Annotated in this window: 57 protein-coding genes and 6 pseudogenes; 33 read left to right on the plus strand and 30 right to left on the minus strand. The window is 68.9% G+C overall.

The genetic code is table 11. The features are described from left to right. Positions 1–192 precede the first annotated feature (192 nt). The 12 genes from ACQEU8_RS18860 to ACQEU8_RS18915 all read left to right on the plus strand — a co-directional run bounded on the left by ACQEU8_RS18860 (position 193) and on the right by ACQEU8_RS18915 (position 6,518). Positions 193–420 (plus strand): hypothetical protein, encoded by a 228-nt coding sequence (locus tag ACQEU8_RS18860; protein ID WP_433102537.1) that lies wholly within the window; start codon positions 193–195, stop codon positions 418–420. Positions 421–452: 32 nt separating this feature from the next. Further along, positions 453–821 carry an SAF domain-containing protein gene (locus ACQEU8_RS18865; RefSeq protein ID WP_433102539.1) on the plus strand — a complete coding sequence of 123 codons (369 nt, stop codon included), beginning with the start codon at positions 453–455 and terminating at the stop codon, positions 819–821. 318 nt (positions 822–1,139) lie between these two features. After that, positions 1,140–1,718 carry a hypothetical protein gene (locus ACQEU8_RS18870; RefSeq protein WP_433102541.1) on the plus strand — a complete coding sequence of 193 codons (579 nt, stop codon included), beginning with the start codon at positions 1,140–1,142 and terminating at the stop codon, positions 1,716–1,718. Positions 1,719–1,771: 53 nt separating this feature from the next. Beyond that, positions 1,772–2,047, plus strand: a complete 276-nt coding sequence (locus tag ACQEU8_RS18875; protein WP_433102543.1) for a hypothetical protein — start codon at positions 1,772–1,774, stop codon at positions 2,045–2,047. A 145-nt stretch (positions 2,048–2,192) separates the two neighbouring features. Continuing rightward, on the plus strand, positions 2,193–2,894 hold the full coding sequence (locus tag ACQEU8_RS18880; RefSeq protein WP_433102545.1) for a hypothetical protein: 702 nt from the start codon (positions 2,193–2,195) through the stop codon (positions 2,892–2,894). A gap of 81 nt (positions 2,895–2,975) precedes the next feature. Further along, positions 2,976–3,122 carry a hypothetical protein gene (locus tag ACQEU8_RS18885; RefSeq protein ID WP_433102547.1) on the plus strand — a complete coding sequence of 49 codons (147 nt, stop codon included), beginning with the start codon at positions 2,976–2,978 and terminating at the stop codon, positions 3,120–3,122. Continuing rightward, positions 3,079–3,627, plus strand: coding sequence for an ATPase, T2SS/T4P/T4SS family (locus ACQEU8_RS18890; protein ID WP_433102549.1), 549 nt, complete (start codon positions 3,079–3,081; stop codon positions 3,625–3,627). The genes ACQEU8_RS18885 and ACQEU8_RS18890 overlap by 44 nt, the downstream gene beginning before the upstream one ends. 767 nt (positions 3,628–4,394) lie before the next feature. Beyond that, on the plus strand, positions 4,395–4,535 hold the full coding sequence (locus tag ACQEU8_RS18895) for a hypothetical protein (protein WP_433102551.1): 141 nt from the start codon (positions 4,395–4,397) through the stop codon (positions 4,533–4,535). A gap of 12 nt (positions 4,536–4,547) precedes the next feature. Beyond that, on the plus strand, positions 4,548–5,135 hold the full coding sequence (locus ACQEU8_RS18900) for a TadE/TadG family type IV pilus assembly protein (protein WP_433102553.1): 588 nt from the start codon (positions 4,548–4,550) through the stop codon (positions 5,133–5,135). Positions 5,136–5,475: 340 nt separating this feature from the next. Beyond that, positions 5,476–5,619, plus strand: a complete 144-nt coding sequence (locus tag ACQEU8_RS18905) for a hypothetical protein (protein ID WP_433102555.1) — start codon at positions 5,476–5,478, stop codon at positions 5,617–5,619. Next, positions 5,619–6,032 carry a Tad domain-containing protein gene (locus tag ACQEU8_RS18910; protein ID WP_433102557.1) on the plus strand — a complete coding sequence of 138 codons (414 nt, stop codon included), beginning with the start codon at positions 5,619–5,621 and terminating at the stop codon, positions 6,030–6,032. Before ACQEU8_RS18905 ends, ACQEU8_RS18910 begins: the two co-directional genes overlap by 1 nt. 42 nt (positions 6,033–6,074) lie before the next feature. Next, positions 6,075–6,518, plus strand: coding sequence for a hypothetical protein (locus ACQEU8_RS18915; protein ID WP_433102559.1), 444 nt, complete (start codon positions 6,075–6,077; stop codon positions 6,516–6,518). 561 nt (positions 6,519–7,079) lie between these two features. Here ACQEU8_RS18915 and ACQEU8_RS18920 read toward each other — a convergent pair. The 10 genes and pseudogenes from ACQEU8_RS18920 to ACQEU8_RS18965 form a co-directional block, all read right to left on the minus strand. Then, positions 7,080–7,208: an ATP-binding protein gene (locus ACQEU8_RS18920; RefSeq protein WP_433102561.1), complete on the minus strand. Its 129-nt coding sequence runs from the start codon at positions 7,206–7,208 to the stop codon at positions 7,080–7,082. A gap of 43 nt (positions 7,209–7,251) precedes the next feature. Next, positions 7,252–7,743, minus strand: a pseudogene (locus ACQEU8_RS18925) (ATP-binding protein); the annotation flags it as partial. Positions 7,744–7,898: 155 nt separating this feature from the next. Further along, entirely contained in the window at positions 7,899–8,441 is a 543-nt protein-coding gene (locus ACQEU8_RS18930; RefSeq protein ID WP_433102563.1) for a Mu transposase domain-containing protein, read from the minus strand. 365 nt (positions 8,442–8,806) lie between these two features. Further along, positions 8,807–9,088 (minus strand): hypothetical protein, encoded by a 282-nt coding sequence (locus ACQEU8_RS18935; protein WP_433102565.1) that lies wholly within the window; start codon positions 9,086–9,088, stop codon positions 8,807–8,809. A gap of 354 nt (positions 9,089–9,442) precedes the next feature. Beyond that, positions 9,443–10,174, minus strand: a complete 732-nt coding sequence (locus ACQEU8_RS18940) for a transposase (protein ID WP_433102567.1) — start codon at positions 10,172–10,174, stop codon at positions 9,443–9,445. Next, the gene (locus ACQEU8_RS18945) at positions 10,132–10,569 is read right to left on the minus strand and encodes a transposase (protein WP_433102569.1); all 438 of its coding nucleotides are present in this window, start codon (positions 10,567–10,569) and stop codon (positions 10,132–10,134) included. Before ACQEU8_RS18945 ends, ACQEU8_RS18940 begins: the two co-directional genes overlap by 43 nt. 296 nt (positions 10,570–10,865) lie before the next feature. Beyond that, positions 10,866–11,024: pseudogene (locus ACQEU8_RS18950) on the minus strand (ISL3 family transposase); the annotation flags it as partial. Positions 11,025–12,063: 1,039 nt separating this feature from the next. Then, complete coding sequence (locus ACQEU8_RS18955) at positions 12,064–12,597, minus strand: hypothetical protein (protein WP_433102571.1); 534 nt, start codon at positions 12,595–12,597, stop codon at positions 12,064–12,066. Beyond that, positions 12,594–13,178, minus strand: coding sequence for a hypothetical protein (locus ACQEU8_RS18960; RefSeq protein WP_433102573.1), 585 nt, complete (start codon positions 13,176–13,178; stop codon positions 12,594–12,596). Before ACQEU8_RS18960 ends, ACQEU8_RS18955 begins: the two co-directional genes overlap by 4 nt. A gap of 286 nt (positions 13,179–13,464) precedes the next feature. Further along, entirely contained in the window at positions 13,465–13,743 is a 279-nt protein-coding gene (locus tag ACQEU8_RS18965) for a hypothetical protein (RefSeq protein ID WP_433102575.1), read from the minus strand. 174 nt (positions 13,744–13,917) lie between these two features. Between ACQEU8_RS18965 and ACQEU8_RS18970 the strand changes: the two genes are divergently transcribed. Together ACQEU8_RS18970 and ACQEU8_RS18975 are read left to right on the plus strand one after the other, a co-directional pair. Then, the gene (locus ACQEU8_RS18970) at positions 13,918–14,628 is read left to right on the plus strand and encodes a GntR family transcriptional regulator (RefSeq protein ID WP_433102577.1); all 711 of its coding nucleotides are present in this window, start codon (positions 13,918–13,920) and stop codon (positions 14,626–14,628) included. A gap of 27 nt (positions 14,629–14,655) precedes the next feature. Beyond that, positions 14,656–15,537 carry an urea carboxylase-associated family protein gene (locus ACQEU8_RS18975; RefSeq protein WP_433102580.1) on the plus strand — a complete coding sequence of 294 codons (882 nt, stop codon included), beginning with the start codon at positions 14,656–14,658 and terminating at the stop codon, positions 15,535–15,537. 688 nt (positions 15,538–16,225) lie between these two features. On the opposite strand, the gene ACQEU8_RS18980 is transcribed toward ACQEU8_RS18975, so the two are convergent. Beyond that, a complete protein-coding gene (locus ACQEU8_RS18980) occupies positions 16,226–17,443 on the minus strand; it encodes a Cmx/CmrA family chloramphenicol efflux MFS transporter (RefSeq protein WP_433102582.1) in 1,218 nt (405 codons plus the stop codon). Positions 17,444–17,691: 248 nt separating this feature from the next. Between ACQEU8_RS18980 and ACQEU8_RS18985 the strand changes: the two genes are divergently transcribed. After that, the gene (locus tag ACQEU8_RS18985; RefSeq protein WP_433102584.1) at positions 17,692–18,402 is read left to right on the plus strand and encodes a TetR/AcrR family transcriptional regulator; all 711 of its coding nucleotides are present in this window, start codon (positions 17,692–17,694) and stop codon (positions 18,400–18,402) included. A gap of 152 nt (positions 18,403–18,554) precedes the next feature. On the opposite strand, the gene ACQEU8_RS18990 is transcribed toward ACQEU8_RS18985, so the two are convergent. Both ACQEU8_RS18990 and ACQEU8_RS18995 read right to left on the minus strand, forming a co-directional pair. Continuing rightward, positions 18,555–19,028: a histidine phosphatase family protein gene (locus ACQEU8_RS18990; RefSeq protein WP_433102586.1), complete on the minus strand. Its 474-nt coding sequence runs from the start codon at positions 19,026–19,028 to the stop codon at positions 18,555–18,557. Positions 19,029–19,239: 211 nt separating this feature from the next. Beyond that, positions 19,240–20,493 (minus strand): MFS transporter, encoded by a 1,254-nt coding sequence (locus ACQEU8_RS18995; RefSeq protein WP_433102588.1) that lies wholly within the window; start codon positions 20,491–20,493, stop codon positions 19,240–19,242. Positions 20,494–20,602: 109 nt separating this feature from the next. On the opposite strand from ACQEU8_RS18995, the gene ACQEU8_RS19000 reads away from it, so the two are divergent. Continuing rightward, on the plus strand, positions 20,603–21,538 hold the full coding sequence (locus tag ACQEU8_RS19000) for a TetR/AcrR family transcriptional regulator (RefSeq protein ID WP_433102590.1): 936 nt from the start codon (positions 20,603–20,605) through the stop codon (positions 21,536–21,538). A gap of 414 nt (positions 21,539–21,952) precedes the next feature. Here the strand turns inward: ACQEU8_RS19000 and ACQEU8_RS19005 are convergent, their stop codons facing one another. After that, on the minus strand, positions 21,953–22,132 hold the full coding sequence (locus tag ACQEU8_RS19005; RefSeq protein ID WP_433102592.1) for a hypothetical protein: 180 nt from the start codon (positions 22,130–22,132) through the stop codon (positions 21,953–21,955). Positions 22,133–23,054: 922 nt separating this feature from the next. On the opposite strand from ACQEU8_RS19005, the pseudogene ACQEU8_RS19010 reads away from it, so the two are divergent. Both ACQEU8_RS19010 and ACQEU8_RS19015 read left to right on the plus strand, forming a co-directional pair. Further along, positions 23,055–23,810 (plus strand): annotated as a pseudogene (locus tag ACQEU8_RS19010) (TniB family NTP-binding protein); the annotation flags it as partial. 318 nt (positions 23,811–24,128) lie between these two features. Next, positions 24,129–24,500 (plus strand): hypothetical protein, encoded by a 372-nt coding sequence (locus ACQEU8_RS19015; RefSeq protein ID WP_433102594.1) that lies wholly within the window; start codon positions 24,129–24,131, stop codon positions 24,498–24,500. A gap of 18 nt (positions 24,501–24,518) precedes the next feature. Here ACQEU8_RS19015 and ACQEU8_RS19020 read toward each other — a convergent pair. Both ACQEU8_RS19020 and ACQEU8_RS19025 read right to left on the minus strand, forming a co-directional pair. Then, positions 24,519–25,396 (minus strand): annotated as a pseudogene (locus ACQEU8_RS19020) (IS5 family transposase). A 178-nt stretch (positions 25,397–25,574) separates the two neighbouring features. Further along, positions 25,575–26,177, minus strand: a complete 603-nt coding sequence (locus tag ACQEU8_RS19025) for a TetR/AcrR family transcriptional regulator (protein ID WP_433102596.1) — start codon at positions 26,175–26,177, stop codon at positions 25,575–25,577. Positions 26,178–26,275: 98 nt separating this feature from the next. Between ACQEU8_RS19025 and ACQEU8_RS19030 the strand changes: the two genes are divergently transcribed. Then, the gene (locus tag ACQEU8_RS19030) at positions 26,276–26,623 is read left to right on the plus strand and encodes a hypothetical protein (RefSeq protein WP_433102598.1); all 348 of its coding nucleotides are present in this window, start codon (positions 26,276–26,278) and stop codon (positions 26,621–26,623) included. Further along, complete coding sequence (locus ACQEU8_RS19035; protein WP_433102600.1) at positions 26,616–26,939, plus strand: hypothetical protein; 324 nt, start codon at positions 26,616–26,618, stop codon at positions 26,937–26,939. The genes ACQEU8_RS19030 and ACQEU8_RS19035 overlap by 8 nt, the downstream gene beginning before the upstream one ends. Positions 26,940–28,331: 1,392 nt before the next feature. Here the strand turns inward: ACQEU8_RS19035 and ACQEU8_RS19040 are convergent. Then, positions 28,332–29,228: a ribosome-inactivating family protein gene (locus tag ACQEU8_RS19040; protein ID WP_433102602.1), complete on the minus strand. Its 897-nt coding sequence runs from the start codon at positions 29,226–29,228 to the stop codon at positions 28,332–28,334. An 85-nt stretch (positions 29,229–29,313) separates the two neighbouring features. After that, positions 29,314–29,916: a hypothetical protein gene (locus ACQEU8_RS19045; protein ID WP_433102604.1), complete on the minus strand. Its 603-nt coding sequence runs from the start codon at positions 29,914–29,916 to the stop codon at positions 29,314–29,316. Positions 29,917–30,175: 259 nt separating this feature from the next. On the opposite strand from ACQEU8_RS19045, the gene ACQEU8_RS19050 reads away from it, so the two are divergent. Then, entirely contained in the window at positions 30,176–31,129 is a 954-nt protein-coding gene (locus ACQEU8_RS19050) for a helix-turn-helix domain-containing protein (RefSeq protein ID WP_433102606.1), read from the plus strand. A 19-nt stretch (positions 31,130–31,148) separates the two neighbouring features. Here the strand turns inward: ACQEU8_RS19050 and ACQEU8_RS19055 are convergent. Both ACQEU8_RS19055 and ACQEU8_RS19060 read right to left on the minus strand, forming a co-directional pair. After that, positions 31,149–31,377, minus strand: a pseudogene (locus ACQEU8_RS19055) (hypothetical protein); the annotation flags it as partial. 321 nt (positions 31,378–31,698) lie between these two features. Then, entirely contained in the window at positions 31,699–31,992 is a 294-nt protein-coding gene (locus ACQEU8_RS19060) for a hypothetical protein (RefSeq protein ID WP_433102608.1), read from the minus strand. A 753-nt stretch (positions 31,993–32,745) separates the two neighbouring features. Between ACQEU8_RS19060 and ACQEU8_RS19065 the strand changes: the two genes are divergently transcribed. Further along, positions 32,746–32,907 (plus strand): hypothetical protein, encoded by a 162-nt coding sequence (locus ACQEU8_RS19065; protein WP_433102610.1) that lies wholly within the window; start codon positions 32,746–32,748, stop codon positions 32,905–32,907. A gap of 1,133 nt (positions 32,908–34,040) precedes the next feature. Here ACQEU8_RS19065 and ACQEU8_RS19070 read toward each other — a convergent pair. Together ACQEU8_RS19070 and ACQEU8_RS19075 are read right to left on the minus strand one after the other, a co-directional pair. Beyond that, positions 34,041–35,357 carry an NAD(P)/FAD-dependent oxidoreductase gene (locus ACQEU8_RS19070; protein WP_433102612.1) on the minus strand — a complete coding sequence of 439 codons (1,317 nt, stop codon included), beginning with the start codon at positions 35,355–35,357 and terminating at the stop codon, positions 34,041–34,043. Positions 35,358–35,638: 281 nt separating this feature from the next. Then, positions 35,639–36,805: a LacI family DNA-binding transcriptional regulator gene (locus ACQEU8_RS19075; RefSeq protein ID WP_433102614.1), complete on the minus strand. Its 1,167-nt coding sequence runs from the start codon at positions 36,803–36,805 to the stop codon at positions 35,639–35,641. Positions 36,806–36,983: 178 nt separating this feature from the next. Here ACQEU8_RS19075 and ACQEU8_RS19080 point away from each other — a divergent pair, with 178 nt between their 5' ends. The 5 genes from ACQEU8_RS19080 to ACQEU8_RS19100 all read left to right on the plus strand — a co-directional run bounded on the left by ACQEU8_RS19080 (position 36,984) and on the right by ACQEU8_RS19100 (position 42,386). Further along, entirely contained in the window at positions 36,984–38,018 is a 1,035-nt protein-coding gene (locus ACQEU8_RS19080; protein ID WP_433102616.1) for an SIS domain-containing protein, read from the plus strand. A gap of 290 nt (positions 38,019–38,308) precedes the next feature. Beyond that, positions 38,309–39,145: a PfkB family carbohydrate kinase gene (locus ACQEU8_RS19085; RefSeq protein WP_433102618.1), complete on the plus strand. Its 837-nt coding sequence runs from the start codon at positions 38,309–38,311 to the stop codon at positions 39,143–39,145. Positions 39,146–39,148: 3 nt separating this feature from the next. Then, positions 39,149–40,558 (plus strand): ABC transporter substrate-binding protein, encoded by a 1,410-nt coding sequence (locus tag ACQEU8_RS19090; protein WP_433102620.1) that lies wholly within the window; start codon positions 39,149–39,151, stop codon positions 40,556–40,558. Continuing rightward, complete coding sequence (locus ACQEU8_RS19095; protein WP_433102622.1) at positions 40,555–41,472, plus strand: carbohydrate ABC transporter permease; 918 nt, start codon at positions 40,555–40,557, stop codon at positions 41,470–41,472. Before ACQEU8_RS19090 ends, ACQEU8_RS19095 begins: the two co-directional genes overlap by 4 nt. Beyond that, on the plus strand, positions 41,469–42,386 hold the full coding sequence (locus tag ACQEU8_RS19100) for a carbohydrate ABC transporter permease (protein WP_433102624.1): 918 nt from the start codon (positions 41,469–41,471) through the stop codon (positions 42,384–42,386). Before ACQEU8_RS19095 ends, ACQEU8_RS19100 begins: the two co-directional genes overlap by 4 nt. Positions 42,387–43,076: 690 nt before the next feature. Here ACQEU8_RS19100 and ACQEU8_RS19105 read toward each other — a convergent pair. The 3 genes and pseudogenes from ACQEU8_RS19105 to ACQEU8_RS19115 all read right to left on the minus strand — a co-directional run. Further along, positions 43,077–43,229, minus strand: a complete 153-nt coding sequence (locus tag ACQEU8_RS19105; RefSeq protein ID WP_433102626.1) for a hypothetical protein — start codon at positions 43,227–43,229, stop codon at positions 43,077–43,079. Between the two features lie 276 nt (positions 43,230–43,505). Next, positions 43,506–44,018, minus strand: coding sequence for a hypothetical protein (locus ACQEU8_RS19110; protein ID WP_433102628.1), 513 nt, complete (start codon positions 44,016–44,018; stop codon positions 43,506–43,508). A 343-nt stretch (positions 44,019–44,361) separates the two neighbouring features. After that, positions 44,362–45,018 (minus strand): annotated as a pseudogene (locus ACQEU8_RS19115) (transposase); the annotation flags it as partial. On the opposite strand from ACQEU8_RS19115, the gene ACQEU8_RS19120 reads away from it, so the two are divergent. Next, positions 44,952–45,302 carry a hypothetical protein gene (locus tag ACQEU8_RS19120; RefSeq protein ID WP_433108969.1) on the plus strand — a complete coding sequence of 117 codons (351 nt, stop codon included), beginning with the start codon at positions 44,952–44,954 and terminating at the stop codon, positions 45,300–45,302. The pseudogene ACQEU8_RS19115 and the gene ACQEU8_RS19120 sit on opposite strands and share 67 nt — an antisense overlap. Before the next feature lie 376 nt (positions 45,303–45,678). Beyond that, complete coding sequence (locus ACQEU8_RS19125) at positions 45,679–46,344, plus strand: hypothetical protein (protein WP_433102630.1); 666 nt, start codon at positions 45,679–45,681, stop codon at positions 46,342–46,344. 280 nt (positions 46,345–46,624) lie between these two features. Here the strand turns inward: ACQEU8_RS19125 and ACQEU8_RS19130 are convergent, their stop codons facing one another. Both ACQEU8_RS19130 and ACQEU8_RS19135 read right to left on the minus strand, forming a co-directional pair. Next, a complete protein-coding gene (locus ACQEU8_RS19130) occupies positions 46,625–47,050 on the minus strand; it encodes a hypothetical protein (protein WP_433102632.1) in 426 nt (141 codons plus the stop codon). Positions 47,051–47,590: 540 nt separating this feature from the next. Further along, a complete protein-coding gene (locus ACQEU8_RS19135) occupies positions 47,591–48,517 on the minus strand; it encodes an AraC family transcriptional regulator (protein WP_433102634.1) in 927 nt (308 codons plus the stop codon). A gap of 103 nt (positions 48,518–48,620) precedes the next feature. Between ACQEU8_RS19135 and ACQEU8_RS19140 the strand changes: the two genes are divergently transcribed. Next, a complete protein-coding gene (locus tag ACQEU8_RS19140) occupies positions 48,621–49,553 on the plus strand; it encodes an MBL fold metallo-hydrolase (protein WP_433102636.1) in 933 nt (310 codons plus the stop codon). Between the two features lies 1 nt (position 49,554). On the opposite strand, the gene ACQEU8_RS19145 is transcribed toward ACQEU8_RS19140, so the two are convergent. Then, positions 49,555–49,902: a DUF6191 domain-containing protein gene (locus ACQEU8_RS19145; protein ID WP_433102638.1), complete on the minus strand. Its 348-nt coding sequence runs from the start codon at positions 49,900–49,902 to the stop codon at positions 49,555–49,557. Between the two features lie 506 nt (positions 49,903–50,408). Here ACQEU8_RS19145 and ACQEU8_RS19150 point away from each other — a divergent pair. From ACQEU8_RS19150 to ACQEU8_RS19160, 3 genes are all read left to right on the plus strand, one after another. Then, positions 50,409–50,579 (plus strand): hypothetical protein, encoded by a 171-nt coding sequence (locus ACQEU8_RS19150; RefSeq protein WP_433102640.1) that lies wholly within the window; start codon positions 50,409–50,411, stop codon positions 50,577–50,579. Positions 50,580–51,189: 610 nt separating this feature from the next. Beyond that, the gene (locus tag ACQEU8_RS19155; RefSeq protein ID WP_433102642.1) at positions 51,190–51,801 is read left to right on the plus strand and encodes an MBL fold metallo-hydrolase; all 612 of its coding nucleotides are present in this window, start codon (positions 51,190–51,192) and stop codon (positions 51,799–51,801) included. 317 nt (positions 51,802–52,118) lie between these two features. Beyond that, positions 52,119–53,156, plus strand: a complete 1,038-nt coding sequence (locus ACQEU8_RS19160; protein ID WP_433102644.1) for a methyltransferase domain-containing protein — start codon at positions 52,119–52,121, stop codon at positions 53,154–53,156. A gap of 18 nt (positions 53,157–53,174) precedes the next feature. Here ACQEU8_RS19160 and ACQEU8_RS19165 read toward each other — a convergent pair whose 3' ends face one another. Continuing rightward, positions 53,175–54,218 carry a YcaO-like family protein gene (locus tag ACQEU8_RS19165; protein ID WP_433102646.1) on the minus strand — a complete coding sequence of 348 codons (1,044 nt, stop codon included), beginning with the start codon at positions 54,216–54,218 and terminating at the stop codon, positions 53,175–53,177. A gap of 405 nt (positions 54,219–54,623) precedes the next feature. Further along, a complete protein-coding gene (locus tag ACQEU8_RS19170) occupies positions 54,624–55,442 on the minus strand; it encodes an alpha/beta fold hydrolase (protein WP_433102648.1) in 819 nt (272 codons plus the stop codon). Positions 55,443–55,517 lie beyond the last annotated feature (75 nt).

Here is a 55,517-nt window from a genome sequence, read left to right on the forward strand (position 1 = left end):
CGAAGCCGGATGGCGAGGGGCTGGTGGGCATGCCGGTGTGGCTGGCTGTCGATGAGAGTTCGAAGTCCTCGTTCGGCCCGACATCCGCCACTGCTTCGGCTGGCGGCGTCAACCGTGACGGCGAAGGCCAAAGTGTCCCGTGTCGTGTGGAAGCTGGGTGACGGCGCCACACGGACTTGCACGGCCGGGCAGATGAAGCCGTACAAGAAGTCGTACGGGATGCGGGAGTCGGCCTGCGGTTACCGCTACCGCTCCTTGCCGGACAACGCCACCAATGGGCGCGGCACCTACAAGGTGACGGCGACCGCGTACTGGGACGTGGACTGGCAGGTCGAGGGCAGCGATGAGTCCGGTGAGCTGGACCAGACCCGTACGGCCCAGGCCGAGGCGACGTTCCGTGAGTCGCAGGCCGTCAACTAGCACCGCATGAGCAGCACGAGAGGTTGTTTTCTGTGAGTTCGACGACGCAGCTTCCCTCCCCTCCTCGCCAGCCTCCGGCTGAGTTGGCGCCGAGTACGGGTGGCCGGCGGAAGACGCCGATCCGGTGGTCGGGGCTGGCGCTGTGTGTGCTGCTGGCTGTGGTCGGGGCGCTGGTCGTGGTGGTGGCTGTCTCCCGCGCCGGTGACCGGGTCAGTGTTCTGGTGGTGTCCAAGGATGTGCCGGCTGGTGAGCGGCTGACCGGATCGGATGTGCAGGTGGCCTCCATTGCCAAGGATCCGGCTGTGGCCACGCTCGACTCCTCACAGCGGGCCTTCGGTGGTGGGCAAAGCGGGTGGCGGTCGATCTGCGCAAGGGCAGCCTGCTGTCTGATGCTCAGCTGACCCCGGGCGGTGGGTTGGGAGATGACCAGCAGTTGGTCGGGGTGGAGGTGAAAGCGGGGCCAGGCGCCGCGGAACGCCGTTGAAGCCCGGCGACAGGGTGCTGGCGGTGACGATTCCCGCGCAGGGCGAGGATGTCTCCTCCGGTGAGACGGCCAAGGATCCCGAGAGTGTGGAGGCGCAGGTTGTCTCGGTCGGCCTCCGGACGCTTCGGGGGCGATGACGGTCAACGTGGCCGTGGACCCGTCGGAGGGGCCAGGGGTTGCGGCGAAGGCCGCCGCCAAGCAGCTGGCGCTCGTGCGTGAGCCGAGGAGCTGAGCGATGCTGACTGCACTGGTGTCCGCCAAGAGCGACGGCGTGACGACGTCGGCCACCGCTATGGCCTTGGCCAGCTCGCGCCCCGTGCTGCTGGCCGAGTTGGATTTGAGTGGCGGAACGTTGCGGCATGGTCTGCTGCGTCATGCTCCTTCCGGTGAGGGCCGGGTGCTGGATGGGCGGATCGGACTGCACCGTCTTCCCCGCGCGGACTGGGCCCGGGGGGAGAGTGAGTCTCTTGCGCCTGCGGTGGATGAGAATTTGTGGCCGCTGGACGGGTCGGACAGCCGTGTGGTCTTGCCGGGGCTGACCAGCCCTGCGCAGGCGCCGTCCCTGGCCCACACGTGGCCGGAGCTGATCAACGTGATGCAGCTGTCCGACCAGCAGCAGCACGGCTTCGATGTGCTCGCCGACTGCGGGCGGCTTGTGGTCGACCGCGGTCGCCTGCATGCGGAGCTCAACCCTGTCCAGGTGCTTCAGCAGGCCGATGTGGTGCTGCTGGTGGTCCCGCACCACCGAGGCGTCCGTGGCTCTGGCTCATCCTGCGGTGCAGGTGCTGCGACAGGAGCTGACCGCCGGGGATGACGCGGCTTTGGGGCTGCTGGTGATCGAGGACGGCACCTATCCGGCCCAGGAGGTTGCCGACGCGCTGGGGGTTGCCGCTGCGGGCGGTGCTGCCGTTCGAGCCGCGTGAGGCCGACTATGTGACGGCCGGGGGGCATCCGCCGCGTGGCTTCATCCGCTCGAAGCTGATGCGGGCGGCCCGTTCCTACGGTGACCAGGTGCGCGAGCACGCGCACCGCCGTCGCCTGCACATCCGTATGGGCGCGGCGCAGGCGATGTCGCCGCAGGTGGCGTCGGTGGCCCAGCGGGTGGCGGCGCAGCGTGGTGCGGGGGTGCGCTCCCATGGCTGAGACCCGGGTCAACGGCCATACGCCTGCGCAGCGGCAATACGCGGCTGGGAGAGATGCTCGCCGCCCAGGGCGCCGGCCATCCCGAGCCGCCCGTCGCTCCCCTTCCCCGCCCTGCCGGCCGAGCGGCGGGGAGGGCGGCGCCGGTGTGGCTGAGGCTGCGAAGCCGCTGGGGGAGATGCCTGGTGCGCTGCCGGTGGCCTGGGAAGTGGTGCAGCGGCTGCGGGAGCAGGTCTCCGATGACCTGGAGGACATCAAGAAGAAGCACCAGGCCGCGAAAAGCTCTGCGTTGAGCGCTGCGGATGAGCGGCAGGCCGCCCAGGCGGCGGTGCATGAGCGGGTTGCTGCGGCTGCGGCCGAGCATGTGGCGCAGCCAGGGCGTGAGCCGTGGACGCCGGAGCAGGTGAAGGCCCTGCGTAAGGCGGTGCTGGATGCGTTGTTCCTGGCCGGGCCGATTCAGCAGGTGCTGGAGTGGCCGGGGGTGGAGGACGTCGTGATCGACCGCCGGATGGTGGTCGACTTCACTGACCGGCCGCGTCAGGAGTTCACCAGCCCGTTCACGGACGAGGAAGCGAAGATCGACTGGGTGAACCAGATGTGTGCCCGCTCCGGGCACCGGGCCGGGCAGCTGTCGCCGTCCCGGCCGATGGGTCGACTTCGATCTGCCGGACGGATCTCGCGGTTCTGCGACGCTGCTGTCGCCGAACGCCGCAACGGTGGCGCTGCGCCGGCACCGGGTGGAGAAGGCGAGCCTGCGGGAGCTGGTGGACTGGGGCACGCTCGATGGGGTCCTGGCCAACTTCCTGGCTGCCGCGGTCAAGGCACGGTTCAACATCCTGGTCGCCGGTGACATGGGCCGGGGGAAGACGACGCTGATGCGGGCACTGTCCGCTTCATCCCGGCCCGGGAGCGTGTTGCCACTCTGGAGGATGTGCTGGAGCTGCGGCTGGACCAGTTCACCGACGGGCCCCACGCGCTCAGTTTCCAATCGCGGCAGTCCAACGGCGAGCGGGACAGCAACGGCAACCTGATCGGTGAGGTCACTATCGCGGACATGGTGCCGATGGCGCTGCGCTAACCGCGCCGACCGGCTCATGGTCGGTGAGGTCCGCTCCACCGAAGCTGTGCCCATGCTGGAGGCGATGGTCTCCGGCGGTGCCGGGTCGATGTGCACGATCCACGCGGTGAGCCCGGATGAGGTGATCGAGCGGCTGATGGTGCCGGTCACCCGGGCGGGGCTGAGTGACACCGCCGCTTACCGGCTGATCGCCAGCGCCATCGACCTGGTGGTGTACGTGGACGGCATCGATGAGCGCGACAAGGTCGACCAGCAGGGCAACCCTGGCCGGCTGCACCGGTTTGTTTCGCACGTGACGGAGGTGACCGGCCGCGGCGAGGGCAGCGGCGTGGCCACCGGCACCGTCTTCGCCCCCAAGGGGGAAGATCCGCGGGCACGTTGGGCGAACGGGCTGACCGAGCGGCGCTGGCTGCGGCTGCTGAGCGAGGGCAGGTTCGACAAGCGCTGGGTGGAGAAGTACGCGGCCGGGACCTGGCCCGAGCTGAAGCTGGTGGTGCTGCGATGAGCACCTGGAGCATGCTGGCCGGCCTGGGCGCTGCCCTCGTCGTCCTGGGAGTGTGCGGCGCTATCGCCGTAGGGCGTGGCTGGAGCCCGGCACTGCGCGGCAGGGGGCTGCGGCACCGCGGGCAGCGCGCGATGGATGAGTTGCCGCCGCGCTGGCGGGACAATTACCGCTATCTGCTGGTTGCCGCGGCGGGTGGCCGGGGTGGGTATGTGGGTGTGGACCGGGTGGCCCATCCACGGGCTGATGACCGCCGGGGCCTTGGCGGGGCTGCCGTTCCTGCTGCACCCGGGCGGCTCGGCACAGCGGCGCATCGCACGGCTGGACGCGCTGGCGCAGTGGCTGCACCAGCTTGCGAGTATCCACATCGCCGGCACCTCGCTGGAGCAGACGATCGCCGCCTCGGTCGGCCGAGCACCCACGGTTCTGCGCGAGCCGGTCGCCGCCGCAGCGGTACGTCTGCAACAGGGCGTGACACCACGGGAGGTGTATGCGCTCCTGGCCGATGACCTTGGTGATACGGCCGGAGATGAAGTGGCGCTGCTGCTGATGGAGCACGCTGAAGGGCGCGGACGCCGGCTTGTCGGCGGCACTGAGCGCGGCCGCGCAGAGCGCCGGGGCTCAGGCCGAAGACTTCCGGGCGGTCGACGCGGACCGGGCCAAGGTGCGGGGCAACGCGCGGTGGGTGTCGCTGTTCACGCTGCTGGTGGTGACGGTGTGCATGCTCAACACCGTCTACACCGAGCCGTACGCCTCTGCAGTGGGCGTCGTTGCAGTCCGCCCGCAAGGCGGAAGCGAACCAGGCCAGCGAGCGGATGGTGCTGCCGGTTCTGGCTGTGGCCTTCGTGATGGTGCTGTTCGTCGGCGGACCGGCCTTTCGTCCGGATCCTGCAGGTGTGACCGCATGTTGACTTCGAAGAACAATGCACGAGGAGGACGTTGTGACAACGTGGTGGAACCGGATCAGTCAGGCTGCCCGGACCCGTATCCAGGCAGTGCGGGGGCGTCTGTCGGATGCCGGATACAGCGTCATGGAATGGGTGTTCATCACTGCCGCCGGTGCCAACGGTCGCCGCGCTGATCTACGCCGCCATCAACACGAAGGTCCTGGAAAAGATCAACGTCATCAAGGGCAGCTGACCGGTCGCTGGTGGCGGCAGGACCAGGGGAACATCGAAGTCAGCGTCGCCGCCATCATCGCGCTGATGCTGCTGTTCTTGCTGATCCAGGGCGGGCTGTGGCTGCACGGCCGCTCCGTAGCCCAGCACGCCGCCCAGCAGGGCGCCGATGCCGGACGCTCCTACACCGCACAGCGCGGAGACGCGGCCGAGGCCGCCGAGCGGTTCGTCGCCAAGATGGGCGGCAGCCTGCAATCCCACTCCGTATCGGTCGAGACCCACGGCGGGCAGATCGCCGTCACGGTACGCGGCGAAATCTCCAGCCTGGTGCCGGGAGTGCCGCTCCACGTCGAGCAACGGGTGCAGGCACCGGTCGAGGAGTGGACCGAATGAGGGCCCGTCCATGGCCGCGTGCCACCCGACTCCGCAGGCTGCGGTGGCGGGGCAACCGGCGGGCGTGGGACCGGGGCAGTGCCGCGTTGAGTACGGCGATCTGCGTGCCGGTGGTGTTCATGCTGCTGGGCCTGGCCGTGGCCGGCGGACGCATCGTCCTCTGCCAAAGGCGCGGCCGAGGCCGCCGCCCGCGCGGCGGCACGCACCGCATCCCTGGAGCGGTCCCCCGCCGAGGCAGAGACCAAGGCGCGCTCTGCGGCGTTGACGAGCCTGCAAGACTCCGGGGTGCGCTGCGCCAGCCTCTCGGTGAGCATCGACACCCGCGGGGCTGGATACGCCGGTGGGGCAGACCTCCACGGTGGAGGCCACCGTCATCTGCGCCGCGCGACTGGACGACGTCGCCCTTCCTGGCCTGCCCGGCTCCAAGAACTTGGAGGCGACGATGACCAGCGTCGTGGACCGCTACCGCGGCCGGAGCGGCTGATGCACCACGAGACTTCCCGCTACCTCAAGGTGCTGCGTTCCCGCATGGGGGACCGTGGCGGGCTGGAGCTGCTGTATGCGGGGATGGCGCTGGTCGGCTTCCTGATCATCGGTCTGGTGGTCGATGGCGGGGGCGCGTTGGATGCCAAGTCCCATGCCGACTACGTCGCCCAGGAAGCCGCCCGGGCCGGCGCGCAGGAGATCGACGCCAGCCAGGCCATCCCGGGAGATGCCATCGTGGTCGACCCGGAGGCCGCCCGCCAGGCGGCCACCTCCTATCTCGACGCTCAGGGCGTCTCGGGCAGCGTGCGGGTGGGCGATGACGGACAGACGCTGACCGTGCACGTGACCGAGACCTACGATGCCGTCTTCAACCTCACTGATCGGCGCGGGATCGATCCGTGTCGACGGTGACGGCACCGCCACGCTGATCCACCGGCCCGGAGGCTGACACTCATGCCCTCGCACCACGCCGTCCCCTCCCGCGGGCTCCGCTTCGTCAAGGCCCTGGTTGCCCTGGCCGGTATGGCGATCCTCTTGGTGGGCATCCCAGTCGCGCTATGGGAGTTCGGGCAGCTCCCTCAGCGGTGGACGTCACCCGCCGAGTGGGGCGCGGTACTGATGCAGCCGGACGACGGCTCCTTGCTCGTCAGCGTGCTGACCGTGGCGGGTTGGCTGCTGTGGGCGTGGCTGGCCCTGCCGCTGCTGGTGGAGACCGGCGCGCTGCTCACCCGCCGGGTTGCCCCCCGCCTGCCGGGCCTGGCCACTCCACAGCGGTTTGGCCTCCTACCTGGTGGGGGCGCTGCTGGCAGCCTCCCCAGTGGCTGCCAGCGCGGCCACCCCGGCCGCAGCAGCCGTTGCGGCTGTGCCGCACTCCGACGGAGCCAGCCATCCGGATAACTCGTCGTCGCAGGCGGCTGATACAGCAGCGCGCGAGGACAGTGAGCCGGTGCACCGGGTCACGACGGACAACCCCACCCTGTGGGGCATCGCCAAGGAGCGGCTGGGCGATGGTTCACGGTGGAAAGACATCCAGGCCCTCAACCCCGGACTGGAGCAGGGCGAGGAGCTGCCCGAGGGCACGGTGCTGAAGATGCCATCGGACACACCCGGCGCTGAAGGCGCAGACGTCGAAGCCCCGCGGGCAAAGGGGAGGCCGCGGGCGAGAAGCCCGAGACGTACACGGTCGAGTCCGGGGACACGTTGTGGGGCGTTGCCGACAGCCAGCTCGGAGATCCGACCCAAGTGGCGGCAGATCGCGGAGGACAACCGCGATGTGGTTTCCGACCCGAACGTGATTCACCCCGGCGACAAGCTCGCCCTCCCCTCCCAGCAGGCCACGCCCCCGGCCAGGACACCCCGCCGCCCCTCCGGAGAAGAAGCCGCAGAAGCAGGACGAGACCAGCTGTCGGCGTACGGTCTTAACTCACCCAGCTACGTACGATTGAATGTCCCCAGGTTTTAGGCCACCTCTGTCTCGCGCTCAATGGCCTTGAGCCGGTTCTTCAGGCGATAGCTGGGGCCGTTGATCGAGATCACTTCGCAGTGGTGGAGAAGGCGATCGAAGATCGCGGGTGGCAAGGACCTCATCGCCGAATACCTGACCCCATTCGCTGAACGTTTTTTCGAAAGTCAGGATGATCGAGCCCTTCTCGTAACGCTTGGAGATCACCTGGAAGACCAGGTTTGCCTCCGCTCGTTCCAGGGCTGATATCCGACTTCATCGACTACGAGAACACTCGGTTCGCAGGTAAGTGCCGAGTTTGTTCGTCAGGCGGCCGGTCTCCTCGGCGGCTTTGAGGTTCCGCACCATGTCATCAAGGCTGGTGAAGTAGATGGAATAGCCAGCTCGGCAGGCCGCGACTGCAAGGGCGACGGCAATGTGTGTCTTGCCGACTCCAGGCGGCCCCAGGAGAGCGGCGTTTGCTTTGGCATCAACGAATGTGAGCGTGGCCAGGTCCTTGACTTTGCGGGGGTCGAGATCAGGCTGGAAGGAGAAATCGTACTCGTCCAGCGTCTTATGATGCGGCAGCTTTGAGGTCCGCAGGCCCTGGCGGAAGCGGCGGTCGTCGCGGACGGCCGATTCCTCTGACAGGACCAGGTCGAGAAAATCCAGATAGCCCATCTTGGCTTCGTCCGCACGCCGAATGTAATCGCTGATGGTCCTCCGCCAGGTGGGGCAGGCCGAGCTTGGCGGCGGTGGTGCGGATGCGGTTGCCAGTCAGCTCGCTCAAGACGTTTCCTTCGCGTTCGTGGGGGCGGTGAAGGGGCGGGTGCCGGTCAATTCGTCATAGACCGACAGAGGACGGCGCCCGACCTCGACCCGGGTGGCCCGCGGCCCCGGTTCAGCAGGGCCTGCAGAGGGCTGGCCTCCTTGTCCAATGGACGCTCATGGCGAGGCTGGGACGGGACGTCGCCGGTGGTGACTCGCCGTCCCTTGCCAGTGGGCAGGCCGTCCCAGTGCGACTCCTCTACGACACGGACACCGCGGCCGACCGCCCGTGGGTGGATAGCCAGCAGCATTTCGCCGTTGCTGTCGGAGATGGTCGAGTGCAACATGACCTGCGACTTCGTGGCCCGGATCTCCACCAGTTGGCGGGGACGGACCTTACGGGCCGGCACCGAGTAGAGGTTGCCGCCAAAGGCGACCAGGCAGTCCTTACCGACTGGCCGCAGGTGCCGCTCAGCTACCAGATATGGATTGGGCGGCAGCGGCTTGAGGGCCGCGTGGTCGCGGGCCGCCCGGTGACCGATGACCTCGTGATGTGTGGATGCGTGCGGGCCCGTCGCCTGCGGAACCCAGGCCATAAATGCGGCGTCCATCTCTTCGATGGAGGAGAAAGCCCGCCCGGCGAGCACATTGATCGCGGAACGATCAGGACCTGCCGCTCGACCCGTCCCTTTCCAGTGGGCCGGTAAGCGGCCAGCACATCGATGTCGAAGTCGTAATGCCCTGCGAAGGCGACGGCCTCCGGATGCAGCGGAACCGCTTCGCCAGGGGCAACGTGGCGGCGAACGACGGTTTTGGTGCGGTCATAGACGATCGTCATCGGCACCCCGCCAAAGTGCGTGAACGCCCGGCGGTGACAGTCGAAAAAACGTCTGCAGATCCTGGCTGGTGGTGAAGCAGCAGAACGGGTCACGCGAGTACGACAGCGTCATATGGAAGGAATAGACCTTCCCGATTCCTATATGGGCAAGGATCTTCCCTTCATCACCCCAGTCGACCTGGGCTTGGGCCCAGGGATCACCTCGAACCGGCGGTGCATACCCGCCAGTTCTTTCGGAGTGATACCCAGTTCTTCTGCGATCCTTGGACGGGCTTCTTGCGCATAAAGCTTGACGCGCTGGTAATTTCCAGTGAAACCATACTCCTTGACCAGCCGCTCGTGGATCACCGCAGCCTTTATCAAAATCTCCGCCCGCAACATTGAATCGATGAGCGGTGCGAACTCGTCGATAATCTTCACGCGGGACCGTCGACTCGACGACCGGCGAGGTGGGGTCGCCGGGCCCGGGGTCGAGAGGTACTTACGAACCGTCTTCCGATCCAGCCCGGTTTCCCTGGCGATCTCCGACAGGCTCATTGCCCCGGACTCCAGCAGGCCACGAAAACGTCGCAGTTCCAACCAGCGATGCGAATCCAAGACCACCGTCAACCGCCGTCCGCCGCCCTATACCGACTCAACAGCAGAGTGCCGTCCATCACTTCTCAGCACACAAGGAACTGTCCCTGTTCATCCGTACGCGGCTGGGGACGTTCACGGCCCTGGGCAAGATTTTCGTGAAGCGGGGGTGTGACACCGTGCGCCGGTGACGCTCCGTCACGGGTAGCGGCGTCGGAGGTGGGCCATGAGGATGACGCGCTGGCGGAGGAGCGGAACCCCGGCGCGACCGGCCGTGATCCTTTTCTGGAGTTTCAGGTCCGTGATCCGGCCTTCGTTGACACCGGAGTTGAACGGGGTGGTGATGCCCTGCACGACGGCGTGCTGGTCCTCGCGGATGGCTTTGGCCAGGCTGGCCATTGCCGGCAGGCGGGAGGCCGTGAGTTGGTCGAGCCAGTCAGGCAGCGGGACGGCATCGCGGGAGTCGAGCATGGCAGCGAACTGCCGTACCAGGGTGTGAGTTTGGTCCAGCTCCGGGCAGTGCGAGAGGAGTCGCCGGAGTGCCTCGGCGGCGTGCGGGCCGCGCCGGGACGGTGTGGTGGTGATCCACCGCGTGACCTGGCGGGGCGAGGGTGGCCTCTCGCGCGGGGTGTCGATTGGCAGACCGCGACGCAGCGGCGCGATGGCCATTTTGACCCGCTGATAGTGGCCCAGGTAGCCCTTGGCAACGATCTCTTGGTGCAGCACCGTTGCGGTGTGCTCGCCTTCCTCCCAGCGTTGCCGCAGATACTCCAGATACGGATCGAGACTCGTGGATCGCCGGGGCGGAGTACGCCGTACGCACTCCTGCCAGGAGGCAGCGCGTGCATACTTGGCCACCGTGCGGCGGTTCAGTCCCAGCTCACGGGCTATGGCGCTGAGCGAGCGGCCGGTGCCGGAGACGGTGTGCACCGCCTCGAACAGGCACTTGGCGTGGCGGCGAGCGGGAGTGTCGGCCGCCGCGGACGGTTCCGGCTCCGGTGGTGGTGCGGGCCGGTTTCGGACTCGGGCACTGCGGCGGACAGGCAGCCGCGGTGGGCGGCGGCGATGTCCGAGACCCGTTTCGACAGCCCTTGCCAGAGGTGGAACCGGTCGCTGACCTGCACCGCGTCCGGAGCCCCGTCGGTGATGCCCTGCCGGTAGACCAGCGAGCCGTCCCTGCACACCACGTTGACGCCGGGGCGCGTGCGCAGCCAGGCGGCCAGCTGTTCGGCGTCGCGCCCGGCCCACAACGTGATCGGCAGCCGGGTGTCGGCGTCCACCAGGAGCGTGCCGTAGACGTCCGCGTACAGTGCGAAGTCATCCACGCCCAGCACCCGCGGTTGTCGTGACCGGCGGCAGGCGCATGCGCATCAGGTGCAACAGCACGCTCGTCCGTGACAGCGGCGCCTTCAAGATGTGGCAGGAGCCGGGCGCCGCCACGGCCGGCCAGCAACACCCCGGCCATCTCCACCAGATGCTGCAGCAGCGGACTGCGACGTTGGTAGCGCACCGTCAGCCCCTCCACCTGCTCGACAAACGTCCGCCGGCCACAGCTCGGACTGTCACAGAACAACCGCCGCACCGACAGGCCGATCAGCACCGGGCGACCACCGACAGCGACGTCGGACAGCGTGCGGATATATCGGCTGTGGACCCGCGACGACACGTGACCGCAGTCCGGACACGCCACCCTCAACTCACGGGTACGGGCAGCGATACGGACCACGCCGCCCACCGACCACACCCGTTCCACTCGCACCACATCCAGATGCGGAGCCACAGTTCGTACGAGGTCGTCACACTCGCCGACACTGCCGCTACCCGTGACGGAGCGTCACCGGCGCACGGTGTCACACCCCCGCTTCACGAAAATCTTGCCAGGGCCACGTTCACGTGTACGCCGACACCGAGCGTGCCGAATACGCCCAGGACCGTCCTTAAGAGGAAGTCCTTGCCTCTGTCGATGCGCACCGCTTCGGGGATGCCGCCCGCCGGGCCGTAGGGACCGCTGCGCAGGATCGCGGCGCGCAGCGCGGTCAGGATCGAGGGCTCGGGAAGGGTGACCGGGTGTGACCGCGGTACCGGTGATGGTCTTGGTCGCGACGTCGATGACCCAGGTCACCCAGGGGCGCACCAGCTCCCCGCCCGCATCCACCAGGAGCGGCGCCTGGACGTGGTCGGCTTCCCAGGTGTGGTTGCGCCACAGCCGGGGCCGCTTGCCGAACACGTCACGGGAGCGGGCTGCCTCCGGGCCGCGGGCGAGGGCGGCGCGTTCACCGGCGGTCAGGTCGCGGCGCACCGCGCGCAGGAACGTCGAGAGCGACGGCACCGGGTCCAGCACCGGTACCGCCTGAGCTGGTGCCCCTCCCGGAACAGCCGGGGCAGGCTTTCCTGCTGCCGCCCGGGCGCGGGCTGCCAGTTGCCGGTGGACCGGCGGACGCGTTCCCCTTCCAGTACGCCAGCAGCACCCGAACCTCGGGCGTGACCTCGAACCGGTCCCCCATTCTGCGGCCCGGACGGGCCGCTGTGCCGGGGTCGGTTTCGGCTTGTGCGAGCCACCGCCACACCGTCCGCTCCGAGACCCTAGACATTCCCCCGCCAGCCGCACATGCCCCCGCGAGAGCCGGCCCTGCCCCCGTAGCCGGAGCAGTTGCTGCACAGCGGGGCCACGCAGCGTGGTCAGTCCGGGGCCCTCCAGCACCGGTGCGGGCACATCCAGCGGCGTGGGGAGCTTTTGCTTGGGGTGCGCTGCTCATGAGACGGGCTCCTGTTGTCTTGTGCTCATCGCCTTCCTCCCTCCCTTTCCGTGCCGCTGGCCGTCACAAATAGGGGCCCAGTCGTGCGCAGGCCTGCTCGAGCAAGGAACGGTCCGCCCCTGGATACTGGCTGCGTTTGGTGAGGGCGTAGAGGTGAGAGGTGATCTTCGCCCAGGTACGGAAATTGCCCCGCGCCACCGTGGCATCAGCCCACTCCACGTCCGCCGGATGGGTGCCCTCCCACACGTCATGGAACATGGCCAGCGTCTCGGAGAGCCGGTCCAGCTCCATGCCGCTGACCTGGTGCCAGGTCAGCACCCTGGAACGCAACGCCGGCGCCCGCGCGATCACCCGCTCCGCGCCCGCCCTGCACAGCAGCAACGCTGCGGCCGTGCCTGGCTCGTCCCACAGCAGCCGCAGGTAGTCCAGCAACGGCGGAGACAGCCGCTGTGCGTCATCGAGGAAAAGCACGCCTGGTTGTCTCAGCGCCTCTGTCAGGGCGCGGTCGGCGGCCTGGGCGCGGTGGGCCAGAGAAGCCGCGGAAAGTCCGCACGCATCCAGCAGGGATCCGCGTATCTGGGGCAGGCCGGGCTTCACCCCGACCACCGCCCGCCAGACCGGTACCCGTGAGGGCAGCAGATGCAGGGCCTGTGCACCGCGACCGTCTTGCCCACCCCAGGTTCCCCGAACACGCACCCGATCCCCCGCGCCGCAGCCGTGCGCCCGACTGCCTCGACCACCTGTGCCACAGCGCCGGTCGAGACCAGGCGCGCCCCGGGCACGAACAGCCGCACCCCGCCACGCGAGGCGGGCTGGCCACCGTTCTCGTCCGGGACGGCCGCAGCAGGCTGTGCTGGTCCGGCGTCGACCACCGGCACACCCTCACCCGGACGCTGCAGCCTCAGCTCGGCCCGGACCCGGTCATAACGCTCAGGCTCCACCCGCCCCCGCGACCCGGCCGTCTCAAGCGGCCGACCCTCACGCAGATCCCGCCTCACCGTGCGCTGCAACGTGCCCAGCGACGGCACGTGCTGAAGGGCGCTGTCGCTTGTCATCTGCCGGTGCAGCGCCGCGACGTTCCCGCCCACCTCGGCCAGCCGTGCCCATTGCTGGTCATCCAGCACGAACCCGCCCGGCCGCTCCACCGGATCCAGCCGGCCCGCCCGCGCCTCGGACAACCACCGCCACACCGTCCCGCGGCGTCACGCCCGCGGCCTCGGCCATCACCCGCACATGCAACGACGAGACCGACTCCGACCCCTGGTCCACTTCCAGTAACCGACGGACCACCACGCTTCGTGTCAGCCGCTCTGCCTCGCTCATACCGGCCAGCACACCCACACCCAGGGACCGGGTGCACAGGAATGAGCAATCCCATGACAGCCACCCACCAGCGTGCTAGCCGACCGATGGCAGCCGCCTGGTCACCTCATGACAGCCACCAGCGCGAGAAGAAGCGACGGCCTACCAGGCCAACGGCCCGTCATTCCTGCTGACACCCAACCCGCTGCCACCACACCCCCAACTCACAGCTGAGGACGTAGCGGGTGGGTGTGAGGTAGCCGCGACGCGGTCCAGGTGCCGCACGTCCACCGCCCGTACGCCCAGCTGTTCGGCCACCTCGGCGCGTAGGAGCTGCTGGCCGGTGCGGCCGGCCTCCACGGCGGCGGCCAGGCCCTCGATCGCCTTCAGGCCCTGGCCGTCGTAGACCGGGTGTCCCCTGTAGGTAGCCGCGGTCCGCAAGGCACTTTGGCGGGCCGGCTCGGTCACGGCGTCCGCCGGGACGACAACATAGATTGCTCAACAATCTGGATGGGGCCCTCGGGGCATTCGTCGCCGTACAGCAACGATCCCTGGTTTCACCTGCAGTTTCTTACTCACTTGATTGTTGAACATTCTTCGGGCTAGATTGAACGCATGACGGTGGAAGAGCCCGGGGTTGCCGAGTCGTTGCGTGCGGCGGATCGGGTGGCCGATGTACTCCGTACGCGCATCCTGGAGGGGGCGTTGGCGCCGGGCGCGGCGTTGCGCGAGGTGTCGATGGCGGGCGAGTTGGAAGTCTCGCGGAACACCTTGCGCGAAGGCCTGCGGCTCCTGGCCTCCGAGGGGTTGGTGGTCCAGCCTCCGAACAAGGGGGCGTGGGTGAAGAGTTTCACCGCCTCGGAGGTGCGCGACATCTACCGCACGCGTCGGGTGCTCGAGGTGCAGGCCGCCACGGAAAGTGCGGTGGCCGGTGACGAGCAGTTCGCGGCGATGGAAGCGGCCGTGGTGACCAAAGAGCGCGCCGAGCAGGCACAGCGTTGGCGTGCGGCGGGCACTGCGAGTCTGCGGTTTCACCAGGCGTTGATCGCAATGTTGGGTAGTTGCCGGATCAATGAATTCTTCCGGACTTTGCTGGCACAGCAGCGCCTGGCCTGGGCGGCTTCGTGTGACGAGGAGAAATTCCAGCAGGGCTGGGCAGTGCGTGATCGCGAACTGTACGAGTTGCTGCGCCAAGGTCGCCGCACTCAGAGCGTTGGTGTGTTGCTGCTCTACCTGGAGGACTCCGAACGGCAGGTTCTCGACGGCCTACGTCAGACATCCACTGTGGAACAGCCGAAACATCAAGGCGCGGATCACCTGCGTTGAGCAAGAGAAGGGGAGCGAGGGAAGCGAATGAGTGGAACCTCAGCATATTACGAACCCGAGACCGGCAGCGTCCTGGATGTTGATCGCGAATTCTACGGCCGGCTCGCCGAGAAAACCGACAGTCGCGAGTTGATCGAGCAGTTCGTGATTCCGATCCGTTCGGGGCGCGCGTGGGAGGTCCCGGCCGGTCATGTGTGCCGGGTGTTGATCACTCCGGAGGGGCCGCAGTGCGGAGACTTCAACGTGTGGAACCGGCACAACCCCAGGGAACGTCTGTGGACCTCGCGCACCCGCCAGTTGCAGGGCACCCACGTGACGCGCTACGACCGGCTGTGGTCAACGCTGCCATATCTGCGTCCGTTGCTGACGGTCACCAACGACACGCTCGAGTGGTACGGGGTCGACGAGGACGGCGGGCGGGTCCACGACCTGCTGGGCGCGCGCTGCGACCCCTATGTGAACCGCATGTTCAACGGCACCGATTTCGACTTCCACTGCCATTCCAATCTCACGCGCGCCGTGTTGCCGTACGGGTTGACCGAGTTCGACGTGCACGACGTGCTGAACATCTTCACTGTCACCGGAATCAACGAAGACGGCAAATATTTCATGAAGCCTTCACCGGCCAAAGCAGGCGATTTCTTCGAATTCTTCGCAGAGCAGGATCTGCTCTGCGCCCTCTCGACCTGCCCGGCCGGTGACCTGTCGGTGCCGATGTGGGGACCGGAGGCCCGTGACCCTATTGAGGTCTGCCGTCCACTGGCGGTCGAAGTCTATCGGCCCGGCGTGGAGTTGACTGCGGGATGGGCTCCGCCCACCCCAGCGGAGTATCAGGGCCTGCACGGCCTGACTGGGACAAGACGCTCAGGCCGCGGATCACTCGCAAGCGAAGGCACAGACCGAGCGTAGCCAGACCCCCGGGAGGCAATCAACTCGCAGCTACACGGGCGCCATCCGCGCTGCACCGGGAAACGACACCCAGCTTCACCACTCGAACGACTCCCTCAAACCCGGTACCCCCAGCACAGCGGCACCCACAGCGGTGAAAAGAGGGACGTTCCCTCAGTGAAAGACAAACGGCGTCCATCAGGCACGGGAATCCGTCGTGGGTGGTTACTGAATTCCTGTCGGGAAATGATGCATCGAGCGGTCTTTTGCTGCGGGATTTTGAGGTGAGTGCTCGAGAATATTCAACCACCTTCTCAGGAACGGTCACCTTCCCAGTCCCGCACCGGGATTCGAGAGCCGGGGCCCATGCAGTGCCCGGCTGCCGAGCCCCAACTGGCCCCTTCTCCTTCAGGGCCGCGCCTTCGGCCGGCTCTTGTGCACTCCAGCCGGTGACTTCGGGCAGTGGGCCGTCCAGGGAGAGCCGACCAGCTCCGGGCAGACGTGGCCGGACCAGGGAGGTCCTGCTGTCGGCCTGCCGGAGCTGCTCACCCGTGGCGCCGTCGACGTCCCACTGACTGGCCTGTGGCCGAGGAGTTGGAGGAGGCGATCGTGTCCCTTTTCGCGGAGTGTGCTGTGGTGAGCGGTGCTCAGTGGCCACACGGTGGGTGGCGGCGTCTTCCGGCGGGTGTTAGCGGGGCGGGGACGAAGGTCAGGCGTGAGTGGTGGCGCGGTCCTCCTCCTGAGCAGTGCCCTTGGCGACGACGCTGCTGGTACGAAGGGTGCGGTACTGCAGGTGACCCGCCCACAGAGCGCCGAAGAGCGCGACGGTACCGAGGGCGGCGCCGACCCAGGCGATGGAGGCGTAGCCGAAGCCCGCGCTGATGGCTATGCCACCGAGGGCGGGGGCAAGGGTGTTGCCGACGTTGAAGGCGGAGGTGTTGGTGGCCCCGACGAGGGTGGGTGCGCCCGGGGCGATGCCGAAGACGCGGGCCTGCAGGATCGGGTTGGTGATGTAGCCGGCGAAGCCTAGGACGAAGACCAGGACGATGGTGACGGCGGTGTTCTCGGCGAGAACGGCGAGGAGGACGGAGGCCGCGACGAGGACGCCGGTGCCGAGGACGAGGGTGCGGATGGGGTAGGTCTCGGCGGCCTTGCCGCCGATGGACATGCCGAGGAGTCCGCCGACGCCGAAGAGGGCGAGAAGGCCGGGTACCCAGCCTTCGGACAGGTTGGTCACGTCGGTGAGCAGCGAGGCCATATAGCTGAAGGTGACGATTACGGCGCCGAAGGTGAATGCGGTGAGGGCGTAGGACAGCCACAGTTGCGGGCGGGCCATGGCTCGCAGTTCGGCGCGGATGGTGCGGGGCTCCTCGGTGGCACCGTGTCCTGCGGAAATGGCGAGCACAGAGCAGATGAGGCTCAGAAGGGTGAGGGCGGCGACGGCCCAGAAGGCGGCGCGCCAGCCAGCGAACTGACTCAGGACGGTGCCGGCGGGAACGCCGACGATGGTGGCGAGAGTGAGGCCGCTGGCGACGATGGCGACGGCCTTGCCCTTGGCGTTCGCGGGCACGAGCGCGACGGCGGTGGCGACGGCGACGCCCCAGAAGCCGGCGTAGGCGAGGGCGCTGATGACGCGGGTGGCGAAGAGTAGCCCGTAGCCGGGGGCGAGGGCACCGGCCACATGGGCGGCGATGAAGACAGCCTGCAGGGTGACCAGGGCGGTGCGGCGGGGCCAGCTGAGGGTGGCCACTGCGAGCAGGGGGGCGCCGAAGACCATGCCGATGGCGAAGGCGGAGATGAGCAGCCCGGCATCGGGGATGGACACGCCCAAGTCATGGGCGATGTTGGGCAGTAGGCCGGAGAGCATGAACTCCGATGTGCCCTGGGTGAAGATTCCCAGGCCGAGGATATAGACGGCGAGGGGCATGGGTGTGCCTCCAAGTGCGCGGATCGGCAGTGGTGTTTCGCAAGCGGCGTGCTGAGCCGTGGCGACGCTAACACATTCTGAAGCGAGCGCTTCAGAATGTGCTACGAGGCTTCGCCGGGCTTGCCGGGTCGCACCGAATGGCGGGCGCGGAGCGTGGCCGCGGTGCGGGGCGGCCTCATGGGCGGCACCTCCCCCTGGCCTCTCCCGGCGTTTTTGTGCGATCGCTTCAAAACGCTTAGAGTGCGACCATGGCGAGGCCCAGGAAGTTCGATGAGACTCGCGCCCTCACCGCGGCGATGAACGCGTTCTGGCGGCAGGGCTACGAAGCGACGTCCACCCGTGACCTGACCGACTGCACCGGCCTGGGGCAGTCGAGCCTGTACAACACCTTCGGCGACAAGCGGCAGCTGTACCTTCGCACCCTGCGCCGCTACTACGAGACCAACACGGAAGAGCAGGCAGTCCTGCTCGACCGGCCCGGCCCCGTCAAGGAACGGTTGCGCGCATGGATGGTGCAGGCGATCGACGCCGACCTGTCGGGCCCCGATGCCTCCGGGTGCTTCGTCATCAATGCCTCGGTCGAGAAGGCCGACGGGGACCCTGACGTCAAGGAGGAGGTGCTGCGCCACTTCACCGCCGTGGAGGAGGCGCTGCGCGGGGCCGTGGCCCAGGGGCAGCGCACCGGCGAGATCGACCCGGAACGCGACGCGGGCACGCTGGCCCGCCAAGTGCTCAGCACTTACTACGGGTTGCGCCTCCTGGCCCGGATTCACGGCGACCGCGGCGCACTGCTCGACGTGGTCGACAGCGCGCTGGACGTCCTCCAGCGCCACCGCAGCGCGACGACGTGGCCCAGCCGCACGGGACCGAGCCGAGGAATGGCTGAGAAACCCCGGTTCAGAGGCCCTGCCGCGGATCCCAACTTTCGCCGGACCCCGCAGAAAATGACAAGGACCTGAGGCGAAGTGGTGGGTAGCCCCTTGCTCTGGTCAGCTACGGGCGAGTTCGGAAACAGGTCTCACCAGCTCAACAACGTCAACCAACCGTGACCAGCCCTCCAGAGCCCGCCGACCGTCCGGTCGGCGGGCTCTGGAGGGTCGTCTACCAATGGTCAGCCAAGCCGGTACTCCCACCCCTCACGCCAGCCGAAATCGGCCTCTACCAGTACTTCCACAGGCTTGCCGTCAATGAGGTGGTCGAATGCCCACCGAGTGGCGACGTGTCCGGTGACCAGGATCCGGGTGTCCGACCAGCGCAAGGGCAGATCTACCAGGAAGCGGCCCACGCGGTCCACCGCTTGCCGCCAGCTCTCACCACCCGGATAGGGCTGGTCGATGCGCTGGGCTCGGCTGCGATACAACTCAGCAGCGGGCATGCCGTTCCCGTCACCGTAGTCGCATTCCCGCAGCCGCCAATCATGCAGCACCGGCATGTCAGTGCCCTCGACTCGCCTGACGCACCAGCGCGACGAGACGCGGCGCCAGGTCGCCACGACCGGCCCGGCCGGGTGGGATCTGCTGACACCTGCGGGCGCTTGCTCGCCGCCCACGAGCCGGTGACGTTGCCCACCGGTGACCTGGTCCACGGCGACTTCCGCCCCGGCAATATCCTCCTCGATAGCGGTCGCATCAGCGCGACATCGAAGCCCTGGGCAGCGGCAGCAGAGACCAGGTGTGGACGGTTGACGAGACCCGTCCGGTCGGTCAGACCGGACGGGATCTTGGCGTTCCGGGGGCATGTTCGAGGTGGCATCCGAACGCGAACGCCTGCTGAGGCAGGGGCAGGTCCGGCGGTCGTCAGCTGGGGGCCGGGGTGGCCGGCCGGGTTGCCAGGTGGTGGGCCAGCTGGGACAGACCGAGCGCGAGGGCGGCGAGCACGGCGGCGATGAGGCTGAGGTTGTTGGTACCGACCCGAGCGATCCCGATGCCACCGACGGCTCCGGACAGGGCGATGGCCAAGTACAGGATGGCCTGGTTGAGGGAGACCAGCACGGAGGCCGAGCCGGGCTCGAGGGCGAGCAGGCGGTGCTGCTGTGGGGTCGTGATCGCGAAGGCAGCGACGCCGTAGCAGAGGATCAGCGCGATCGCTGCCGCGAAGTGCGAGGTGGTGAGCGGGAGAACGAGCAGGCTGACGGTCAACCATGCCAGCGCTGTCGCGACCACGCGTCGGCTGCCGATCCGGTCGGCGAGGACACCGGCGGCGAGGTTCCCAGCCGTGCCGATGGCCCCGAGTGCAAACATCAGAACGGACAGGCGGATGCCGTCGCCGGACGTCGCGGGCTCGAACACCGCTCCGATGTAGGTGTACGGAATGTAGACGGCGGTGAAGCCGACAAGCGTCGTGCCCAATGTGGCGAGGATCCGTCCCTGGGTGAGGGGCCGCAGCCGCTGCCGCAGCCCCGCGGGCGCGGGAACGGAGAGGGCACGGGGCAGCAGTGCCCGTATCCCGAGCATGCCGAGGGCGGCGAGCACGGCGGCGAACCACAGGGTGGCCCGCCAGCCGCACATTTCTCCCAGCATGGTGCCAAGCGGCGCCCCGAGCGTGACGGCGGCGGTGAACCCAGTGACGGTGGTGGCGATCGCCCGGCCGCTGCGTTCGGGCGGCACCAGCGCGGCGGCGGTGACAGATGCGGTCGGCACGAAGACCCCGACCCCGGTGGCCGCCACGATCTGCGCTGCAAGCACCACGGCATACGACGGAGCCAGCGCCGTGCCCAAGCTGCCGACGAGGTACGTGAGCACGGCGAGCAGCAACACACGGCGTCGTGGCCACCTCGCCGTGAGGGTGGTGAGAACCGGAGCCGCCACCGCGCAGGAGAGGGCGAACACGGTGATCACCTGACCAGCCACGGCCATGGAGATGTCCAGTGACGCACTGAGCATGGGCAGCAGCCCCGCGAGGACGAACTCCCCGGTGCCGACCACGAAGACGCCGACGGCCAGTGCGAGCACCCCCCAGCGGCCGGTGCGGGGGACTGCCTGCGCCGGCGGTTGCGCCGCGGCGCAACCGGTCGGTGACAGTTCGGTGGACTCGGTGGACTCGGTGGACATGCGTCTTCTCGCTTCCTGGTCAATGACCCAAACGGAACCGACTGGTTCCGAACTCCAGGACGGTACCGAACGTTTCCGTTTCTGGCCAATGCCGGGTACTCTCGGCCCCATGCCGACGAAAGCCCGGGAACGCCTGGTCCAGGCCGCGGAGAAGCTTTTTTATGCGGAGGGCATCCGCGCGGTCGGAGTGGAACGATTGCTGGCCGACTCAGGTGTCGGCCGCGCCTCGTTCTACCGACACTTCGACAGCAAGGACGACCTCGTCGTGACCATGCTGCGCGGCTACGACGAGCGCTGGCGGAGCTGGTTGGCGCAGGCGGTGGCCGACCGGGGAGGCTCGCCGCTGGCCGTGTTCGACGCGCTGGCGGAGAGCTTTGCCACCGAGGACTTCCGCGGCTGCGCCTCCATCAACGCCATGGTGGAGATCACCGATGCCACCAGCCCGGCCCACCGGGTGGCCGCCGAGCACAAACGCTCTGTCACCGCGTACCTCGAAGAACTCCTCGCCCTGGCGGGTCACCCGGAGCCCGCCGCGCTCGCCGAGCGGTTCATCCTGCTGCTCGACGGCGCGACCGTCACGGCCCTGCGTGAACGCTCCGTCGAGCCCGCACGGCGGGCGAAGGAGATGGCGGCGATGCTGCTCGCCTCCGCCCCAGCCGGTGAAGCGCCGGCCCGCGCGTCCTCGGCTGACCCGGGGAAACCGGTAACGCGGGAAGCGATCTTGATCGAGTCGGGAAGCAATCTTGAAAGCGTCGAGAACCCGCTGGTCAGAACCGTTCGTGAACGCCCCAGGGACAAAGGGGGCGCCCATGGCATGAAGTGGCGTGCCATGTCGGTCGGCTTCCTGCCCTGGGACCGGGCGCACGCCTTCTTCCGCCGCTGGCCGACCACGGGCTGGTCAAGGAATTGCACCGGCTGCGCGCGAAGATCTGCGGGGTTCTGGGGCGAGATGCCGAGCCGAGTGCCGGGGCGATCGGCTCGCAGTCGGCCAAAGCGGACGCCGTCGTCGGCGCCGACAGCTGCGGCTTCGACGGCGGCAAGCTGATCAACGCGCGCAAGCGGCACCTCATGGTCGACACGCCCGGCCTGCTGCTGGGGGGTGATGGTCACGAGCGCGGATGCCGGCGACCGCGCCACCGCCCAGGCCCTGCTGCACCAAGCCGCCGACGCCCACCACCTGCTGGCCATCGTCAGGTGTGGGTCGGCGGGGGCGGCTGCGCAGGCGCGCCAGGACGGCCAGTCGATCTCGCTTCCTTCGTACGGTTCGGTGTGCGCGTCCTTGAGCAGGCGGTCGAGGGTCGTGCGGGCGCAGATGTGCAGCTCGTTATCGTCCCTGGGCCAGGCGATCGAGATCCAGGACAGGGCCGGGACGCGGTTCTCCCAGTCCACCCACCGGCCAGGGAGATCGAAATCGATCTTTGGGGAGGCGGTTGCCTCGATGTAGCCGCGGTGTTCGGGGCTACTCGGTGGTGTGGCCGGGGTCAGGCAGGTGGGGCGGAAAGTGCTGCTCCAGGATCTCCACCCAACGGTTCAGAACGACGAAGCCGGTGGTGTCGGCCTGCTCCCGGACCAGTTCGGTCAGGGCGTCGATGAACGGCTGAACAGGCGTACCCGGCGGCATCGCGGCGGCCTGCTTCAAGCGTTCATGTGCGGCCGGTACGCCAGCAGCCGGCGCCGGGCCGAGCGGCCGGAGCGGGCGGGGCCGGCTACCCCGACGGTGCTCCAGCCTCCCCCGTTCTCGATTCCGGCTGGCAACGGTGCTCCGGAGGGGTAGTCGGGCTCCCGGCCCCCCACCACGCGCTGCGACTTGCAACGATTCCTCCTGCCCTTGCGCACGGAAGGGGGGACCTCGCTGTTTGCCCTGCTCGGTACCTCGAGGGCGGGGCGCACCCGTCACCTACGCGTCCCCGGGGCGAGGACCAGCGTCTGACTACGCGGCAGCACGGTCCCGGCCGACGCGTAGCCAGACGAGTGGTGGCCTGGGCTGACGCGCAGGACGCGCAAAAAACCACCCCCGGGAGTAAGGACCTCCCACCGCAGTTGCCGCGTCGGCCCGGCCGGCTCGACGGACCGCACCCCCACGCCCGCCTCCCAGTCCTTCAGGTGCGGCTCACGGAGAGATGTCGGGCTGCGCGCCGCCGCTTACCACGCAGGCTGAGCTGGGCCGATGCCGCTGCCTCCCAGGCAGTGATGTGACCCCTGGTGTGACCCCTGTCCAGACCTGTCCCACGACCCGCTGCTGCCCTGTCCGGCCCTGTCCCGCCCTTGTCCGGGAGACAGGGCGCGGACAGCGGCAGATACAGGGGATGAGCTGCCAGGACAGGGCCAAGAAGCCGAGTCCAAATCCCCCGTGCTCCGGCGCCCGGGCCCCGGCCGCCGACAGGACATCAACCTCCCCACATTCAGAGGGAGGTGTCAGCGGCGCCGGCCAGGTTGACCACCACGCGTGACCTGCAGCGATACAGCACGGCGACAGGGCTACCCGCAACCACCCGCACAACCAGTGGCACAACCAGCCGCGCAACCAGGGGCAACCGGACAGGCCCGCAGCGGACCACGGAACCGGGCCGGCAGCAGCCGGGAAGACCACCGCCCTCCTCCACGTCGGGCGGGCCTGTCACCTCGCTCACGCCCAGCAGAACCCGGCATCGGCTGGGCCCGTGCATGCTCCGGTACCGGTCGCCTACGTACTGGTCCCGCCCGGGGCGAGCGCGAAGGCCCTCGCGACCGAATTCGCCCGCTACCTCGGCATTCCCCTCACCATCCGGATGACGCAGGCCCAGATCACCGACGCCGTCTGCCACACCTGCAACCAGGCGGGCGTGCGGCTGGTCCTCATCGACGGGCTCCACCGGCTCAACCCGCGCACCACGACTGGCGCGGAGACCGCGGACCTGCTGAAAGACCTCACCGAACGCATCGGGGCGACGTTCGTGTACGCGGGCATCGACGTGACCGGCACCGCTTTGTTCTCCGGGGTGCGCGGGGCCCAACTCGCCGCACGTGCCGGCCTGGTGGAATGCGGGGCGTTCCCGGCGCGCCTTGGAAGACACGAGCCGTTCCGTGAACTCATCGCCGGGGTCGAGGCAGCACTCGACCTGAGCGCGCACCGGCCCGGCACCCTGGCCCGCCACGCTTCTTACCTCCACCAAAGGACCGCAGGACGGGTCGGGAGCCTCACCCGCCTGATCCGCCAGGCCGCGATCACCGCGATCTGCGACGGCAGCGAACGCATCACCAAACCATCCCTGGAAGCCATCCGGCTCGACCACCTCGCTGAAACCCACCACAGCACACGAGGCCGCCAACCATGCTGACCAGGCACAACACCGTTGACCAGCGAGAACACGAACAGTGCCATTAGACGCAGAAACCATCTGCGGCAAAACCCGGCATTCTCACCGAAGTTGACACAACACCAGGCCAGAGCGCCTACCACCCCGGCCCGACAGCGCCTCAGACGGTTCTCAACCGACCTTCAGCACCCCAGCCCACAACCACCCCCACACCCCAACCCACACCAGAGGCTCGATACCCCAGGATCCGCGGGCCGTTCCTGGCTGACCGCTCGTCAGTCGCCCTGCCGCGGGCTCCTGGCAGGAAAACCGACTGTAGCTGTTAGGGTTCCGCACTCTATGCTTCCTGAGCTGCGCATACTCTTCCGGTCTGCCCTGGCTGTAACGGTGCTCGCCTCTTTGCTGGGGGTTCTGCTCTCGTACTACCGCATCACGGCCGGCGCCGCTTTCGTACTGATTCTGGTCAGCCTTGCCGGCAGCTGGGTTACTGTCATTTTCGGCTTGATCCTGAGCCGTAAGACGAAGCTCGAGCGCAGAGCGCGGTACGAGCGCGTGTACCCGACCCGCGACGCGCTGCTGCAAGCTCTGGACGACGCGGCGATCCGTACCGTCCGGGACAGCAAGGGGCGCGTGCACGCCGTCCGCGCGCTGCGCAAGCAGGTGCCCGACGTGCCGCTTGCCGAGGCGCTAGCAGTGGTGGATGGCCTCTAGGGCGTGTTTGAGATGTGGTCACAGCGTCTGGCGTATCAACGTGATCTGAATGGTCGCCTGGTAGCGGACGGCGAGCTTGTCGTGCCTTGTAGCGACGCTGCGGGCCTGTTTGAGCAGCCCGATTCGGCACTCAGCCTTGTGCCTGCGCTTGTAGACCTCGCGGTCGAAGGGGGGAGGGTGGCCGCCCGCCGAGCTCCGGCGCAGCCGGTGGCCGGCCTGGTCGCGCTTTTCCGGGATCGTGGGCGGGATCTGCCGACGACGCAGGTAAGGGCGGATCGCCCGGGACGAGTATGCGCGGTCGGCGATCAGGCGCGACGGCCGGGTACGAGGGCGTCCGCTGCCGGCCCGGGCGACATGGATCCTTGCCGTGAGGCGGTTGAACTGCGGTGCGTCCCCGCGCTGTCCGCCGGTGATCGTGACGGCCAGGACGTGTCCAGAAGCGTCCGCTGCCAGGTGGATCTTTGTCGTCAGGGCGCCGCGTGAGCGCCCCAGCGCGTGGTCGTCCGGCTCGGCCGCCAGGCCGTGCGGGGAGGGCCGGCCCGGATCACCAGCCCTTTTTTGCGGGCCCCGGCAGCGTGCTGGTGGGCACGGCACACGGTCGAGTCGACGGAAACCTCCTACTCGATCACACCGTCGGCATCGGCTTTGATCTGGAGCTCTTCGAGGATGCGAGGCCAGGTGCCGTCGAACTGCCATCGCCGGAAGACCGGGTACGCGGTCTCCCACGGCCCGGACCGCTCGGGAACATCCCGCCAGGGTGAGCCGGTTCTCGCCCGCCACCAGATCCCATCGAAGACCTGACGCCGGTCCCTCGGCGGACGCCCCATCTTCGGAATCGGCGGCAACAGCGGCTCCAGCCGTTCCCACTGTTCATCGGTCAGATCCCCACGAGCCATACGAGACCGCTCCATTGGCAAGATCAACATTCCGGGGATTCCTGGGCCCCACGAGTCACCTTGCGGTTCTGGCGCGTGACACCTCAGCAACCGGCGAACGTGCACGTTGTTCTTCTGCGATCCCCAAGTCCGGCTGTCGGGCGCCGCGGAGTGGCTCACCGCAGCTTGCCGGGGGAGCTCACTGCGTCGGCTCGGGGAACATGACCGTCATGACGCCAGCGGTGAGGGCCGCCACATCTGTGGCGGGGTCCACCGCCGCCCGCAGGCCGAGGCTGCCGCCCAGCGCGCCCAGCACCACGACAACCTGTTCCAGCGGCATGGCCGGCTGGATGTGCAGGCGTCGGCAAGCGCCCTCCAGCAAAGCGACGATCTGCTCCTCATGGCGGCGCTGAGCGGCCACCGAGACGGCTGCGGCCTCGGGATGACTCGTGGCCGCGGCCATGAACTCCATGGCGGCGGTGCTCCACCTCGCCGCGTCGCGGTCGTCGGTGAAAGCGCTCGGGATCAGTGCGGCGATCAGTTCCTGCCGACTGGACACCCGGTCCAGGGTTTCGCCGAGCAACTGCAGATGCGCCTCGGTGTGGGCATCGACGACGGCCTGCCACAAGCCCTCCTTGCCTCCGAAGTGCTTGTACACGGCGCCGCGCGTGTAGCCGGCCTCCTCGGCGATCTCGTCGACCGTCGCCGCCAGGAACCCCCGGCGCTGGAGCACCGAACGGCCTGCCTCCAGCAGCCGCTCGTGGGTGACCTGCTGCTGCTCGGCCCGTGTCAACCTGCCCACCTGACCTACTCCATTCAGTAACAGCGTGTTTCCAGAAACGCTACGTTACTATAGTGGGGTCGCTCGGCGCTTCGGATAAGGCAGGAGTCGGCCCGGTAATGAGCGAAAAAGTGGCCATCGCGGCGGGAGCAGTCGGCGCGCTGACAGTGCTCTGCTGGGTGGCGGACCATGCGCTGCTGTGGCTGGAGGCCCGCGGCTGGGTGTACTGGCGAAAGAGCAAGGGGCTGAAAGCCATGGGTGTGGATCTGATGCTGGAAGGTTCCCCCGCGGCGAAGGCGCTCGAGCGGGCGATGCAGGACGAGCGGATGCGCAAGAACGCACGGCTGACCGAAGAGCCGCCCTTCGACGTCGACCTGGACGCCGGCACGGTGCGGATCCGAGGCGAGATGAAGGGCGGCGGAGTCAAGGCCATGAGCGTGGACGGCAAGGCGGCGACGCGTGAGTGAAGTCGTCCCCTACCTGGTGGCGTCCGGCTGTCTGATCGCGGTGACGGGGTTCTTCACCTGGCTGAAGCGCGTGATGCTCCGCCGCGGACTGGCCGGGTCCGCTCTACGCGGCGCGTTGGCCTCCTACGAGGAGGCCATGCGCATCACCTCCCACGAGTCCCACATCGAGATCCGCGCCCAGGCCGACCGACAGACACCGGTCGTCACCGGCGACCCACGGTGGACCGGCCGCACCGCAGCGGGCACGAGCGCGGCCCGCACGCGGCGGCCCCGCCGCCCAAGCAGGCGCCGCCTGCGCCGATGGTTGGGCCGCTAGCCGCCCGAGCGGCAACTGCGCCGACGTGCTCCTGCTCGGCGGTCACCGCTGCTATCGGTGCACACCCCCAGACCGGGACACCTTGCCCCTGACCACCGAGACCCACACCCCAACCGTGTGGCCGGCGTACTCGCTACTACGTCTCAAACTCCCCCTGGAGCCCTGAGACCCCTTGCAGGTGGCCACCGTCCGCAGGGCGCCTCGGCACGCCAGCTCGGTCACTGCGGCGCTATTGGAGGCAGTCACCGCGCAAGGCCCACACCGGTGAAACGCGGATGACACCTCAGCGCTGAAAGATCCATGACGTCCATCACGCAGTGCACGGCTGCCGGGCCCAGACTGACCCACCTCCGTCAGGGAGCCGCGCCTTCGGCCGGCTCTTGTGCGCACCAGCCGGTGACTTCGGGCGGTGGTGCCGTCCAGGGAGCACCGACCAGCTCCGGGCAGACGTGGCCGGACCGGGGAAGTCCTGCTGTCGGTCTGCCGGAGCTGCTCACCCGTGGCGCCGTCGACGGCCCACTGACTCTCTGCGGCCGAGGAGTTGGGGCAAGCCGGTCGTGTCCTTCTCGCGGGGTGTGCTGTGGTGAGCGGTGCTCAGTGGCCACACAGTGGGTGGCGGCGTCTTCCGGCCGGTGTTCTTTGGCCGGAGCGGCTGGAGTGGCGGAGTCTGCGCTGTTCCGCGGAGTCGGTCAGACGCGGCAGGCGGGCTCGCTCCAGCGGGTGGGTGACGAGACGGCCGCTTTTGTGGTGGGTGGCCGGAAGGGGGATGAACACGGTGGCGCGGAGGGAGGGGCGTGCCCCGTGGGGCACGGGGGGTGGGTCATGCAGCTCTGTCGGGTGTTCGTCGGGTTGTGGAGTGTCGCGGTGTGGACGTCCAGAGCGGTGTCGGTGAGGCGGGCGGTGGGCAGCTGGGGTATCGAGGCGGCGGTGTCGCAGGGCGCGGCCAGTTGGGCTGCCAGGTGTGGGTGGGCGGTGGGGGGTGGTCGTGTGGAGGCGGTAGGAGGTCTGGCTGCGGTCGGCAGGCGGGCGCAGGGGGCGGGGTGAAGGCGTATTCGTCGGCTGTCGGTGTCACCGGCAGGCGCAGCCGGTGACACCGGGGAGCGGGCCGTCCGGGGAGTACCGATCTGCTTCGGGCAGGCGTGGGCGGAGGCGCCGGGAGCGCGGCCAGGCGCCGAGCTCCCGGGCTGGGAAGAGGAACACAACACTTCCCATCGCAGAGTCCGTGCCCGGTGGCTGGTGGTCTCTGCTGGGAGCCGGTAGCTCTTGTACGGCGGCGCCCCGGCGTTCACAACCGATCCCTTCGAGGTGATCAAGATTTCTTGAAGGTCTTCTCAGCCGTCCGGGCCCGCCGTTTGAGTTGACGGCGCCTTCTCTGCCTCCGGTTTTGGTATGTCAGTGCCTGGTCGGTGGCTTGATGAGGTATATCCGGCGGGCCAGGTCCAGCGCGGTCAGCAGTACCCGGGCGCCGTTCCAGTCGTACCTGCGGGGCTGTCGCCATACGGAGCCGTTGTCGCCGCTCGGGTCGGCCGCGTGTGCGTTTGCGACGACTGTAGACCGGTCGGTCCAGTCGTGGAGCTCGTTCTCGTGGTCGCCCACGGTCCAGTCCTGTCCTCCCCGGATGTGTTCGGCGATCAGTCGGGGGATCACCTGGAACCGTGCCCCTTCGGCCAGAGCCACGGCCAGCGTCTCGACGTGGTCGCGCAGCCTTCCGTTGCCCGGGCCCGGGTCGTGGTCGAACAGGGTGCGTACTGCATTCCGCAGATGGCCCCGGCCGACTTGGATGCGGGTGGCGTCGCGGTAGGTGACGGGGAAGGGGAAGCGCGACCTGTCGGCGTTCGGGTACACCTGTGCGGGGATCATGTCGCGGTCGCCCTCGGCGAACGTGTAGACGGTCTGGCGGTTTCCGTGCTCTACGTAGAATCCCAGCAGGTAGGTGTCGGATCGGCGGAAGAGCGCGCGGACCATGCCGCCGTGGATGTTGTCCCGTTCGGCCAAGCGTCCGATGTTGATCGACTGGAAGGCGTTGGCGTCGGGGTTCCGGATCAGATAGCCGGTCCCGGGCTGCTGGGCGGCCTCGTCCCCTCGCAGGGCTCTGCGGATGTTCGCGATCGTGTGGGTGTAGAGGTTGGCGAATTCCTCGTCGCTTCCCACTGCCCTCGGCTGCGGCTGGCTCTGGCTCTGGCTCAGCGGCCGGCCCTGGGCCTGTACCTGGGCGGGCGCGTGCTGTCCGGCCCGGGCCTGTGCACCGTAGGTGAGCGTGCCTCCCGCGCTCAGTGTGCCTGCCAGCACCGCGACCACAACCCCTGCGCTGGCCAACCGCCGCCGGGCCGGCCTGTGTTCAGGTGCTCGTGTCATCTCTCGTCGGCCTTCCATGTCAGGCCCAGAACTCGAACTCGGCCTGCAGCGTGCCCTTGGAGATCCGGCCCCCGTCGCTCCAGTAGAGGGCCTTGTACTCCTTGCCCTTCGTCAGCTTCGTGTCGATCAGGGTGGAGCCGTAGGCGCCGCAGTTGGAGGTGCCGCAGGCCCAGTCCCAGGTCACGCGTTTGCCGTTGCTGTCCAGGATCTCGATCCAGTCCCACCCGTCGTACGGGTCCCGCCCGGAGGGCGTCATCCAGGTCACGTTGACGCCTTTGATGTGGGACTGGTACCACCAGCCTTTGAACTGGCCCGGCGACACATCACTGATCAGGAACTCGGTGTTGAGCTTGTCTCGCTCCGCGGTGAGGTTCCTGCGGCCCAGGCCTTGGTCCGTCGGCGGCTGCCAGCTCTCACGCGTCGAGTCGGCCGTCGGAGCCGCCTGCGCAGCGGCCTTCGCCGGCTCCTCCGGGCCCTGCGTCGTCGCGGAGGCTGAGCCCAGCGCCACCGCGGTGAGCAGCAGAGTACTTGCCGCGGCGGCCGCCGCCAGCGCGGCTGGGCGACTACGGGTATAGGCCATCGTCTTCCTCTCCTCGTTGCTGCGGCTCTTCGTGAAATGCATGGGTCCTCTTTCTTGTCGGCATCTCCCCGGTGGGTGCATCGGCCAGTGGGTGCATCGGCCAGTGGGTGCATCGGCCGGTGGGCCGGCGGCGCGGGGATGGGGTGGGTCTTGCTGTGGTGGCCGCCTCACCTTGGCCACAGCGGCCCGCGCTTCGCCACAGGTGTGGGGCGGGATGGGATGTCAGAACGTTTTCCCCTGGCTGTCCTGCAGGGATGCGGGCGGGTGGAATATCCTCTGGGACGGGCTGAGGGGGGCGGTCATGACGGATGCGGAAGTGGGCAGTCTGGCGGCGCTGCTCCAGGAGCTGAAGGACCGCACTCCCTTCAGCTACAGCGCTCTTGCCAAGCGGCTGGGAGTGAGTCCCTCCACCCTCCACCGCTACTGCCGCGGCACCACCGTGCCCGCCGACTACGCCCCCATCGAGCGTTTCGCCCGCCTGTGCAAGGCCACCCCCGCCGAACTGGCCGAGGTGCACCGGCGGTGGGCGCAGGCCTACGCACACCGAACCTCCGCCGTGCCGACAGCTCCCGCCACCCGGAATCCACAAGAGGGGCCTGTCTCCCGTCCCGCCCCGTCGCCTCCCGCCCCCGGGGCGGCTGCGGTGAACGGGCCGGGGCCGGTGGCCTCGGTTCGCGGTGTGGCGGGGCGAGTTGCGGGGTTGGTCATTGCAGCGGCGGCCTTGGTGTTATCCGCTTTGACCCCGGGGGCCGCCCGCGCACCCTCCGGCCCTGCGCAAGCCGCCATGGAGACCGCCCCCACAACCTGCCTGGTCAACGTCGCTACGGAGCGCAGGCGGTGCTTTTCGACTTTCCGTGAGGCCATCGCCGCCTCCACACACGGAAGGATCACCAACGCGCCTGTATCGGCCCGGAAGGCCGCACGCGACGGACGGCTCATCGACAGGCTCCGCGAGCCCACCACCGCAGGGGGGCAGGAAGTACGGCTCGGCATCCTTTACCAGGGCCGGAACTACGGCGGCAACGCCTGGGTAATCACAGGCAGCAGCATCTGCAAGACCGGAAACGGCCGGGACCACACACTGGATCTCCCCGGCCAGGAGAACATCGGCATCAGCTCGATCGTCCCCGTGAACTGCTGGGTGGAACTCTTCACCGGAGCCCACCAGACCGGCCCACGCCAGGAGTACCACCAAGCAACCCCGCACATCGGAGATGTGATGGACGATCAGGCGGAATCGGCGGCCTTCCTGTAAACCCCGCAGCACTTCACGGTCATTGATTTCTCGTCATGGAGCCCGGGGGCCCCTCGCCCCTCAGCCGAGGCTCGGCGGGACGGGGCCCGTACAACGCCCGGCCGCCGGACCCGGACTGGCCGATCTCGGTCATCAGGGCCGGGCTCTCGGTCAGTTCTTCGTCACCACGTCCGGTGACAATCGAGCAGCAGGCCGCCGAGCGGGCCGCCGACCAGCACCCGGTAAGGGGCGGCCGGGGCGGGCGTAGGGGTGCAGGTCGCCGTGGGTCACTGCCGAAGGCCCGCCCGGGGTCAGGTGGTCGGCATGTTGCAGGTGCTTCACGTCGGTCCCGCGCACGCCCGGGTGCTCGGCCCCAGGGCGCGTGCAGGAGCTGACGCCCGGTCCAGTCCATTTCCTTGTACGGCGGCGGAGTGTTGGAGGGCTTCGATGTCCCGGCTGTCGTGGAGGGGTGGCTTAGGGGGTGTCGGGCGCATGACCGGACCGGCACCGCTGGCCCTCACCGCCACCGACACCCCACCGCCGCAAGGTCGCATCCGAAGCGGGGCGTTCCGGGGTCGGCCACCCGTTCCTCAGAAAGGCCGGCCGGTGACAGAGGTTGGTGGCAGGTCGGGGCGGCATATCTCGCAGGCGCCGAGTTTGGCTTGGACGTCGCTGCGCGGAACGGACTCGATATCGTGAATATCGTGCCCTTTCCGTTGTGCGTACCGCTGCCCGTCCTTGAGGCCCTCGCAGTTCGGTGTGCGGTGGTAAACACTACCGCCCTTGGTGACGTAAACCCTTCGCGGAAGGTTCGACTGGGCTGAGCGGCAATGGTCGCATTGAGAAGACGGGAGGAACATGACTTCGCAGAAGTCGTCAACCATGACTCATATTCTACGGGGCTGCTCCTCCCGTGACCATGCCATATCAGTCAATCAACGTCGCGATCTGGGGTTGCATCGGCGGCTCCTGAAAGGGTGACAGTTCGAAGCATCCAGGGATTTCGTTAGTCGGCTCATCCCGCGCTGGGAAGGGGGCATGGAAATGCCGGTCGTCCGGCTCCGGTAACACCAGGTATATCAGGAGGCGGGTTTCCCTGAGTGGGTGGGATTTTCTGTGAGGTCATCTGTGTCTGTCCCAGGACTGCGGGGGCATTGTCTTCACAGCCGGCTCCGGGAAGGCAATCACGGCCGCTTCGGGCCGCGCTGGAGGGCTTCCCGGCGGCCGCATCTCATGACGGTGCCGACCTTGGGCTTGCTCGTGCAGACCGCTGAGGCGTGACGCCTGGTGGGCCCACGAGCCCGTGGTCGCCGTGTGCTCGATGGAAAAGCACGGGGTCCTGGAGCGGTTCGGAGCCGCACATCACCAGCCTGATCCAGCTCGGCCTGTGGGCCGGGCAGGGGACGGTCATCGTGTTCGCTACCTGCGTCTCTCTCGTGGATTGTGAGGGCGTCGGCGCACCGGATGGGGTCTGTTAGACGGTCCGTAGGCTCGCTGGAGGCCCTTTTGGCGGACGGAGAACGTCTCTGCGGCCGGTCTCAGTCGACGGCTTTCGATCCCGGCGTCGTAGGGCCGTGGGGCCGTGGGAGCGCGCACGGAACCGCCAGCGATCCGGGGCAGGCCTGGGGCAGCGGTCCATGACAACGTCCGCATTCCTGCGGGCTTCCGGCTCGACCTGCTGCCACGCGCGCGCCCTGGCCGCACCCGGGTGGCAGAAAAAGGGCGCGGAGTGCCAGGAACTGGAGATCGCAAGTATGGCCAGCGATGCGGAAGGGACGTACGACGGTGTGGCTGGCTGAGCTTGGGCTCTCGGAAGCGATCGAGTAAGGCATCCTCGGCGGGTTGGAGATCGACGTACGGGAGATCCGCGGCCCCTCACCCGTGTTGAGGCTCTCGGAGGAGGCGCAGCGAGGTCGGCGTCCTGGCCCTCCTGCAGACCACGTTCCTGGAGCACGCGGCCGCGCGTTGCCTCTGCGTGGTCATGACTTCCACCGACGCGTGGAGGCGGTGGAGGCTCTCTAGAAGGCGTACCAGTCCGGCGTCGAGCATGATGCGGTCAACCATCTGTTCCAGGCTGCTGCTGGTGCCGATCACCCTCCGGCCCTGCCCGGCCCGTCCGGGAGACAGGGCACCGACCGGGGCAGACGGGGGAGCTGGCAGGCCAGGAAGGCCCAGCCCGAACGCCCCTGGATCTGGGAGGCACTGCGGTCTTCGTCCTGCGCTGTGTGCCAGGCATGCGGTGCGGGGGTGGTGCCGGTGGAGGACAAGCCGAGGCGGTGCCGGTCTGAGTACAAGCGCTGCCGCCGCCCGCTGCCGCGGAACGCGTCCTCGCGCCGCCGGTGCAGCGGTCCGAACTACGCGGCCGACGCCAACCGGCTGCGCCGTCGGCGTGCGTGAGCGAGCGGGCCTGGGAGCTGATGGGCTGTCACGGCCAGTGCCAAGGTCGCTCGAACCTGCGCACGAGCGCAGGACAGCAGGACCGGCTCCCGGCTGGGCGGACCTGCGCCGGGCCGGAGTGGCGGGTGGTTCTGTAGGCCGCGAACCGCTGCTGCCGGCCCTCGCGATCGGGTTCGCCGTCCTGTGCGTACCGCTGCTGCACGGTCAGCGATTCCCTTTGTCTCGCTGCTGCTGTTGGTGTGGTGTGCCGGGATGGTGGGCTCACGGGCTGTACGGCGGTCACAGCGGCGGTGAGCGCCGGGGTCTTCCCGGCGCGGGTGCGTGCCGCGGGTATCGGCTTGCCCTGCTTGCTGGCCATGGCCCTCTTCGGCTGCACCGCACCCCTGCGTCGGCACCCTCTTCGAGGAGCTGGAGCTGCCGGACGCCTTCCCGTGGTATCGGTGCTGTGCCTGCTGTCCGCGCTGGGTATCCGCGGCTGACGGAGCGGGCCCGAGGAGACCTGGAGCGGTGACCGGCGAGCGGGTGCGCTCGGGTGTCAGCCGTCGAGGAGCCGTGCGGGGCGGTAGGGCTCCAGGGTGGGCTCGGCGCGGCCGGTGTGCAGTTCGGCCGCTATCAGCTCGGCCAGTCCGGCGGCCAGGGTGACGCCGCTGTGGGTGACGACCACATAGAGCATGCCGGTGGAGGGGCCGTTGCGGTCTCCGTCGCCGGGCATCGGTGCTGTGCCGGGGAGGGGGCCGATGACGGGGCGGCCGTCCAGCGGGAGTGGGCGTACGCACATCCGGCGCTCGAGTACCCCGGCCCCGGCCAGGCCGGGGACGAGGTCGCGGGCGCGCGCCAGCAGAGTGGCTGCCCAGCGGTCGATTTCGGCGGCGGGTGTGTGCAGGTCGACTGGTACGTCGCCGGACTCCAACTGCACGGTGGCGCCGCCGTCCTCGTCGTGGGGGCGCAGGTGGACGCGCGGGGTGTGCACGATCCGCCTCAGCGGTCTCGCCACCGGCCCAGCCCGTACGACGAGTCCAGGGGCCGGTGAGCCGACAGCCGACGGGTCCACGATCGGCAGCGGCTCCCCGGCCAGGGCGGTCACTTCGGGTGTCCACCGGCCCGCGCAGCACACCACCGTGTCCGCCCGGAGGACGTTCCCGTCAGCGGTATGGATGAGCCAACCGCCGTTCTTGTGGCGGGGATCGGGCCCGTGCCCGGCCGTGGGCTCGGTGCCGAAGTCTTCGCGTTGCAGGCCGGTGACGTGGCCGGCACGGCCGGTGCGGATGCTGCCGCCTGCGGCGCGCAGCCGTTTGAGCACGGCGGTGACGAGCCGTTCAGTGAGCACGTAGCCCTCCTCGGGGAACCAGGCGACCTGGGCCACGTCCGCGGGCAGCCGCAGGGACGGTTCGAGTGCGGAAGCCCGTTCAGGCGTGATGAATTCGGCCGGGTAGCCCCACTGCCGCAGCCGTTGTACGCGCTCGGTGAGCCGACCGCCCTCCGCGGGGTCGTCCGGGTCGGCGGGCGCCGGGTCCGCCCAGCGCATGTTGCCCACCGGCCGGTACCAGTCCGCACCGTCGGCCTCCTCGGCCAGCCGCGCCCAGGCACCGAGCGAGGCGATACGCAGTTCGTGGTAGCCGCGGTCGGTCACCCCGTTGGAGTTGAGCCAGGCCAGACTCCAGCGGGAGGTACCGTGTCCGGGCTCCCCGCGGTCCAACAGCGTGACGGCGGGCGCAGGTACGCCGGGCTCGGGTACGCCGGGGGCCGGGCCGTTCGCTGTGCCGAAGGGTACGGTGCGCTGCGCCAGCCGGTGGGCGAGGGTGGCGCCGAGCACTCCCGCGCCGATGACAGCCACATGGGTGGGATGGTTCATGCACATTCCTCCTCGGATCAGCAGCCTGCCGGAAGCGACTCCCCCGACAGCATGCGCGACCGGGAGGACACTTTCACCCTGACGAGGTGCGACTGACGGCGCTCAGCTCCGGCTGCACAGATGGCTTCACCGCTTCAGGCAGTGGCTTCACCGCTACCGGCAACCCGCTGCCGAGCGCCGAGTACCCGGTGCCGAGTACCGGGTGACAAGTGGCCGGGTAGCAGTGCATCGCGGAACATCCGGCCCAGGAAGCCCGCGCGGTCAAGGCATTTGACGGCCAGTCAGCAGGACGGTGGTGGAGCGATGGAGTCCCGCGAGATGAACGTGGTGTCCAGCACGACGCGTTCGGGGCCGGCCTGCGCGTGGCCCTCGATGCGGGCGATGAGAGCCCGCACCGCGCGGGCGCCCAGCTCCTGGACGGGCTGGGCCACCACGGACAGGCGCGGGCGGATGACGCTGGTCCAGTCGGCGTCGTCGAACGTGATGAGGGAGATGTCCTCGGGCACCCGCAGCCCTGCCTCCTGGATGGCCGAGAGGGCGCCCAGGGCGATCAGGCTGTCGGTGGTGAACAGCGCGGTCGGCGGCTGGGGAAGGCTGAGGAGTTCGGCTGCCAGCGCGGCGGGGTCCTGGCCGTGGACGCCGAGCCGTACATAGGTGTCGGGGTCCTCGATGCCGGCCGCGAGGAGGGCGGCGCGGAAGCCGTTGACCCGCTCGACGCCCGTCGAGACCTGCGCGGGCGGCTGCGCACGCCGGCCGGGGCCGTGCCCGCCGTAGGGGCCCCTCCCGTCGCCCTCCTGCCCGTCCGCCCCGTCCTTGCCGGTCTCCCCCTGCCGCCCCTCGGCGTGGGGCCAGTGTTCGCCGCTGCCGCCCAGCGTGACCATGCCGATCCGGCGGTGTCCGGCCTCCAGCAGCCGGCGTACGGCATCCTCGGCCGCTCCCCGGTTGTCGACGGTCACCGTGTCCGTGCGCAGTGACGGCACCTCGCGGTCCAGCAGGACGAGAGGGCAGCGGGCCTCTCGCAGGGCGGCCAGGTGCGAGGTGCTGGAGGGGGAGGCCGGGGCGGTGATGACGCCGTCGACGTGCTTGTCGAGGAGCATCTTGACCGCCGAGAGCTCCTGGGTGAGGTCCTCGTCGGTGTTGGCCAGCAGCACCTGGTAGCCCGCGGCGCGCGCGGTGTCGGTGATGCCGCGGGTGACGCCTGCGAAGAAGGGGTTCTGTATGTCGGCGACCACCACGCCCAGCGTGTGGGTACGCCCGGTGATCATGCTGCGGGCGAGCTGGTTGGGGCGGTAGCCGAGTTTCCCGGCCGCGGCGTGCACCCGCTCCCGCGTCTGTGGGCTCACCGAGCCGTAGTCGGCGAGCGCCCGGGAGGCGGTGGAGCGGGAGACTCCGGCCTCGCGGGCTACATCGGGGATGGTGGCGGGGCGCTGGGTGCGGTGACTGGTCATGGCGGCAACAGATTATCCGCTGCACCGGTATTGACGCTGTCGAAGCGGCGGTGGGAAGGTTCTCACCACTGCGGATGGGAACGTTCCCAACGACGCCTCTCCGCGCGATTGGGAACGTTCCCACCCTGGGGGCTTTCCCTTCGTCCGTCCGCCTTCGTCAGATCTGGAGAAGAACCGCGTGACCACCGCAACCCTGCCGCTCAAGCCCATCAACCCGGACTTCGAGGAGACCGTCTCCTTCGCGCTGGGGCAGCGCGAGGCCGCCCGCGACTTCGTCGAGGGCATCACCGGCTCCGAGGCCGGGCTGCGCAACGTCTTCCTGGTCGGCTGCGGCGGCTCGCTGGTCGCCTCGTACGCCGTGCACCACATGCTGGAGACCCGCGCCCCGTTCCCGGTCTTCCACATGAACAGCGCCGAGTTCCACCTCCGCCGGCCCGCGCTGCTCGGGGAGGGCTCGCTGGTCGTGGTCGCCTCGCACACCGGCACCACCAAGGAGACCGTCGCCGCCGCCGAGTTCGCCCGGGCCGCCGGGGCCACGGTCGCCGCGGTGACCCGGCTGCCGGACAGGCCGCTCGCCAAGGCCGCACACACAGCCTTCACCTACGGCAGCGAGGACACCGTCGCCGCACCCAAGCACGTGCTGTTCGGTCAGCTCGGCCACGCGCTGCTGGAGAAGTCCGGGGTGCCCGGGGACTACGCGCGGCTGCGTGCCGCCTATGAGGCGCTGCCCGGCGCGCTGCACGCGGCGCAGCTGGAGTCGGAGGAGCTGTGCCACGCCATCGCCGCCGGCCTGGCCGACGAGGAGGTGACCTATGTGCTGTCCGCCGGCCCCAACTACGGAGCCGGATACGGCTTCACCATGTGCTACCTGATGGAGATGCAGTGGAAGCACGGCGGCAGTTACCACGCCGGCGAGTTCTTCCACGGCGCCTTCGAGGTGGTCACCGAGGATCAGCCGGTGCTGCTGATGCTCGGTGAGGACGGCACCCGGCCGATGGCCGAGCGGGCGAAGACCTTCCTCGACCAGTACACGCGGAAGGCGTACTACATCGACACCCGCTCGCTCTCGCTGCCCGGCATCCCGGAGGACCTGCGCGGCGAGATCAGCCCGATCGCGCTCAACACGCTCGCCAGCCGTCTCGCGCACCACTACGAGGCGGTGCGCGGCCACGACCTGGACAAGCGCCGCTACATGTTCAAGGTCGAGTACTGAGACACACGGAGGGGGCACCGCTCGAAGGAGCGCATATCCGGGGTGCGTACAGCACCGGCGCACGCCGGGGCGGGGACGGTCCCGTACCGCTCCCCTGGTCCGTTCGGGCATGGTGCGGGGTCCTTCCGCGCCCGGCCGCACCGCCCGACCGGCCGGGACCGCCCCCTCCGCAAGGACGGCCCGTATGCCCTGCCCCGCCGGCACCTGGCGCCTTCGGGCGCCCCGGGTCCCCAGGGCCCGGGCCGCCCCCGTCCCGCCCAACACCCTTTCCAGCACGGACAGGAGAGACCATGCGCATCTGCGGAGTCGGCGACAACGTCGTCGACCGCTACCCGCAGCGAGGCCTGATGTATCCCGGCGGCAACGCTCTCAACGTCGCCGTGCACGCCGCTCGTTGCGGTGCCGAGGCCGCCTACCTCGGCGTCATCGGCACCGACGAGGCCGGTGGGCACATCCGGGCCGCGCTCGACGCCGAGGGGGTCGGCACGGACCGCGTCCGCACCGTCGAAGGCCCCAACGCCTACGCCATCGTGCGCCTGGACGCGGAAGGCAACCGGCACTTCGCCGGTTCCGACGAGGGGATCTCCCGGTTCACGCCGGACGAGGCCGATCTGGACTGGCTGGCCGGCTTCGACCTCCTGCACACCGGAGACTGCAGCAGGCTGGAGCACGCACTGCACCACCTCGCCCGCGCCTGCCCCGTCAGCTACGACTTCTCCGACCGCCCCTGGTCGTACGCCGAACCACTCCTGCCGTACGTCCGCTACGCCGTCTTCTCCCGGCCGGCCGCCGAGGACCGCGAAGCCGCCGCGCTCGCACAGGCCGCGCACCATGCGGGGCCCGGGACGGTGGTCGTGACGCGGGGCGCGGGGGGCGCGCTGGTCTCGCAGAGCGGAACACCGCACCTCCAGCCCGTGATACCCGTCGAGGTCGTGGACACGCTCGGTGCCGGCGACTCCTTCGTCGCACGGCTGCTGGTGGCGCTGCTGGACGGTGCCGCGGTGCCGAGTGCCGCGGCGCAGGCCGCCGCCTACGCTGCCGAAGTCTGCACCCACGAAGGCGCCTTCGGACATCCCCGGGACATCCCCGCCTCTTCCCCCGGCCCGCACACCGCACCCGTGAGGTGACCCGTGCTGCGCATCCTGCGAACCCCGGCGCTGCTCGCCACCGCCTTCGCCACCGTCCTCGCGCTTGGCGGCTGCGGACAGCCGCCCGTCCCCACCACCCCCAACGACCTCACCCTGAACGGCCGCCCCCGCGGGCACCTCACCGTGCTGGAGAAGTGGGCCGACCCGCAGTACGCGCCGTACTTCACACGGATGGCCAGGGAGTACGAACGGCGCAACCCGGGTGTCACCATCGACCTCCAGGCCGTCGGCGACCAGCCCTACAAGGACCGCATCGCCGCCCTGGCCGCCTCCCGCGATCTGCCGGACATCTTCTTCGCCTGGCCGGGCCAGTACGCCGAGAGGTTCGCCGACGGAAAGCTCGCCGCCGATCTCACCAGCCGGCTCGGTGACACCGCATGGGGCCGCTCGTTCGTACCCGACGCGTTGCGCGCCTACCGCTACAACGGGCGCAACTACGGGGTTCCGGTGACCCTCGACGCCAAGGTCTTCGCCTACAACAAGCGCATCTTCCGCAAGGCCGGGGTGAAGGGTGTGCCGCGCACCTTCCCGCAGCTGCTCTCGGCCTGCGACCGGATCAGAAAGGCCGGCTGGAGGCCGATCACCTTCGGCAACCAGTACGGCTGGCCCGTCGGCCATCTGCTCACCCAGCTGAACGCGATGAACGTGCCGCCGGACACCCTCGCGGCGGACTACGCGGTGCGGAAGGGCGGAGGCTTCCGGCACCCCGGCTACATCCGCGCGTTCGCCGATCTGCGCCGACTGAAGGAACGGTGCTTCGCGCCCGGCGGTTCCAGCGTGAGCCACGAGAGTGCGCAGACCAAGCTGGTGTACGGAAAGGCGGCCATGCAGTACCTGGAGACGATCGAGTTCCCCTTCCTCACCGAGAAGGGCGGAGCTCCCGCCTCCTTCGAACGGGACTGGGACTTCTTCCCCATGCCACGCGCCCCGGAAGCAGAGGGCGACCCCCGTGCCCTCGCGGGAGGCACGGACGGGCTGATGGTGTCCAACAACTCCCCGAACAAGGCCCTCGCCGTCGACTTCCTGAAGTTCCTCACCGCACGCCCGCAGGCACGGGAGATGGTACGGGAGCTGGGCTGGCTCAGCGCCGTCAAGAACACCTCCGAAGCCGGCCGGGTGAAAGGGCTCGGCAGCGCCCAGCGGCTGATCGACGGGCACCGGATGTCGATCTGGCTCGACACCCGCACCGACAACAAGGTCGTCAACCCCACGCTCGCCGCCGCCGATTCCGTCCTCGGCGGCCGGGTGAGCCCCAAGGAGGCCGTGCGCCGGATCCGGGAGGCCGCCGACCAGGCGCACCGCTTCTCACCCCGCGGCGGATCTTCCCATGACGAGGCCTCCAGTACGCGGCATCGCCGAGGCGGCCAACCGGACCAGGGAGGGACGAGATGACCGCACTCCACGGTTTCCCGGGAGCCGGGGCCCGCACCGTGCGCCGACTGCGGCATGCGCTCTGGGCCGCCCCCGCCCTCGCCCTCATCACGGTCTTCGTCTACTACCCCATCGCGGAGAACATCCGCCTCAGCCTGCTCAAGTTCAGTGTCTTCCAGCCGGGCACCCGGTTCGTCGGCCTGGACAACTACCGGCAGGCGTTCGCCGACCCGGTCTTCTGGAAGGCGCTGGCCAACAACCTCCTCTTCGCCGTCACCTCGGTCACCTTCCAGGTGGGTGCCGCGCTGGTGCTCGCCGCAATCCTGGAAGAGCTGGTCGGACGACGGCTGGGAGGACTGCTGCGCACCCTCTACGTGGTGCCGGCCGCCGTCTCGATGACCGTCGCCGCTCTCCTCTTCCAGTTCCTCTACCAGCCCGACACCGGACTGATGAACAGCCTCCTGAACGCCGTGGGCCTGGACGCCTGGCAACGCGACTGGCTCGGACAGCCCGACACCGCTATCTGGGGCGTCATCGCGATGAGCCAGTGGCAGTCCTTCGGCTACACCACGATGCTGCTCACCGTCGCCGTGCAACGGATACCGCGCGAGCTGTACGAGGCGGCGTACGTCGACGGCGCAGGCCGCATCCGGACCTTCTTCACCGTCACCGTCCCGATGGTGCGGCAGATGACCACCCTGCTGATGATCCTCACCGTCTCCGGGGCCTTCCTGGTCTTCAACGAAGTGATGGTGATGACCGGCGGCGGCCCCTCCAACTCCAGCCAGGTCCTGGGCACCTGGCTCTACACCAGCGCCTTCACCGGCGACGACATGGGATACGCGGCCGCCATCGGCACCGTGATGTTCGCCCTGACCTTCTCCGCGGGAGCGGCCCAGCTGTACTACTCACGGCGAAAGGCGGTGGAGGCGTGACCCTCACCATGCACCCGAAAGGCCGCACCCCCGCGCCGCGGGCACTGCCCCCGGCGAGAGCCCCCTGGCCAACAGGCGGCGCCACCCTCCGCCGGCGTACCCGGGTACTGCCCAGAGTCCTCACCTACTGCGGCCTCGCCGCCCTGGCCATCGCGGTGCTCTACCCCCTGTGCTGGATGGCACTGTCCGGCCTCAAGAGCAACGGCGAGCTGTTCACCGCCCCCTGGTCGCTGCCCAGCCACCCGCGCTGGGACAACTACACGGCCGCCTGGAACCAGGGCACGCTGCGGTATCTCCTCAACAGCGCGCTGGTCACCAGCGCCAGCGTGCTGGCGGTGGTACTCATCAGCGCCTGGGCGGCCTACGGACTGACCCGCCTCGACATCCCCCTGGCCCGCCCGGCACTGCTGCTGGTACTCGGCGGCATGATGCTCTCCCCGACAGTCGCCATGGTGCCGCTGGCGCAACTCCTCCAGGCACTGCACATCTACGACACCTACTGGGCGCTCATCGTCCTCTACACCGCGTTCAAAGTACCCTTCACCACCTTCCTGATCCGCGCCTACCTGCTGAGTCTTCCTGCTGAGGTGGAGGAGGCCGCCCACCTCGACGGGGCGAGCCGCTGGCAGACCTTCTGGCAGGTTGTCGTCCCAATGTCCCGGCCGATCCTGGTGTCAGCCGCCATGCTGCAGAGCCTCTTCTGCTGGAACGAATACGCCTTCGCACTGGTCTTCATCACCGACGACCGGCTCAAGACACTCCCCGTCGGCCTCGCCGACATGGCCGGACGACTCAACTCCGACTGGCCCATCCTCTTCGCCGCACTGACCATCGCCGCACTCCCCATGATCGTCCTGTTCCTGCTGGGCCAGCGGCACTTCATCCGCGGCCTGGCCGAAGGAGCGGGCAAATGACGCACGTCCACCGCTTTCTGCGGCACCCCCTGAGTAGGGGGCGACTGTGGGAGGACAGCTGTGGGGAGGGCCGGACGTGGCAGCCGGCGCGGTGCGTGCACCACAGGACCGGCAGGCAGAACCGGCCGCACGCTCAATCAGCCTGCCCGACGACGCTGCTCACGCTGGTCTCACCGCCGCGGCTGGCAGGGCCGCGCAGCCGTCCGCGTGAGCGGCGGCAGGCAGGCGCAGGAGTGGTGAGAACGGCAAGACAGGCGATGACGAGGACTGTGCCCATCACCGACCCGGGAAGGGATCCGGCGGGTGATGAGCCGGTGCGCGGCCCAGGAGTAGAGGGCGTACGCGGCAGCGGCTACGACCAAGACCGATACCCAGCAACGTAGCCCCCACAGACACCCGCCCCGCACCACCCGCAGCACGGCCGGCCTCACCAAAACACAGCAAAACAGCCCCGAACAAACCCAGAGAGGCCGCAAACACCCACCACCGCATAAAGCGCCGACCATCCACCACACGGTCAACCAGCGCGAAGAGGCGAACTCGTAGCGCGGCAGCGCCACGACGCCGGATCCACGGGGAGCGCTCCGGCCACAGGCCCTCGTGTTCCATCTCCTGCGCCAGGCAGGCACGCTGCTGGTCAAGGCAGGGCACCGGTGGTCAGTCCTTCTTGTGTTTGCCGCCGGGCGGCGGCTAGGACACCTCGCCGACGGCGATGCCCAGCGGGGGCTTGCCCTGCCCCGGGTCATGGTCCGGCTTCCAGTGATCACCCATGGCTGCTCCCCCGCTGCATATGGCGACCAACCCGTCGTCGCGCACGGCCCTGCGCCCGGAAGAGGGCCGCAAAGCGGTATCGACTCCTACTGACCTTCAACGCGAGGCCGTTCACAGTCGAAGCGACTGGTCGGCCGTCTACCAGCTCCTGCCCCTGGCGCCCGACCTGAACCGGTCGAAGGCGTCTGGTCGATCCTGCGCCGCACAATCCTGGCCAACCACTGATCCCGAGGACCTGATCTCCGTCGTCCGGAAGGCCTACGCGCACTTCAGTATTGCAGCGATTACTCGACGGCTTCCGCGTGGAGCGCGGCTATCGCTGCCCCCCCCGGTCCCGAAGACCGAGCGTCAGACAGGCAGTGCAATCCATTCCTGAGCGCCAATACCTTCCTCACACTTCATGAATCGCACTCCTGCGGGGGGAAAATCTGCCTGTGGCGTAAGGCACTTACCCTCCGCAATGATCCAGAAACCTTGACCCGTCGTCCAATCCGTCCTCTTTTCGAGCCGCAACGTCGCCGGATTCCCCTGTTCAGGGTCGCAGGTACCTGTGTGCACGTCCTCCTTGTCTCGGTAGTCAATGCATCCGTGCCAACGGGCATTCTTCAATCGCATTACAAACGCAGGGGTTTCTTGCAGGAAGGACCAGACAGCTTGATCGCCTTTGCAAGCATCTCCCGAAACCAAGTAGACCTGTTCGCCACGCCCCCGGTCCTCGAAGCATTGCGCCGTCCCCAGATTCGCATTTACGAGGCGATAATTCTTATTGGGCGTTGGCAAAGGGCTGTCAGCCTCTGCGGGCGCCGACAACGCTGTTGCAATGACGAGGAAAGCCGCAGCACCCGCCATCTTGGCTTTCATGCGCACGTCCTCCGCTTGATGATTTCGACGTCACAAATCTCCCCGCGAAGTAGGGACACAAAGTCGCAGACACCTCAAGAAGCCTGCAAGAGTGAAGCAGGGGTGTAAACATGGGAGATCGCACGAGTAGGTGACCGTAAAAGAGAGATCAATTCAGAATCCAGATCGGTCGATGGAACTGCGTGCGGCTCCCACTGTGGTTGAACTCGTGGGGAAGGTCGCAAGAGCTGACGGGCTGTTGCCTCCCTGCGGTATGACCTGGGCATGCGGTATGCACAGGGAGGCGTGCTGACCACCGAACGGCAGCAGTTTCGTGAGTACTGGCCTTGAATGCGTGGTGTCGTCATGGTGGCTGGCGTCGGAGGCCGGTGCCAGTGAGGCAGCCGTCAAGGACGTCGGGCGGTACTGGAGTTGGCGTAGGCCGCGTCGGATGGCAGTGATCAGGTCAGCGGGGTCGGCGAAGGCGCGGTTGGCCGCGGTGGTGCGTCGCAGGACGGACCAGATGGCCTCGACCGGGTTGAGGTCGAGCGTGTAAGGCGGCAACTGGAAGACCGTGAGCCAGTCGCGGTCGGCGATGTAGCGGCGCATTCCGGCGGTGAGGTGGATGTTGAGATTGACCCAGACCAGCACGATCGGACCGCCGAGCTGCTGGTGCGCGGTCTGGATCAGGTCGCGGTAGTCCTTCCAGGAGCAGCTCTTGCGCCCGTCGGAGCAGGCGTCCGGGCAGGGCCGGTAGATCAGCCGTGAGGATTCGCCGGCTTTGTAGCAGGCCAGGGCGGCAACCGATAAGCGGCGGCGGGAGCGGCCCCGGACGCAAACCACAGGGGTGAGACCGCGGCAGGGACCAGGTGCGGATGGTCGGCGGCGTCATCGAGAATCCGGCTTCGTCCTCGAAGACGAGCTGTCCTGGCGAAGAAGAACTACGGCGGCGACATGGTGACGCTCGCGATCCGCACCGCGCAGGACGCGCCACAGCGCGAGGGCACCATCCCCGCCGACGCGCTGCCGCCCGACGTACAGCCGGACACCGCACGGGCAGGGAAACCCCTGCGGGCCGGGCCCGTGGCGCAGCAGTGGTGGGAGGACCGGAAGCGACCAGCCGCGGACTTGCCGGAGCTGGTGAGTGAGTGGGCCAACTCCCCTGGTGGGCAGCTCAACTTTCGGCTCGGACGTGGCATCCAGGCGCCGAAGCCCGCCTGCCCGCTGCAGGTGCCCGTCCTGCCCGGCCGGGCTCTTGCGAAGCCCCGGAGCGAAAACCGGCAGTTCAGTCATCCGATCGAGTGAAGCAGAATGAGACGTTCCCGGCCCTTCGGCCACCGCCCCGGCCAGCACGCGGCAGGCCATTCATCCGCTGATCAGCGGCTTCCCCGATGCCCGCCCGGCCAACACAGCGTAACCTGCGTCCAGTTGTCACCAGACCGCACCCCTGACCTGTGCTCACCCCCCAAGGCACGCTTGAGGCGGAGCAGCGGTGCAGATCCGGGGTGGCAGTACTGCCAGCACGAGTGCGGGCTGGTTTGGCAGGAGCGACAGCCAGAAGATCAAATGGCTAAATACTCCCTCTTGTTGTCATATCACCCGCCTACGTCGTGCATGGCATGGGCAGGCAGGTGTGCGTCTGTTCTGCAGCAATCAACGAGAAGGAATCGAAAGAGGTTCTATGCGCTCTTCTTCCCGGCACCACGAACCGTCGCCCGCCGCCACCCTCCCACGACAACGGCGGTCGTGGCGCCGTGCGGCCATCGCCGCAGCCACTACGTGCGTTGCGCTGGGCGGCCTCCTGGGCACTGCGCCGTCCGCCACCGCCGCCACGGCCGACGACACCGGCGAGATCCGGAACGCGAGCACTGACCGGCACATCGGCACCTACGGCAACTACGGACAGGTACTCGCCGCGTTCACCGATGCACACTGGCCCGCCTCCACCGACAAGAGCTGGACCTTCACCCCACGGGATTACGGCAGGTACTACAGCATCAAGAGCACCACAAAGGGCACCTGCTGGACCCACAGCCCCAAGCCGGCGGCCGGTGGCGACTGGGACCGCTACGGCCCCTGGGTCGTCACACTCTCGCCATGCAGCCCGAACGCCACGAACCAGCAGTTCTCACTGCGAGCAGCCCCCCGCGGCGCGCCTCACAGGACCGTCAGCATCCACCCCCGGGACGCCATGAGCACCGTCCTTCGGCGGACCACTCCGAACGGCGAAGGCCCCAACCACTGGAACGCGTTGAGCCTCGAGACACCTCAGGGCACCAACGAGGAGTACTGGCATGTGCCGGTCCCACCCAACGACTGGAGCCCCGCACCCTCTCCCCGCACCTAACCCTGACCACTCGGCGACGGCCTGACACCTGAGCACCGGAGCAGTAGCCGCGCACCCTGCCGCACGTTGCATGAACGTGGCTTGGGGCCTGCGGGCAGCAAAGCGTCTTACGGCTAGTTCCGGCCCCGAGGCAGCACAGCGTTCACCGCTGCCAGGGGGTGAAGAACAAGACGGCCCCAGCAAGGGGACCAGGACTGTCCGGTCGATCCTGACGAGCAGCCCTCGGCGTCCGGTGCACCGCGCCGGACGCCGCGAGTCCATTCCTAGCAGCCCTCTCCAGTCACCGCACCAGCAGCCACAACAGATTGGCGTCATCTCGCAGGGCATGGAAGTGCCGCTCGACGGCACGCTCATGCTGTGGGGCATGAACATCGCCAGGCCCTGGACCCAGCCCTGGGCGGAGGTGCCGTCCTCGGCGGCGGTCAGCGCCACGTGCCCGAGCCGCCGGAGGGACGACGCGCCCGCCGGGGCGGGTCTGCTCCACCCATGCCCAGGCGATGGGGTCGACGACGTAGATGGAGAACCCCCGCTCATACGAGGCGCCCGCGGCCCATCCCGCCGCGCGGTCGACGAACACGTGGGCCGCCACCGCACCCGCCACGGACAGGTTCTCGCGGGCGCTGACGGCAAGTTCGGCATCCATCTCGACGCTGGTGACCCGGCCTGGGAGGCGAGCAGCGCGGCGTTCCAGCCGGTGGCGGTGCACCCAGCGCGAGAACCGTGTAGCCCTCCAGTTTCACGGAGTCGAGCACGTCGACGATGACAAAGCAGCACGAAACGCTGGAGGAGATCATGCCGCCGCTCACCCGGGTAATGGCCGGGTCACAGGGGCCGACGTAAACGTATGCGGCCCACCACTGCTCCCGATCGCCGGGCCGGTAGGTGCGCCCGTGCCACACCCACAGCCGCACAGGGCGAACCCGTGGCGCAGCAGCGCCTCGACGGTCCACCGGATCCACAGAAAGCGCTCCGACCACAGGCCCTCGTATTCCACGCGTCCTGGGACCGGGGGCCGGCCAGACCGCGCCGGAGTGCCCGACAGGTGACCGGCGCGCCGCCTGTGGGCTGCCGCCGGCCCGAACCTCCGATCTCGTCCAGGCGCAGGCCCCCTACCAGCTGGCCGTCACCGTCGGCAATCACCGCACACCGGTCGGAGCCTCGTCGCCGGCCGGAGCTACGGCGCATCTTCGCCGACCGCCGCCTCCTGCTGCTGAGATGTCGGACACCGCGTCGCTGGACGTGACACTCAGGCTTTGGAACGCTCCGCGGTCTCTGCGCGGTAGCGCCCCGGAGTGGCTCCGAATTCCCTCTTGAAGGCGTGGGAGAGGGCGTAGGGAGTGCCGTAGCCGACGCGGCGGGCGATGGCGGACAGCGGCTCTTCGGTGTCGCGGAGCAGGGTGGCGGCGAGGGTCAGGCGCCACCAGGTGAGGTACGCCATTGGAGGGCGGCCTACCAGACCGGTGAATCGCCGGGCCAGGGTTGGGCGGGAGACACCGGCCTCGGCGGCCAGGCTGTCGTTGGTCCACGAGGCGGCCGGGTCCGAGTGCAGTGCGCGCAGAGCGGCGGTCGTCACTGGATCGGTCAGTACGGCCGGCCATGCACCGGCCGCGCTCTCGGCCATCCAGGAACGGATCATATAGACGAGGAGGAGGTCGAGCAGGCTGGGGACCGCGATGCACGACCCGGGCTGCTGTGCGTCCAGTTCACGGCCCAAAAGGTCGATTGCGGCCCGGAGTTCGGGGTGGCTGCCCACCCGGTTCGGCAGATGGACGACCGTCGGCAGCTCCGTCATGAGCGGATGTGCGCGGCTGCGGTCGAGCCGGTACTTGCCGCACAGCATCTCCACCTCTCCGTATGCCGCTTGTGGCTGGTGCGGCCACCCCTCCTCCAGCCGGCGCTCGAACGGCACCGCGTGCTCTACGGCCGACGCATCGGCAGGGGAGTCGGCGAGCACATGCCCTGTGCCGTGTGGCAGCAACACCGCGTCTCCGGTCCTGAGCGAGACCGGAGCGCCGCCGTCGGGAAGGAGCCAGCAGTCCCCCTTCAGTACGACATGGAAGCCCGCGCCGGCATACGGGGCGAGCCGCGTACACCAGCTGCCGCTCACCCGCACCCGGTTGGAGGAGGGCTGCCCGATGCGCACGGCCGCGATCGCGTCACTCACCACATCCATCGCATCAGGGTATCTCCAAGCGCGGCAATGTGAGACGCATGCGTATTCAAGCGACCCTGACAAGCATTGAGCGGATCCTGCGAACCTTCCTAGGGTCGAGGACATGAACAACGAGAGCCTCCAGCGCATGGTGCTGGGGAACGTCGAGGTCATCCGAGTCGTCGAGTGGCAGGCGCCGTACGCGCCGGCCCGCGGCCTCATCCCGGAGTCGAGCACCGAGGTGTGGACGGATAACGAGGACTGGCTGGCGCCGAACCACTGGGACCCGGGCAGCGACAGGGCGGTGGTCGCACTGCAGACCTGGGTGCTGCGCAGCAATGGGCGAACCGTCCTGGTCGACACCTCGGTCGGCAATGGGCGCGAGCGACCCGGATCGCCGCTGTTCCACCACTGGCAGGGTGACTTCCTCGGTCTACTGGCACAGGCCGGCGTTCACCCGCAGCACGTCGACGTCGTCGTCAACACCCACCTCCACGCCGATCACGTCGGCTGGAACACCCTCGGCGTCGAGGGAGGCTGGGTGCCGGCGTTCCCCAACGCGCAGTACCTCATTCCGGCCGCCGACGACTTCCACTACGGGCCGGACAACTCATACGGAAACGGTTTGCGAGAGGACGACCGGCTGATCTACGAGGACAGCATCGCGCCGGTCCACCAAGCCGGCCAGGCCGTGCTTTGGGACGGCGCCTACCGCATCGACGAACACCTCACCCTGGAGTCAGCCCCCGGCCACACACCAGGATCCTCCGTGCTCCGGCTCGAGTCGGCAGGCGACCGGGCAGTCTTCGTCGGCGACCTGCTGCACAGCCCGGTGCAAATCCTCCAGCCCTGCTGGAACAGCTGCTTCTGCCTCAACCCGGCACAAGCAGTGGACAGCCGCCGTCGGATTCTCGAACGGGCTGCCGCTGCCCGCGAACTGGTCGTCCCCGCGCACTTCGGCGGAGCAGGAGCCGTGGAAGTCCGAAAGGAGGGCCAGGGGTTCACCCTCGGGCCGTGGGCGGCCTCCGGCACGGAGCGTGCCACAGGGGGCCACTGAATCAGCCGGGCTCGGGCCGTACGTGAGTGGTGGCCTGGCGCCCGGCTTCTCCGTCCGCTTCCTGTGGCAACACGATGAACGCTGTTCCCTTGGTCAGGTCAATGCTGGAGTGGGGCGGCGCACCGTCGCTCTCGTCGTCCCGCCGCAGCAGCTCCACCCGCCGCTGCTCCAGTTCCACTGTCTTGTTTCCGTTCACGACCGCCGTGAATTCATCGAAGGCAATGCTCGACAACGGCCGTCCCGCGCGCCTGCGCAACCACGGCATCAAGCCCAGCCCCGTCAACCACCGCCACGCGCTCTCCACCAGGGCGAACAAGGCCAGCAGACACACAAACGCCGGAAACGACATGAGCCATACCGTCACAGATGGCCCCTCATCGTCCTCAACACAGTTGACTGCCGGGAAACGACGACGGAGGGGGTCGGCGTCGAGCTCATCGGATGTGCGGACTGCGCCTCGTCCGCTGCCTCGTTGGAATCGTCTCGCTGATTGCCATGGGACTACCGTTCTGGATCCGCGGCGAGCAGGGATCACACCAGCGCAGGATCCGCCTCCCCCATGCGGCGGAGGCTTCGCCAGGGAGATACACCGCATGGCGGATTGGCGCGGGAGCGGGCCGACTCGTTTCGGTCTTCGGTAAGCGCGGCGCCTTTGGCGGCCCCGGCCCGGGCAGGGCCGCGGCGTGGAAGCGGTGGTGCCGGGGATTGCCTCAGTCGGGCTCAGGGGCGTCGATGCCGGCGAGCATCACGGCCTGGGTGAAGGACCGGGAGGCGGCAGGGTTATGCTCAGTTGCCCCGCTGGGGTCTCGGGCGTTGGTCGCTTCGCGCAGGGGGGGCAGGTGCCCAGCCTGGACGGTGGGGAGCGCGTTCGTCGAGGACGTCGAGGACTTCGTCAAGGCCGTAGCGTCCGTGCTCCCGCACTTGCTCCAGCAGCTCGCCTGGCTGGACGGGAACGTGCACAGCGGCCAGGAGGTCCGCTCCGCCGTTGATGACGCTCATCACCGCCATCAACGGCGGCGACGATGAGTTCTGTTCAGGATTGTTGTCGAAGCCCGGGGCTTCTCTCAGCGGGGAGCCCGAACATGGGCAGGCATGCGGCAAGGCCACGCACGTGGGTGTGGAGGGCCGGTTGCGCCACTCACGAGCGGTCAGCGCAAAGCTGAAGTCATCCCCACCTTCTCCGGGCGTCGCACTGCCTTGTTCCCGGTAGCCGAGCCTGGCGGCCACGGAGAGGGAGGCGAGGTTGTCAGCGGTTGTGCTGTAGACGACCCGGTGCGCGCCGAGCTGGGTGTAGACCAAGTGGAGCACGGCGGCTTGTGATCTGGTGCCGTATGACTCCGCTGCCAACCGGGCGCGGCGGGTCCTGGTTCGCCCCTCCGTCGTTCCGGTGCGGGGGTGTCCGTGCCGGACGCCTGCGGAGTGGAGCAGTTCCCCGCAGCTCTGCGCGGCCCGGTTCCAGCTGCGGGGAACGGTTCCGGGCGAGAATCCACGTGATGAGAGCGAACGTGATGAGAGCGGAAATGAGCCCGCATCCGGGCACAGTGGCGCCCGCCGCGCTGCACTGTGTGCGGTGCGCTGCCGCCCTACGGTGCCGGCCGGCTGAGCGCGTGAGATCCGTACCGCGACGGTGCGCAGCATGACCTCCCGGCTACGGCTGACGCTGCTGGGGGTGGGGGCGATGAATTCTCCCCGCTTCGCGCCGGCCGGCCTGCTGCTGCGCTACGGGACGCTTCGGATCGCTTTCGACGGCGGTCCCGGAGCCGAACCTCCCGAGCGGCTGGACGCCTGGCTGGTCACCGATGAACGGGCAGAGCTGCGCTCGGCGCTACGGCGTCTTGCCGCCGAGCGGGGTGTCGAGCCGAGTGCGGAGAGTCTGTCGCCGGGCGATCTGCGGATCACCTGTCTTCCCGTCGTGCACACCTCACACCCCGCATACGGCTACCGCATCGCAGCGGCCGGGCAAGTGGCGGTGTGGGCACCGGAGTTCTGGGAGTTCCCCGCCTGGGCCGCGGACGCGGATCTGATGTTCGCCGAGGCCGCCTCCTGGGAACGGCCCATCCGTTTCCGCGGCGGCGTCGGCGGTCACGCGGACGTCCGCCAAGTCGCCGAGCAGGCCGTACGCCACCGAGTGCGGCAGCTGGTCTACGCCCACATCGGACGGCCAACCCTCCGCGCCATGGATGCCGGTCTGGCGCCCGACGCGGGTGAATGGGGCGTCGAGGGGCGAACCTACACACTGGCTGGTTGAACACGCAGCACGCGCGCAGGCTCGGCCGCCGCCGGCCCTCAGCGGGCTGCCGAGTACGCCCTCCTCCCCCGCCTATGGACCGAATCAACGCGGCATCAGCGGCCAGCGGCCCCAGCCGCCGCAGCGTCCCGCGCATCCGTGCGCTCTTGCGGTGCCGTCGCCCCTTCGTCAACCTCAACCTGGATAGTCGGCGGAGGGAGAGTGGCTGTGGACCGGCACAGGGGCGAGCCCTCGGATCGGCCATACGAACCGCCGGATCCCAGCCCGGACGGCTCCGGGCCCAACCGGCCCGACGACAACGACGACGACAACGACTGATGACCGGCGCACAACACAACCGCGCACTCCTGGACCGCCTCCAGCACGCCGGGCACCTCTCCAGCGTGTGGCGCCCGGCTCTGGAGGCCATGCCGCGCCACCGGTTCATCCCCGCCCAGGTGTGGCGCCACGGCGAACGCACCCCCGTGGACAGGGAGACGGACCCGGACTCCTGGTGGAACCTGGTGTACCGCGACGAGCCCGTCATCACCCAGCGCGCCCCTGACGGGACGCCCACCTCATCCAGCTCGAAGCCGTCGATAGTCGCGGTGATGCTTCACCACCTCGACCCGCAGCCCGGCGACGCGGTACTGGAGATCGGCACCGGTACCGGCTGGAACGCCGCCTTGCTCGCCCACCGTTCCGGCCCCGACCGCGTCACCACCCTCGAGGTCGACCCCGTCCTCGCGCGCTCCGCCGAGCAGGCGCTGCGCCAGGCCGGCCAGACGACCCGGGTCGTGTGCGCGGACGGTGAGCGCGGCTGGCCGAACGCCGCCCCGTACCAGCGCATCGTCCTCACCTGCTCGGTGCGTACCGTCCCCGCCGCGCTCCTGGTACAGAGCGCACCAGGCGCGGTGATCGTCGCCCCGATCTGGGGAGCGGGTCTCGCCCCGCTCACCGCCGACGGGGACGGCACCGCGCAGGGCCGGTTCGTGGCCGGCGCCGACTTCATGCCCTCACGCACGTTCGGCGGCGCCGTCACCCGCCCCACCGGGCCGAGTTGGAAGTCTCCGACCGAGCTGGACACCCGATGCGTGGCCGACCTCGGCTTCCAGGTGCACGTTCATATGCGGATGCCGGGCGTGCATCTGTCCGGTGAGCAGCGGGATGGCAGCTACCAGGCGTGGGTCGAGGACGGCTGGGGGTCAGCCGCGCACGCCGACGGCACGGGGGCGGTGTGGGAGTGGGGCGAGCGGTCCCTGTGGGAGGAGCTGGAGAAGGCCCACGCGGAATGGGAGCGTGCGGGCCGGCCCGGGCCGGAACGCTACGGGGTCACGGCCGAACCGGGCGGGCACCGCGTGCGGCTGGCGAAGTAGGTGCCGTTCGGCGGGATTTCATGCAGCGGGGCCGGGGAGGACGAGGGTGCCGTCGGTGACGAGCATGAACAGTTTCATGCCGGGGGACTTTGGACGTTGACGACGGCCAGGTGTTCGCAGAGGTGGTGGTCGCGGGCCCAGGTGGTGAAGCCGCGGGAGGCGAGCCGGTCCAGGAGGGCCGACAGGTGCCCCTCGGGGGTCGTGGGGCTGAGGTGTCGGTGAACGGGCGCCGGGCCAGGTCGTCTTCCCGGTTGGAGAAGTCGGCCAGGTGGCAGCGGTGCAGCCGCGGGTGGGCGCGTGTGTGGTCCGGGCGCGGGACGACCAGCTCGGGGGCGTCGGTGGAGATCGCGTAGATCTGGACCAGTTCGGACAGTGCGCGTTCCGCCGCGTACCGGGCGGAGAGCGAGGCGCCGCAGCCGCGGATCCGAGCCGGGGTACCGGGCTGGGCGGGGACATAGGCCGGGTACGGCCAGGTCCGTGGTCATCTCCAGCAGCCACACCGACCGGCCGGTATGTGCCTGGGCCTCCGCGTGCAGGGCGGCTGGCTCGGCGGGCAGCGTGGCCGGGTCGATGACCGGCAGGGGCGCCGTCCGGGCGCAGGAACTGGGAAATCAGCAGCAGGGACATCGCATCCCGCTCGATGATCTCGTTCAGCGCGTGGACTGCTGCTTCTGTACGTGTTGTGCCCGCGGCCCAGCCGTTGTTGGTGGCGTAGCGGCCGACGTGCCGGTAGCCGTAGATGTCGCCCCAGGCGGCGCGGGTGGCGGCGTACTCGCCCAGGGATAGTCGGGGAAGGACAGGAAGACGGGCACCAGCCGCTCGGCCTCCCCGCGCAGGGGCCGGTAGAGCAGGCACGCCAGGGGCTCGTCCAGGCCGTCGGCCAGAAGGCGCAGCGCGGCGTCCCGAGTGGCGTCCGGGGCCGCGACGACGTGGCTGGAGCGCAGCCGAACCGAGTCCCGCTCCCGGCAAGCCGCTGGAGAAGTGGTGTTCCAGGGCCTCGAAGAGGGCTCCGGCCTTGGCGGCAGCCTCCGGCCCTTTGCCCGAGCCGGTGCCCTGAGGCATCGGCCGGCCGCCACGGAACAGCGTGCACCGCCACGCACCGGCCGTCGCCGTCACCCTCGACCTCGAAACTCAGGCCGAGATCCTCGGCCGCGGCCACGCCGTGGTCCCGGGCCCTTGCCAACGGGACGCCGCGCTCGCCCAGTTGGGACGCGGGCGGCGGACGAGGGCAGGGAAGACGAAGCGGGTACGTGCACGAGCAGCGGGGCCTTTCCACCGGGAACCAAGGGCACTTTCACCGGGAACCAGGGACCAAGGGCAGCGGAGACACGCGGGGCTGTCGGCCGACGACCCGGCCGACAGCCCCGTCACAGCCAAACGGCGGGGGGTTACTCCCCCTCCTGCTCGCCCTCCACCTCTTCCAGCAGCTCCTGCTCGTGCCGGCTCAGCTCCGCAGGCGAGTCGGCTCTATCCCGGCTGGGCGCGGAACGTCCGGCGGTAGTCGCCGGGCGTGGTGGTGAGGAAGTCCAGGACGAGGGGGCCGGCGTGGGTGCGGAACTCCTCGAAGTAGGCGTGCCGGGCTTCGGGAATCAGATGGAGTCGGGCGTTGGGGATGCGGTCGGCGAGCAGGGGTGCGTTGGCGGTGGGGTTGAGCAGGTCGTCGCTTCCGTGGACGACCAGGGTGGGGGCGCTGATGTCCGGCAGGAGGTCCCAGGCGTTGTGCTGGTTGCTGGCTGCGAGGTGGTGGCGACGGGCGTGGACAGGCATGCGAGGGTCGCCGAGGGTGTGGTGCGGGCCGGGATGGGAGGCGAGCCATTGGGGGGTGTACATCAGCTCCAGCAGGGCCTGTCGCGCGGCTTCAGGCTGAGGTTGCGTCAGGGCTTGGCGGACGTCGTTGCCCCGTTCGACGCTGTGCGGGCCGCCGGGTGCGGTGCAGCCGAGGACCAGGGCGCCCACCCGGTGGGGGTGGCGGGCCGCGATCTGCTGGGCCACTCGTCCGCCCATGGACGTGCCATAGACGTCGGCCCGGTCGATGCCGAGTTCGTCGAGGACGGCGATGACGTCCTGGGCGAACAGTTCGGTGCTGTAGGGGGTGTCGGGCTTGTCGCTGTCGCCGGTGCCGCGGTAGTCGAGCGTGAGGGTGCTGCGAGCGGGATGGAAGTCGGCGCGAACCGCATCCCACCAGTGGTGGTTGTTGGCCTGGCCCGCCAGCAGCACCAGCGGCGCCCCCTGGCCCTGGAGCTGGTAGGCAATGCGGGCTCCGTCCGGTGTCATGGCGTACGTCATCGACTTCCTCGCTCCCGCGTGGGATCTGGGCCTGGGTGGGGGTGAAGCCGGGGCGACGGTCTTGGTGTGTTTCAT

The sequence above is a fragment of the Streptomyces sp. CA-250714 genome, from assembly GCF_050936705.1.
Classification (GTDB): Bacteria; Actinomycetota; Actinomycetes; order Streptomycetales; family Streptomycetaceae; genus Streptomyces.

Bases quoted from the DNA above. Each gene is read 5' to 3' on its own strand.
- ACQEU8_RS18860 (WP_433102537.1), top strand. From the start codon at position 193: ATGAAGCCGTACAAGAAGTCGTACGGGATGCGGGAGTCGGCCTGCGGT.
- ACQEU8_RS18870 (WP_433102541.1), top strand. From the start codon at position 1,140: ATGCTGACTGCACTGGTGTCCGCCAAGAGCGACGGCGTGACGACGTCG.
- ACQEU8_RS18900 (WP_433102553.1), top strand. From the start codon at position 4,548: ATGCACGAGGAGGACGTTGTGACAACGTGGTGGAACCGGATCAGTCAG.
- ACQEU8_RS18910 (WP_433102557.1), top strand. From the start codon at position 5,619: ATGCACCACGAGACTTCCCGCTACCTCAAGGTGCTGCGTTCCCGCATG.
- ACQEU8_RS18915 (WP_433102559.1), top strand. From the start codon at position 6,075: ATGCCCTCGCACCACGCCGTCCCCTCCCGCGGGCTCCGCTTCGTCAAG.
- ACQEU8_RS18920 (WP_433102561.1), bottom strand. From the start codon at position 7,208: ATGAGGTCCTTGCCACCCGCGATCTTCGATCGCCTTCTCCACCACTGC.
- ACQEU8_RS18930 (WP_433102563.1), bottom strand. From the start codon at position 8,441: ATGGACGCCGCATTTATGGCCTGGGTTCCGCAGGCGACGGGCCCGCAC.
- ACQEU8_RS18970 (WP_433102577.1), top strand. From the start codon at position 13,918: ATGACGGTGGAAGAGCCCGGGGTTGCCGAGTCGTTGCGTGCGGCGGAT.
- ACQEU8_RS18975 (WP_433102580.1), top strand. From the start codon at position 14,656: ATGAGTGGAACCTCAGCATATTACGAACCCGAGACCGGCAGCGTCCTG.
- ACQEU8_RS18980 (WP_433102582.1), bottom strand. From the start codon at position 17,443: ATGCCCCTCGCCGTCTATATCCTCGGCCTGGGAATCTTCACCCAGGGC.
- ACQEU8_RS18985 (WP_433102584.1), top strand. From the start codon at position 17,692: ATGGCGAGGCCCAGGAAGTTCGATGAGACTCGCGCCCTCACCGCGGCG.
- ACQEU8_RS18995 (WP_433102588.1), bottom strand. From the start codon at position 20,493: ATGTCCACCGAGTCCACCGAGTCCACCGAACTGTCACCGACCGGTTGC.
- ACQEU8_RS19000 (WP_433102590.1), top strand. From the start codon at position 20,603: ATGCCGACGAAAGCCCGGGAACGCCTGGTCCAGGCCGCGGAGAAGCTT.
- ACQEU8_RS19015 (WP_433102594.1), top strand. From the start codon at position 24,129: ATGCTTCCTGAGCTGCGCATACTCTTCCGGTCTGCCCTGGCTGTAACG.
- ACQEU8_RS19030 (WP_433102598.1), top strand. From the start codon at position 26,276: ATGAGCGAAAAAGTGGCCATCGCGGCGGGAGCAGTCGGCGCGCTGACA.
- ACQEU8_RS19045 (WP_433102604.1), bottom strand. From the start codon at position 29,916: ATGCATTTCACGAAGAGCCGCAGCAACGAGGAGAGGAAGACGATGGCC.
- ACQEU8_RS19050 (WP_433102606.1), top strand. From the start codon at position 30,176: ATGACGGATGCGGAAGTGGGCAGTCTGGCGGCGCTGCTCCAGGAGCTG.
- ACQEU8_RS19060 (WP_433102608.1), bottom strand. From the start codon at position 31,992: ATGGTTGACGACTTCTGCGAAGTCATGTTCCTCCCGTCTTCTCAATGC.
- ACQEU8_RS19065 (WP_433102610.1), top strand. From the start codon at position 32,746: ATGACAACGTCCGCATTCCTGCGGGCTTCCGGCTCGACCTGCTGCCAC.
- ACQEU8_RS19070 (WP_433102612.1), bottom strand. From the start codon at position 35,357: ATGAACCATCCCACCCATGTGGCTGTCATCGGCGCGGGAGTGCTCGGC.
- ACQEU8_RS19075 (WP_433102614.1), bottom strand. From the start codon at position 36,805: ATGACCAGTCACCGCACCCAGCGCCCCGCCACCATCCCCGATGTAGCC.
- ACQEU8_RS19085 (WP_433102618.1), top strand. From the start codon at position 38,309: ATGCGCATCTGCGGAGTCGGCGACAACGTCGTCGACCGCTACCCGCAG.
- ACQEU8_RS19095 (WP_433102622.1), top strand. From the start codon at position 40,555: ATGACCGCACTCCACGGTTTCCCGGGAGCCGGGGCCCGCACCGTGCGC.
- ACQEU8_RS19110 (WP_433102628.1), bottom strand. From the start codon at position 44,018: ATGAAAGCCAAGATGGCGGGTGCTGCGGCTTTCCTCGTCATTGCAACA.
- ACQEU8_RS19120 (WP_433108969.1), top strand. From the start codon at position 44,952: ATGGTGACGCTCGCGATCCGCACCGCGCAGGACGCGCCACAGCGCGAG.
- ACQEU8_RS19125 (WP_433102630.1), top strand. From the start codon at position 45,679: ATGCGCTCTTCTTCCCGGCACCACGAACCGTCGCCCGCCGCCACCCTC.
- ACQEU8_RS19135 (WP_433102634.1), bottom strand. From the start codon at position 48,517: ATGGATGTGGTGAGTGACGCGATCGCGGCCGTGCGCATCGGGCAGCCC.
- ACQEU8_RS19140 (WP_433102636.1), top strand. From the start codon at position 48,621: ATGAACAACGAGAGCCTCCAGCGCATGGTGCTGGGGAACGTCGAGGTC.
- ACQEU8_RS19145 (WP_433102638.1), bottom strand. From the start codon at position 49,902: ATGTCGTTTCCGGCGTTTGTGTGTCTGCTGGCCTTGTTCGCCCTGGTG.
- ACQEU8_RS19155 (WP_433102642.1), top strand. From the start codon at position 51,190: ATGACCTCCCGGCTACGGCTGACGCTGCTGGGGGTGGGGGCGATGAAT.
- ACQEU8_RS19160 (WP_433102644.1), top strand. From the start codon at position 52,119: ATGACCGGCGCACAACACAACCGCGCACTCCTGGACCGCCTCCAGCAC.
- ACQEU8_RS19165 (WP_433102646.1), bottom strand. From the start codon at position 54,218: ATGCCTCAGGGCACCGGCTCGGGCAAAGGGCCGGAGGCTGCCGCCAAG.
- ACQEU8_RS19170 (WP_433102648.1), bottom strand. From the start codon at position 55,442: ATGACGTACGCCATGACACCGGACGGAGCCCGCATTGCCTACCAGCTC.